Origin of the sequence: Curtobacterium sp. NPDC086286 (genome assembly GCF_044746255.1) — a bacterium.
In the GTDB taxonomy this organism is placed as follows: domain Bacteria; phylum Actinomycetota; class Actinomycetes; order Actinomycetales; family Microbacteriaceae; genus Curtobacterium.
Genome location: NZ_JBIVBW010000001.1, coordinates 147,786 through 202,230, shown reverse-complemented (window position 1 = coordinate 202,230; position 54,445 = coordinate 147,786). Strand labels below are relative to the sequence as shown.

The 54,445-nt window shown below is 70.1% G+C and carries 57 protein-coding genes and 1 tRNA gene (2 of these 58 only partly in view); 19 read left to right on the top strand and 39 right to left on the bottom strand.

Annotated features, from left to right (window positions below; genetic code table 11):
• On the top strand, nucleotides 1-255 hold the 3' portion of the coding sequence (locus ACIPKM_RS01005; protein ID WP_402735955.1) for a hypothetical protein. The gene continues 138 nt to the left of window position 1, outside the view; only the last 255 of its 393 coding nucleotides appear in the window; the start codon falls outside the window, past its left edge; the stop codon is at nucleotides 253-255.
• A 178-nt stretch (nucleotides 256-433) separates the two neighbouring features.
• Here the strand turns inward: ACIPKM_RS01005 and ACIPKM_RS01000 are convergent, their stop codons facing one another.
• The 12 genes from ACIPKM_RS01000 to ACIPKM_RS00945 all read right to left on the bottom strand — a co-directional run bounded on the left by ACIPKM_RS01000 (nucleotide 434) and on the right by ACIPKM_RS00945 (nucleotide 10,944).
• The gene (locus tag ACIPKM_RS01000; RefSeq protein ID WP_402735954.1) at nucleotides 434-4,195 is read right to left on the bottom strand and encodes a phage tail tape measure protein; all 3,762 of its coding nucleotides are present in this window, start codon (nucleotides 4,193-4,195) and stop codon (nucleotides 434-436) included.
• Between the two features lie 448 nt (nucleotides 4,196-4,643).
• Nucleotides 4,644-5,744 carry a PIN-like domain-containing protein gene (locus ACIPKM_RS00995; protein ID WP_402735953.1) on the bottom strand — a complete coding sequence of 367 codons (1,101 nt, stop codon included), beginning with the start codon at nucleotides 5,742-5,744 and terminating at the stop codon, nucleotides 4,644-4,646.
• A 158-nt stretch (nucleotides 5,745-5,902) separates the two neighbouring features.
• Nucleotides 5,903-6,727 carry a hypothetical protein gene (locus ACIPKM_RS00990; RefSeq protein ID WP_402735952.1) on the bottom strand — a complete coding sequence of 275 codons (825 nt, stop codon included), beginning with the start codon at nucleotides 6,725-6,727 and terminating at the stop codon, nucleotides 5,903-5,905.
• Between the two features lie 16 nt (nucleotides 6,728-6,743).
• A complete protein-coding gene (locus tag ACIPKM_RS00985; RefSeq protein WP_402735951.1) occupies nucleotides 6,744-6,881 on the bottom strand; it encodes a hypothetical protein in 138 nt (45 codons plus the stop codon).
• 194 nt (nucleotides 6,882-7,075) lie between these two features.
• A complete protein-coding gene (locus ACIPKM_RS00980) occupies nucleotides 7,076-7,696 on the bottom strand; it encodes a hypothetical protein (RefSeq protein ID WP_402735950.1) in 621 nt (206 codons plus the stop codon).
• A gap of 30 nt (nucleotides 7,697-7,726) precedes the next feature.
• The gene (locus tag ACIPKM_RS00975; protein WP_402735949.1) at nucleotides 7,727-8,131 is read right to left on the bottom strand and encodes a hypothetical protein; all 405 of its coding nucleotides are present in this window, start codon (nucleotides 8,129-8,131) and stop codon (nucleotides 7,727-7,729) included.
• A gap of 154 nt (nucleotides 8,132-8,285) precedes the next feature.
• A complete protein-coding gene (locus ACIPKM_RS00970; protein ID WP_402735948.1) occupies nucleotides 8,286-9,326 on the bottom strand; it encodes an AAA family ATPase in 1,041 nt (346 codons plus the stop codon).
• Nucleotides 9,323-9,721, bottom strand: a complete 399-nt coding sequence (locus tag ACIPKM_RS00965; protein ID WP_402735947.1) for a hypothetical protein — start codon at nucleotides 9,719-9,721, stop codon at nucleotides 9,323-9,325. Before ACIPKM_RS00965 ends, ACIPKM_RS00970 begins: the two co-directional genes overlap by 4 nt.
• A gap of 32 nt (nucleotides 9,722-9,753) precedes the next feature.
• On the bottom strand, nucleotides 9,754-9,909 hold the full coding sequence (locus ACIPKM_RS00960; RefSeq protein ID WP_402735946.1) for a hypothetical protein: 156 nt from the start codon (nucleotides 9,907-9,909) through the stop codon (nucleotides 9,754-9,756).
• Nucleotides 9,909-10,133: a hypothetical protein gene (locus ACIPKM_RS00955; RefSeq protein ID WP_402735945.1), complete on the bottom strand. Its 225-nt coding sequence runs from the start codon at nucleotides 10,131-10,133 to the stop codon at nucleotides 9,909-9,911. The genes ACIPKM_RS00960 and ACIPKM_RS00955 overlap by 1 nt, the downstream gene beginning before the upstream one ends.
• Complete coding sequence (locus ACIPKM_RS00950) at nucleotides 10,133-10,537, bottom strand: hypothetical protein (RefSeq protein ID WP_402735944.1); 405 nt, start codon at nucleotides 10,535-10,537, stop codon at nucleotides 10,133-10,135. Before ACIPKM_RS00950 ends, ACIPKM_RS00955 begins: the two co-directional genes overlap by 1 nt.
• Nucleotides 10,538-10,563: 26 nt before the next feature.
• Complete coding sequence (locus ACIPKM_RS00945) at nucleotides 10,564-10,944, bottom strand: hypothetical protein (RefSeq protein WP_402735943.1); 381 nt, start codon at nucleotides 10,942-10,944, stop codon at nucleotides 10,564-10,566.
• A 332-nt stretch (nucleotides 10,945-11,276) separates the two neighbouring features.
• On the opposite strand from ACIPKM_RS00945, the gene ACIPKM_RS00940 reads away from it, so the two are divergent.
• Complete coding sequence (locus ACIPKM_RS00940; RefSeq protein ID WP_402735942.1) at nucleotides 11,277-11,831, top strand: helix-turn-helix domain-containing protein; 555 nt, start codon at nucleotides 11,277-11,279, stop codon at nucleotides 11,829-11,831.
• 4 nt (nucleotides 11,832-11,835) lie between these two features.
• Nucleotides 11,836-12,954 (top strand): tyrosine-type recombinase/integrase, encoded by a 1,119-nt coding sequence (locus tag ACIPKM_RS00935; protein ID WP_402735941.1) that lies wholly within the window; start codon nucleotides 11,836-11,838, stop codon nucleotides 12,952-12,954.
• Between the two features lie 36 nt (nucleotides 12,955-12,990).
• On the opposite strand, the gene ACIPKM_RS00930 is transcribed toward ACIPKM_RS00935, so the two are convergent.
• The 3 genes from ACIPKM_RS00930 to serS all read right to left on the bottom strand — a co-directional run bounded on the left by ACIPKM_RS00930 (nucleotide 12,991) and on the right by serS (nucleotide 15,247).
• Nucleotides 12,991-13,078 (bottom strand) — tRNA-Ser (locus ACIPKM_RS00930).
• Nucleotides 13,079-13,130: 52 nt separating this feature from the next.
• Nucleotides 13,131-13,985 carry an HAD family hydrolase gene (locus ACIPKM_RS00925; protein ID WP_175473690.1) on the bottom strand — a complete coding sequence of 285 codons (855 nt, stop codon included), beginning with the start codon at nucleotides 13,983-13,985 and terminating at the stop codon, nucleotides 13,131-13,133.
• Nucleotides 13,982-15,247: a serine--tRNA ligase gene (gene serS / locus ACIPKM_RS00920; protein WP_402735940.1), complete on the bottom strand. Its 1,266-nt coding sequence runs from the start codon at nucleotides 15,245-15,247 to the stop codon at nucleotides 13,982-13,984. The genes ACIPKM_RS00925 and serS overlap by 4 nt, the downstream gene beginning before the upstream one ends.
• Nucleotides 15,248-15,340: 93 nt before the next feature.
• Here serS and ACIPKM_RS00915 point away from each other — a divergent pair, with 93 nt between their 5' ends.
• Nucleotides 15,341-16,411, top strand: a complete 1,071-nt coding sequence (locus tag ACIPKM_RS00915; RefSeq protein ID WP_083403430.1) for a diacylglycerol kinase family protein — start codon at nucleotides 15,341-15,343, stop codon at nucleotides 16,409-16,411.
• Between the two features lie 65 nt (nucleotides 16,412-16,476).
• Here the strand turns inward: ACIPKM_RS00915 and pheA are convergent, their stop codons facing one another.
• Genes pheA through ACIPKM_RS00895 form a run of 4 tightly spaced genes read right to left on the bottom strand, consistent with a single transcriptional unit; the run spans nucleotide 16,477 to nucleotide 19,921 of the window.
• Nucleotides 16,477-17,433 (bottom strand): prephenate dehydratase, encoded by a 957-nt coding sequence (gene pheA / locus ACIPKM_RS00910; RefSeq protein WP_071296051.1) that lies wholly within the window; start codon nucleotides 17,431-17,433, stop codon nucleotides 16,477-16,479.
• A 52-nt stretch (nucleotides 17,434-17,485) separates the two neighbouring features.
• Nucleotides 17,486-18,031 carry a MarR family winged helix-turn-helix transcriptional regulator gene (locus ACIPKM_RS00905; RefSeq protein ID WP_070418120.1) on the bottom strand — a complete coding sequence of 182 codons (546 nt, stop codon included), beginning with the start codon at nucleotides 18,029-18,031 and terminating at the stop codon, nucleotides 17,486-17,488.
• 28 nt (nucleotides 18,032-18,059) lie between these two features.
• Nucleotides 18,060-18,497 carry a hypothetical protein gene (locus ACIPKM_RS00900; RefSeq protein ID WP_070418119.1) on the bottom strand — a complete coding sequence of 146 codons (438 nt, stop codon included), beginning with the start codon at nucleotides 18,495-18,497 and terminating at the stop codon, nucleotides 18,060-18,062.
• Nucleotides 18,494-19,921: a molybdopterin-dependent oxidoreductase gene (locus ACIPKM_RS00895; RefSeq protein ID WP_402735939.1), complete on the bottom strand. Its 1,428-nt coding sequence runs from the start codon at nucleotides 19,919-19,921 to the stop codon at nucleotides 18,494-18,496. Before ACIPKM_RS00895 ends, ACIPKM_RS00900 begins: the two co-directional genes overlap by 4 nt.
• A 54-nt stretch (nucleotides 19,922-19,975) precedes the next feature.
• Here ACIPKM_RS00895 and ACIPKM_RS00890 point away from each other — a divergent pair, with 54 nt between their 5' ends.
• Genes ACIPKM_RS00890 through ACIPKM_RS00880 form a run of 3 tightly spaced genes read left to right on the top strand, consistent with a single transcriptional unit; the run spans nucleotide 19,976 to nucleotide 22,712 of the window.
• Nucleotides 19,976-21,421 (top strand): glycosyltransferase 87 family protein, encoded by a 1,446-nt coding sequence (locus tag ACIPKM_RS00890; RefSeq protein WP_402735938.1) that lies wholly within the window; start codon nucleotides 19,976-19,978, stop codon nucleotides 21,419-21,421.
• A gap of 5 nt (nucleotides 21,422-21,426) precedes the next feature.
• Nucleotides 21,427-22,470: a GTP 3',8-cyclase MoaA gene (moaA, locus tag ACIPKM_RS00885; RefSeq protein ID WP_229087356.1), complete on the top strand. Its 1,044-nt coding sequence runs from the start codon at nucleotides 21,427-21,429 to the stop codon at nucleotides 22,468-22,470.
• A complete protein-coding gene (locus tag ACIPKM_RS00880) occupies nucleotides 22,467-22,712 on the top strand; it encodes a MoaD/ThiS family protein (RefSeq protein WP_229087358.1) in 246 nt (81 codons plus the stop codon). The genes moaA and ACIPKM_RS00880 overlap by 4 nt, the downstream gene beginning before the upstream one ends.
• A 46-nt stretch (nucleotides 22,713-22,758) precedes the next feature.
• Here ACIPKM_RS00880 and ACIPKM_RS00875 read toward each other — a convergent pair whose 3' ends face one another.
• Genes ACIPKM_RS00875 through ACIPKM_RS00855 form a run of 5 tightly spaced genes read right to left on the bottom strand, consistent with a single transcriptional unit; the run spans nucleotide 22,759 to nucleotide 26,982 of the window.
• A complete protein-coding gene (locus tag ACIPKM_RS00875) occupies nucleotides 22,759-23,805 on the bottom strand; it encodes an ABC transporter ATP-binding protein (protein ID WP_402735937.1) in 1,047 nt (348 codons plus the stop codon).
• Nucleotides 23,802-24,626, bottom strand: a complete 825-nt coding sequence (locus tag ACIPKM_RS00870; RefSeq protein WP_070418114.1) for an ABC transporter permease — start codon at nucleotides 24,624-24,626, stop codon at nucleotides 23,802-23,804. Before ACIPKM_RS00870 ends, ACIPKM_RS00875 begins: the two co-directional genes overlap by 4 nt.
• Before the next feature lie 3 nt (nucleotides 24,627-24,629).
• Complete coding sequence (gene modA / locus ACIPKM_RS00865; RefSeq protein ID WP_402735936.1) at nucleotides 24,630-25,481, bottom strand: molybdate ABC transporter substrate-binding protein; 852 nt, start codon at nucleotides 25,479-25,481, stop codon at nucleotides 24,630-24,632.
• Nucleotides 25,478-26,575, bottom strand: coding sequence for a ThiF family adenylyltransferase (locus ACIPKM_RS00860; RefSeq protein WP_402735935.1), 1,098 nt, complete (start codon nucleotides 26,573-26,575; stop codon nucleotides 25,478-25,480). Before ACIPKM_RS00860 ends, modA begins: the two co-directional genes overlap by 4 nt.
• Entirely contained in the window at nucleotides 26,572-26,982 is a 411-nt protein-coding gene (locus ACIPKM_RS00855) for a molybdopterin-binding protein (RefSeq protein WP_071296058.1), read from the bottom strand. Before ACIPKM_RS00855 ends, ACIPKM_RS00860 begins: the two co-directional genes overlap by 4 nt.
• Before the next feature lie 92 nt (nucleotides 26,983-27,074).
• Here ACIPKM_RS00855 and ACIPKM_RS00850 point away from each other — a divergent pair, with 92 nt between their 5' ends.
• Nucleotides 27,075-28,748, top strand: coding sequence for a hypothetical protein (locus ACIPKM_RS00850; protein ID WP_402735934.1), 1,674 nt, complete (start codon nucleotides 27,075-27,077; stop codon nucleotides 28,746-28,748).
• Between the two features lie 20 nt (nucleotides 28,749-28,768).
• On the opposite strand, the gene ACIPKM_RS00845 is transcribed toward ACIPKM_RS00850, so the two are convergent.
• The 5 genes from ACIPKM_RS00845 to ACIPKM_RS00825 all read right to left on the bottom strand — a co-directional run bounded on the left by ACIPKM_RS00845 (nucleotide 28,769) and on the right by ACIPKM_RS00825 (nucleotide 34,062).
• The gene (locus ACIPKM_RS00845; protein WP_309886123.1) at nucleotides 28,769-29,701 is read right to left on the bottom strand and encodes a 4-(cytidine 5'-diphospho)-2-C-methyl-D-erythritol kinase; all 933 of its coding nucleotides are present in this window, start codon (nucleotides 29,699-29,701) and stop codon (nucleotides 28,769-28,771) included.
• Nucleotides 29,702-29,710: 9 nt separating this feature from the next.
• Nucleotides 29,711-31,027 carry an O-acetylhomoserine aminocarboxypropyltransferase/cysteine synthase family protein gene (locus ACIPKM_RS00840; protein ID WP_402735933.1) on the bottom strand — a complete coding sequence of 439 codons (1,317 nt, stop codon included), beginning with the start codon at nucleotides 31,025-31,027 and terminating at the stop codon, nucleotides 29,711-29,713.
• Nucleotides 31,027-32,079, bottom strand: coding sequence for an LLM class flavin-dependent oxidoreductase (locus ACIPKM_RS00835; protein ID WP_092385971.1), 1,053 nt, complete (start codon nucleotides 32,077-32,079; stop codon nucleotides 31,027-31,029). The genes ACIPKM_RS00840 and ACIPKM_RS00835 overlap by 1 nt, the downstream gene beginning before the upstream one ends.
• A gap of 90 nt (nucleotides 32,080-32,169) precedes the next feature.
• The gene (locus ACIPKM_RS00830; protein WP_402735932.1) at nucleotides 32,170-33,159 is read right to left on the bottom strand and encodes a RimK family alpha-L-glutamate ligase; all 990 of its coding nucleotides are present in this window, start codon (nucleotides 33,157-33,159) and stop codon (nucleotides 32,170-32,172) included.
• A gap of 60 nt (nucleotides 33,160-33,219) precedes the next feature.
• Entirely contained in the window at nucleotides 33,220-34,062 is an 843-nt protein-coding gene (locus tag ACIPKM_RS00825; RefSeq protein ID WP_071296062.1) for a helix-turn-helix transcriptional regulator, read from the bottom strand.
• 53 nt (nucleotides 34,063-34,115) lie between these two features.
• Here ACIPKM_RS00825 and ACIPKM_RS00820 point away from each other — a divergent pair, with 53 nt between their 5' ends.
• Complete coding sequence (locus ACIPKM_RS00820) at nucleotides 34,116-34,907, top strand: SDR family oxidoreductase (RefSeq protein WP_402735931.1); 792 nt, start codon at nucleotides 34,116-34,118, stop codon at nucleotides 34,905-34,907.
• A gap of 24 nt (nucleotides 34,908-34,931) precedes the next feature.
• Here the strand turns inward: ACIPKM_RS00820 and ACIPKM_RS00815 are convergent, their stop codons facing one another.
• From ACIPKM_RS00815 to ACIPKM_RS00800, 4 genes are read right to left on the bottom strand one after another with little or no spacing between them, the layout of a single operon-like run.
• Nucleotides 34,932-35,396, bottom strand: a complete 465-nt coding sequence (locus ACIPKM_RS00815) for a hypothetical protein (RefSeq protein ID WP_402735930.1) — start codon at nucleotides 35,394-35,396, stop codon at nucleotides 34,932-34,934.
• Nucleotides 35,397-35,453: 57 nt separating this feature from the next.
• Entirely contained in the window at nucleotides 35,454-35,993 is a 540-nt protein-coding gene (locus ACIPKM_RS00810; RefSeq protein ID WP_402735929.1) for a hypothetical protein, read from the bottom strand.
• 46 nt (nucleotides 35,994-36,039) lie between these two features.
• On the bottom strand, nucleotides 36,040-36,636 hold the full coding sequence (locus ACIPKM_RS00805; RefSeq protein WP_402735928.1) for a hypothetical protein: 597 nt from the start codon (nucleotides 36,634-36,636) through the stop codon (nucleotides 36,040-36,042).
• Nucleotides 36,629-36,811, bottom strand: a complete 183-nt coding sequence (locus ACIPKM_RS00800; RefSeq protein ID WP_402735927.1) for a hypothetical protein — start codon at nucleotides 36,809-36,811, stop codon at nucleotides 36,629-36,631. Before ACIPKM_RS00800 ends, ACIPKM_RS00805 begins: the two co-directional genes overlap by 8 nt.
• Before the next feature lie 127 nt (nucleotides 36,812-36,938).
• On the opposite strand from ACIPKM_RS00800, the gene ACIPKM_RS00795 reads away from it, so the two are divergent.
• Nucleotides 36,939-37,409: a YbaK/EbsC family protein gene (locus ACIPKM_RS00795; RefSeq protein WP_402735926.1), complete on the top strand. Its 471-nt coding sequence runs from the start codon at nucleotides 36,939-36,941 to the stop codon at nucleotides 37,407-37,409.
• Entirely contained in the window at nucleotides 37,409-38,326 is a 918-nt protein-coding gene (locus ACIPKM_RS00790) for a pentapeptide repeat-containing protein (protein ID WP_402735925.1), read from the top strand. The genes ACIPKM_RS00795 and ACIPKM_RS00790 overlap by 1 nt, the downstream gene beginning before the upstream one ends.
• Here the strand turns inward: ACIPKM_RS00790 and rsmA are convergent.
• The 4 genes from rsmA to rsmI form a co-directional block, all read right to left on the bottom strand.
• Nucleotides 38,271-39,122, bottom strand: a complete 852-nt coding sequence (rsmA, locus tag ACIPKM_RS00785; protein WP_402735924.1) for a 16S rRNA (adenine(1518)-N(6)/adenine(1519)-N(6))-dimethyltransferase RsmA — start codon at nucleotides 39,120-39,122, stop codon at nucleotides 38,271-38,273. The genes ACIPKM_RS00790 and rsmA overlap by 56 nt on opposite strands.
• Nucleotides 39,122-40,030, bottom strand: a complete 909-nt coding sequence (locus ACIPKM_RS00780) for a TatD family hydrolase (RefSeq protein WP_402735923.1) — start codon at nucleotides 40,028-40,030, stop codon at nucleotides 39,122-39,124. Before ACIPKM_RS00780 ends, rsmA begins: the two co-directional genes overlap by 1 nt.
• Nucleotides 40,027-41,604, bottom strand: a complete 1,578-nt coding sequence (metG, locus tag ACIPKM_RS00775; protein ID WP_092385954.1) for a methionine--tRNA ligase — start codon at nucleotides 41,602-41,604, stop codon at nucleotides 40,027-40,029. Before metG ends, ACIPKM_RS00780 begins: the two co-directional genes overlap by 4 nt.
• A 121-nt stretch (nucleotides 41,605-41,725) precedes the next feature.
• Nucleotides 41,726-42,547, bottom strand: coding sequence for a 16S rRNA (cytidine(1402)-2'-O)-methyltransferase (gene rsmI / locus ACIPKM_RS00770; protein WP_070418096.1), 822 nt, complete (start codon nucleotides 42,545-42,547; stop codon nucleotides 41,726-41,728).
• 66 nt (nucleotides 42,548-42,613) lie between these two features.
• On the opposite strand from rsmI, the gene ACIPKM_RS00765 reads away from it, so the two are divergent.
• On the top strand, nucleotides 42,614-44,245 hold the full coding sequence (locus tag ACIPKM_RS00765) for a dolichyl-phosphate-mannose--protein mannosyltransferase (RefSeq protein WP_402735922.1): 1,632 nt from the start codon (nucleotides 42,614-42,616) through the stop codon (nucleotides 44,243-44,245).
• A 41-nt stretch (nucleotides 44,246-44,286) separates the two neighbouring features.
• Here the strand turns inward: ACIPKM_RS00765 and ACIPKM_RS00760 are convergent, their stop codons facing one another.
• Nucleotides 44,287-44,934: a TetR/AcrR family transcriptional regulator gene (locus tag ACIPKM_RS00760; RefSeq protein ID WP_071296070.1), complete on the bottom strand. Its 648-nt coding sequence runs from the start codon at nucleotides 44,932-44,934 to the stop codon at nucleotides 44,287-44,289.
• 166 nt (nucleotides 44,935-45,100) lie between these two features.
• On the opposite strand from ACIPKM_RS00760, the gene ACIPKM_RS00755 reads away from it, so the two are divergent.
• The 6 genes from ACIPKM_RS00755 to ACIPKM_RS00730 all read left to right on the top strand — a co-directional run bounded on the left by ACIPKM_RS00755 (nucleotide 45,101) and on the right by ACIPKM_RS00730 (nucleotide 52,018).
• Complete coding sequence (locus tag ACIPKM_RS00755; protein WP_071302831.1) at nucleotides 45,101-46,642, top strand: MFS transporter; 1,542 nt, start codon at nucleotides 45,101-45,103, stop codon at nucleotides 46,640-46,642.
• Nucleotides 46,643-46,822: 180 nt separating this feature from the next.
• Nucleotides 46,823-47,383 (top strand): MOSC domain-containing protein, encoded by a 561-nt coding sequence (locus tag ACIPKM_RS00750; RefSeq protein WP_402735921.1) that lies wholly within the window; start codon nucleotides 46,823-46,825, stop codon nucleotides 47,381-47,383.
• An 83-nt stretch (nucleotides 47,384-47,466) separates the two neighbouring features.
• Nucleotides 47,467-48,360, top strand: a complete 894-nt coding sequence (locus ACIPKM_RS00745; protein WP_402735920.1) for a sulfurtransferase — start codon at nucleotides 47,467-47,469, stop codon at nucleotides 48,358-48,360.
• A 139-nt stretch (nucleotides 48,361-48,499) separates the two neighbouring features.
• The gene (locus tag ACIPKM_RS00740; protein WP_402735919.1) at nucleotides 48,500-49,567 is read left to right on the top strand and encodes an NAD-dependent epimerase/dehydratase family protein; all 1,068 of its coding nucleotides are present in this window, start codon (nucleotides 48,500-48,502) and stop codon (nucleotides 49,565-49,567) included.
• A 4-nt stretch (nucleotides 49,568-49,571) separates the two neighbouring features.
• On the top strand, nucleotides 49,572-50,144 hold the full coding sequence (locus tag ACIPKM_RS00735) for an ATPase (RefSeq protein ID WP_402735918.1): 573 nt from the start codon (nucleotides 49,572-49,574) through the stop codon (nucleotides 50,142-50,144).
• Nucleotides 50,145-50,182: 38 nt separating this feature from the next.
• Nucleotides 50,183-52,018, top strand: coding sequence for a thioredoxin domain-containing protein (locus tag ACIPKM_RS00730; protein WP_402735917.1), 1,836 nt, complete (start codon nucleotides 50,183-50,185; stop codon nucleotides 52,016-52,018).
• Between the two features lie 54 nt (nucleotides 52,019-52,072).
• Here ACIPKM_RS00730 and ACIPKM_RS00725 read toward each other — a convergent pair whose 3' ends face one another.
• Nucleotides 52,073-52,450, bottom strand: coding sequence for a hypothetical protein (locus ACIPKM_RS00725; protein ID WP_402735916.1), 378 nt, complete (start codon nucleotides 52,448-52,450; stop codon nucleotides 52,073-52,075).
• A 305-nt stretch (nucleotides 52,451-52,755) separates the two neighbouring features.
• Here ACIPKM_RS00725 and hrpA point away from each other — a divergent pair, with 305 nt between their 5' ends.
• Nucleotides 52,756-54,445, top strand: partial view of an ATP-dependent RNA helicase HrpA gene (gene hrpA / locus ACIPKM_RS00720; protein ID WP_402735915.1) — the beginning only. Its footprint extends 2,171 nt past the window's final position; the window shows 1,690 of its 3,861 coding nt (coding positions 1-1,690); the start codon lies at nucleotides 52,756-52,758; the stop codon falls past the right edge of the window.

The window sequence follows — 54,445 nt, the reverse complement described above, 5'->3', positions numbered from 1 at the left end:
AGCAACGACACCAACATTCCAGCAAAGGACGTAAGTGTAGCAATTGTCATAACGGTGCCCGAGACAGCTCAGGCACATCTTGATCAGGCTCGCGAACTTCGTGAGGCTGCTGCCGATGCGCAGGCTAAGGCGCAACGAGAGTCGGCGGCTGCTGCTGCTGTGCTCCGCGCCGAGAATATGACCATTCGAGAGATTGGATCTGTTCTAGGTGTTTCCCATCAGCGTGCTCAGCAGTTGGTTGAGTCGTCGCGCTGACTAGTATTTTGCGAAATGAAACGAACCGCCCGCTCACCTACACGGTGGGCGGGCGGTTCGTTTTTGGGCAGGCACGCAACCTGACTGGACGCGGCGAATCTCAGTACACGCCTGGTCGCAGAATACCGTGTACGACCGCAGACCATCGATGACGCACCGTACCCAGGAACACGCACGTTTAGGCGTACTCCGATCGTTCACGACGTTCAACTGCCTGCACAAACGGTTCAGGATCGAGCGTGGTCAGGTGGTAATGGCGATCCCCAGTGCGAACCGGGGATGCCGGGGCAGCGGTCTGCGCTCTCATCGGAGTGGCGTCCATGTATCGGACCGAACCGCCCGAGTTGATCGCCTCGAGCCAGCCACGGTTCTGAGCAGTCGCAGCAGCGTTCACCACGAACTCACGCCCATGAACAAGGCCGGCAACCTGCCCAGTGCCGTAATCGCCCGTGTACCCACCAACCGAGTACCCAGGCACACCCAGCGCCTTACCGATCAGCCGCTGCAACTTCCGCGACTCCGTAGTGATCGCCTTCGAGATCCCAGCCGCGTTTGCCTTCGCATCCCTCAACTGACGTTCCGCCGTGTCAATCAGCTTCCCAAAGTTCGCATCCGCCACCTGCGACCCAATCGCCGCAGACGTCGACTGAACAGCCCCATACTGCGTGTTGATAGCAGACAGCTGCCCCTTCGACATCGCCGCCAACGACTTCGCCAACGGCATGCCCTCATCGACACCCAACGATGCGATCTCGTTCAACAGTGCCGGCGCGAGCCCGTTCTTCTGCAACGTCACCAGCAACGCCTGGAACTGCTTCAACTTCCCAGCCCGCGACGTCAACCCACTCAGCAGCGACGCACCAGACCGGTAGTTGCCGTACGACACATCCGAAAGCTTCGACTGCACAGCCGACGCCATTGACGTAGCCGACGACTTCAAATCACCGAGCTTCGACGACGCCTTCTCCACAGCAGCCGCAGCAGACGTCGCCTGCTTCTCAAGACCGAGCATCTTCTTCTCGGACTGATCCGCAACACGACCAACCGCGTTCCGGAACTGCTCCGGGAAACGCGTATCCGTCGCCAACGAAAACGCCCGCTGCACCGCGTTGGAACCAGTCAGCTGACCGGTACGCATCGCCGTGTTGAAGTCATACACGTCAGACCAGCTCTTCCGACGAGCAGCCGCCGCACGATACTGAGCAGCACGAGCAGCCTTAAGGCGCTTCTGACGCTCCTTCTCCGCGGCAGCAGCAGCCTTCTGCGCCTTCGACACCGCGCCTCCTGCCGCGTACCGCTGCACCAGGCCCCCGGAGGCGTAGTGGCCGCGGTTCACCCGGTCGAGGAAGCCGGTGCCGTACTTCTTCACCGACCGTTCCCGGATGACGTATTCACCGTTGGAGAGCATCGCCGGGATCGAGTCGGACGTCCCGGTCCCGGGGCCTGTGATGTACCCGCCAGCGGCCTTGAAGATCCCAACCGTGTTGTCCGGTGTGCCGGTCGTGACTCGGTTCGTGGTGACGGTGATCGTCTTCTGCGTCGGGATCGCATTGAGGGTGTCGAGAACGCTCTGAATGGCCACCTGGGCGGCAGTGGTTGCCGCGTTGACGTTCGTTCGCTTCTCGGCGGGCAGGGCGTTGAGCTTCCGCTGGTACTCGGACACGAGAGCGCCGGCAGCGTCTGCGGAGTTCGTGAACAGGGTCGACCACTGCGTCGGCGTCCCGAGGATCCTGTCCGCGTAGTCCTCCGCAGCCTGCCCGGTGATGTTGTACTGGCCAAGCGCCGCGATCAGCGATTTGCGGCCAGACTCCAACGCACCCGTCGCCTTGTCCTGGTCGCCGGTCTGCTGGTACAGAGCGCCCGCGTAGTTCAGCGTGGACTGCGCGATCGAATCAAGAGCAGCGGAGTTCGCCCGCCCCTTCTCCGTCGTCACATCGAGCGACTGGCCGTTCTGCTCGATCGAGTCGGTCACGCCATCGATCGCAGCCTCGAGGTCACGCTGCGTCGAGTTCACGTCGAGCTGCGCGGAGTTGAACCCCTTGATGGCGTTCGCGACGTCTGCGATTGCCTGGGTGGCGTCCTCAGCCGAGTCCGTCACTCCGTCGAGGCCAGCAGCAGCCTCATCGGAGCTGTCCGCACTACCCGCCTGCGCTTCCGCGAGCTGCCCAAACTGCTCCTTGGAGTTCTTGACTGCTGCGCGCTGCTTCTCGACCGCCTGCACCAGCTCGGTGATGTCGCCGGACGCGTCAGACAGGCCCTCACCGTACTTCTTGGTGATGAAGTCGTTGTCGTCAGTGCCGCGAATCTCCTTGCGAACCGCCAGCAGCTCCTTGTAGGCCTTCGTGTTGCCCTGTGCCGCCTTCGTCACGGTGTCGAGTCCGATGCCGAGACGCTTCGCCTTGTCGAACGCCGACGACCCTTCGATCTCCTGCCCGAAGATCGTGCTGCGAGCCGCGAGAGCGTTCGAGACGAGCTCGGACGTGTTCTTGGTCAGCGCTCCCGTCGTCTGGTTCAGCGAGTCGCGGAGCGTCTGCGTGTACTGAGCCGACTGCAGCTGCTGTGCGGCAAACACAGCAGCAACCGCAGCCGCCGTCCCGAGAGCAACGCCCCACGGACCCGTCGCGAACTTGGCGAAACTGGCCAGCGAGGAACGCGCCGTGATGCCGCCATCGCGGAGCGTCGCAAGCGCACTCCGGAACTCGACGATCTTTGGAATGGCGAAGAGCATCCCGCCGCCAAGTAGGGACGTAGCCCCAACTACGCCCGTGATGCCCAGACCCGTCGCCTTCAGCGGGTCCGGCAGGAGATTCACCGCCTGGATGACGTTCGTCATGGTCTGCACGAAAGGCCGCAGCGCATTGCTCGCGGACGTCCCCGTGTCGATCAGCCCCGACTGGAAGGCCGACTGCAGCTTCTTCAGATCGCCGTTGAGGTTGTCGGACTTCAGCCGCGCCTGCTCCATCGCGTAGCCGGCGTCGTTGTTCTGGTCGATATACCCCTGGATGCCGTCCGCGCCCTCCTTGTAGAGGACGGTGGCGGCACGAACCGCGTCGGAGCCGAAGATCTGCGCGAGAGCCTGCTGACGTTGAGCATCACTGAGGGTCGAGAGCTTGTCGTGCAGCACCTGAGCGATGTCCGCAGCGCCGAGGAACTTGCCGTTGGCGTCCTCGACGTTGATGCCGAGGGACTTCATCAGCTGCGCCGATTCCTTCGACGGGTTCGCGAGCTGCTGCAGCATCGTCTTCAGCGAGGTACCGGAGTCGGAGCCGAGCAGACCGGCATCCGCGAACGCCGACAGCACGCCCGTCGTTTCCTCGAGCGAGAAGCCGAAGTTGGACGCAACCAGACCTGACTGGTTGAGGGCGTCACCGAGCTGCTCGACACCACCGAGCGCCTTACCAGCGCCGGCGGCGAGCTCGTCCGCAATGTGCGGGACGTCCTTGCCCTCGAGGTTGAACTGCTTCATCGCCACGGCGGCGATCTGCGTCGCCTTGCCGAGATCAACGTTGTCCGACGCCGCGAGAGCGAGAACGCCGTTCAGTCCGCCGTTGAGGATGTCCGCGGTGGCCAGACCAGCCTTACCGAGCTCCACCTGAGCCTCAGTGACCTGGGTTGCGGTGTACCCGAAGGCAGCACCCGCCGTAAGTGCCTGGTTCCGGAACTTGTCCATCTCCGACGCGGTGGCGTTCGTCGCCGCCTGCACCTTCGACAGCTGAGCTTCGAAATCCGCCGCCATCTTCGTGACGACGAGGACCGCGCCTGTAGCAGCCGCACCGACCGTCAGAAGCCCGCCACCCACGCGCTCAGCGGCCTGCCCGACCTTCTCGAGCTTGTCGGACTCCTTAGCCGTGTCCGCAGTCGCCTTGCGGACCTTCTCCATGCCCTTGACGTAATTGTCAATCGCCGCACGTACGGTGACCTGCACCACTCTGTCTGCCATGCCGTTCTCCCTCGGCTCGGGAGAAATCGGCACGCAAAAAGCCCGCCGGAACTGGCATGCCGAGATCTCATGTCTCGTTCATGCCCGGGGGTTCCGGCGGGCGTATTTCTAGGTCAATTCTACCGCGAATGGGTGCAATAGAAGGTGGTTTGGGCACGAAAAAGCCCCGCCATATCTCGGGATGATATGGCGGGGCCTAGACGGGCGGTCAATGGGGCGGAACGGCCGTCTGTTACGGATAACCCGCGCACTCATGCGGATCTTCGGGCCTGATCGCGGGAGAAGCCGCCAAGCCGCAAGGGCCGAGAATCGAGGAGAACACCCTCTCATCGGGGGTTTCCCCGCCGAAAAAACAGAGCAAGGGCGCACGCAGAACGGGAGTTGCTATCCGGCGGTGGGGGTTGTACTGACACAAGGAGGCCCCCGCACCTCCCCTGAGGGTGGCTACCTACTCGTCCGATTCGCCTGGCGAATCCTCACTGTCGTCGCCACCTTCCACCTCGCGCTCAGCATCCCGCTCCTGGGCAGCAATCGCATCGCGCGCGATTTGAAGAGAGGCGGTGGATGCAGCCAGCTTATTCCAGTTGATGCCGGACGTAGATGCCGAAACCTGTCGCAGGAAGTCTTCCGGCAGCGTGAGGCGATTGACGTCGAGGACAGGACGAGGTGCTACGTCATAGTAGTTCGAGACGGCAGTTCGCAAAGCGTCAAGGAAACGAACGCCATTGACCGTGGAATGGCGAGCGTCCTCAGCTTCCGCTCGCTCCACCCTCTTGTATTCTTCAGCGACCTCTTGCACATCGTTGTCTCTCTCGGCCTGCCAAAGATTTCGGGCAAGTGATTCCCTAACGAACGTGTCCGGATGAAGCACCACAATGTTTGATCCGGTTACCTGAGCGAATTCGTACGCGAGCTCTGGTAGCACCTGACCCGCTTTGCGCCAATCCTCTTTCTCATCGCGGGTGATGAGAATGACGCCCGTCTGCATAACCTGAGCGCGTTCCATGAGCTGCTTCCAGAGAAAAAAGTCTCCATAGCGGAGGTCCCCGGTCTTACCATCATCTGCGAAACCGGGCGGAATCTTGTTCTCGAAACGAACGGCGGCTTCAGCGCGGATAGCTGCGAGATCGACCGCATCAAATGGCTTGCCAATGCGTTGTTCCGGAAATAGTATATCGAGCTGCTCGAGCACGACTTCTTCCGCTTCATCGTACACGTCCGATCGATCCCGCAATTCCGTTGCAATACGTTCCGCGGCACTGATCAGCCCGGACCGGAGGGCATCATCACTGTCGATAGTGGGGTTGAACTTCCGAAGCTCGCCAACCTGATTCATGAGCTTGCGCGCGTCGGCGGTGATTCTTCCCGCCAGATCGGTTTGCTTTCTCCGCGCGTCGGACCGGACGACGTCCCGCATCTTGTGAAACTCAAGCCCAACCTGGTGTGGGATCCAAAGACGATCGGCAACGCTACCCAACGCTTTGAGTAGCGATGTTCGGGGAGCTGGGGTCAAGCGATATAGATCGAGCAAGACGTTGGTGTCGGTCACGATCATGGCCTTCGCCCACAGCGCCTCTAGCTCATCTGCCGACGGCTCGTACCAACCAGTGAATGTCTCTCGCATGACGCCTCCGCTCGGAGGCTAGCAGCCAGCCTGACTCCTACGGGCTGCACACCTGTCCTGTGTGGATGACTGCTGCCTGGGGTCTACGGCATGCGGGTTGCTGCGACCGCGGCGCGGCGTTCGTGCTCGGCGTTGCGGCTGGCGATGAAATGCCGTTCGGTCAAGTCAGGCTCTGGCACATCGCCGGCAGTGACCTCGGCTAGCCCGCTGTGCACCATCCGGGCGAGCTGCCTCGTGGACATCCCCTTGCGTGTGCTGAGCACATCACCAATGCGCTTCCCGCCTACTTCCTTGATGACGCGAACCTCGAGGTGGTCGACTCTCTGACGTCGATCGTGGAGGTTCAGGGAGTCGGCGTTGGCTCGGTTCGTGCCGATCGCTGGGGGCAGTGCGCCGAGGATGTAGGCGTTGACCCCGCTCACCGGGCTGACCGTGCGGCCGTCGATGGTGATCTGCCCGTTGCTGGTGATGGTGGCTTCGAGGTTGTCGACGGTGAGTCCTTCGGTAGGAACGCCGAGCGCCCGCAGCTTTCGACTCCACGCCTTGACCGCTTCGTCACGGGTGCGGGCCTGCTCCTTGAAGGCTGCTACCGCATCGCTGATGGCCGTGAGGGCGTCACGCATGGCGGCGACTGAGATTGTGTCGTCGGACAGGAAGTCGTTGAAGGCCTTCGTCAGCCGCTCGTTGCTGGCTAGGGCTTCGCGTTCCTGCTCCGCTGCCCGAGCGGCTGCTTCGGCACGCATCTCCGCAAAGCGTCTCTCCCCTTCAAGCTGAGTCACTGCTTCTGGGCTGAGATGCCCTTCCAGGGCGAGCAATTCGTACTCTTCCTTGCGGTCGGTGAGTTCCCGAAGTCGTGCCTGGAGCTCGGTAGCTCGCTGCGACGCCTCGGTGTTCAATTCGATGCTCATAGTGTCTCCTTGCTGATCAGTGGTTGCCAAAGGCGCGACGTGCGAAGTCGTCGAGGTCTGCGGTGGGGTCGGGCTTGTCGCCGTCTTGGCGTTGCTCGTCATCGCGCTTGATGTCGTCGAGGACGCGTCGAGCGAGGTCGATGTGGTCGGTCATGCTGGGCCTTCCTGAGAGTCGGTTTTGGCATGGGGAGAGAAGCGTGCCCGCCCCGGAGGTACTGGTCACGGGCAGGGGGAAGGGGCGGCCCCAGGTGACGTCGGGGCTGAAAATCTTGTCGCGAATATGCGTGGCCCCGCCCCGGTGGTCCGGGTGGAGGCAGGCTGAGGCCCAGCTACCACCCGGACCGGTAGTCACTCAGCGGTGGCGGCCATCTGCTGGATGATGCTTTCGGAGTAGGCGCGGATCTCGGCCGGCTTGTCAGCTTCGAACACCCAGTCGTTGGTGGCGTTCGTCATCTGGTCGCCAGCGCCGTCGTCACCTCGCATGAGCTGCCAGAGCTCGACGCCCTTCTGGTCGAGCGCTTCGTTGCCGGGTTCGTTGAGGTACCGGTTCACGAGGTCCGCGCTGCCCGATCGGTATGCGTGTCCGAGGATGGCCTTGGTGAGGATGCTGTCGCCGGTGAGCTTGGCGTTGTCGTACAGCTGGTGCATCGCCTTGTCATCCTTCGCTTCGGCTGCACGGGTTACGCGGTCGAGAGCGTCGCGGTAGGACACGGTGTCGCTGGTGGGCGCAGTGGCGGGCAGCCCGAACAGCTGGCGCTCGAGGTCTGCTCGACGTGTGGTGAGTGCGGCGTCTCGTTCACGCTTGAGCTTCGACAGCTGCTGCACCGTGTTGGCGTGCAGCTTGGCCAGCTTGCTGCGCTTGCCTTCTGGGGTGAGGCGGTTGTCGTTCTGCACGGCCGCGACTTGGGAGAGATAGCGGGTCTTGAGCTCGTGCGCCTGTTCGTGCTGCTTCGTCTTGGGCAGGGTCATGATCAGTTCCTGTTCTGTTGGTTGGGTGGTTCAGCAGGTAGGTTCGGTGTGGGTGGAGAGCGTCTGCCACCACTGCCGTGCAGCGCCGCGGACGTCGTACTGGCTGGTGTCGGTGACCTTGTAGGCGGGTTCGAGGTAGAGCATCGCGAGGTGCAGGAGCGCGCCGTAGAGGACGTCGGGCCACGCTTCCGGCCCGAGCGTTTCTGCCGCGAGCGTGTGATGTCGGACGACGGTTTTCACCATCAGGTCGGGGCTGGCGGTGAGTGTGGCGAGCTCACTGGCAAGCGAGTAGCTAGCGATGCTGATCGATCCGGCTCCGACGACGCTGCTTGGAACGCCGTCCTTGTCCTCGTATAGCTGCGTGAGCATCTTGTTGCCGGCTGTCTCGAGCTGGTCGAGGTACGCCTTGAGCCAGTTGCTGCTTGTGTCTGTCATGGGTGCTCCTGACGGTCGTGGTGCAGCCCGAAGGCTGGGTGGTTGAGGCGCGGGCAAGTGGCGTCGTGTTCGAGAACGGCGTGCGCGATGCCAGGGCCTGATATGTCGATGACGGCGGCTGCCGAGCAGTCGGGGCAAGCAACGGTGATCGGGCTCATGCCGCGCCCGCTTCGAACGCCTCTGAGGGCGTGTGGAAAGTGTTGAGAGTGTTGGAATCAGAGTCCGTTCCAACACTTTCCACACTTCCAACAGGGGTGTAGAGCCCACGCGCTGGCTTGTTCAGGCGACCCTGATCAAACGCCCGACCGAGGTACGTGCCGGCCATCTTTTCGTCGATGGACAGCTCGGCGGCGACGTCGGCAGCACGGATGCCGCCAGGTCGCGCGTAGGCGAGCTCGATCACCTCTGCCATGCGGTCACTCAGCCCGCCCGTGGTGCGCGACAGCTGCGCTGAAGCGGCGGCGTCCTTCAGCGAGCGGCCGATGATCGACCAGGCTCCGTTGCTGGCAAGCGTCATGCCGTACTCACCCTCGCGCGCATCACGAGAGGTGACTTGCAGCGTTGCGCCTTGATCCTTCCGGTCGCGGCGCAGCACGCAGATGGTGTCAGCGGCTCCTGCGATTCCCTGCGTGCCGCTTACGGCGTCGAGGAAGTCTTCTCCCCCAGCCTTCCTTGTGTGGTGCACGACGATGAGGCTCGACCCCGGAACCGCGTCACATGCCTTCTTTAGTGACCCCATGAACTGGTAGTCGGCGGCGTACTGCGTCTGCGTGCTGCCGGTGCTTGGCAGCACCTTCCCAAGTGTGTCGAGCACCACCACGGCGTCCTGATGCTCACGGAAGTAGTTGGCGATAGTTGCCACGACGTCCTGCTCGAGGTCGACCTGGAACTGGAGCAGTGGTGACCACAGATCGGGTGCGAGCGACCGCATCCGCTGCTGGAGGCGGCGTTGACCGTCCTCGAGAGCGAGGTACAGCACGGGTCGGGGTGAGCCAGTCGGGATCGAGCCGAACGCATCTTGCCCAAGGCTGACTGCGATGCTGAGGCCAAGCACCATCCACGACTTGCCGATCTTGGGAGCGGCGACGAGCAGTGTCAGACCTTCAGGGATCAGCTCGGGGACCACGTACTGCACGGGCGGAAACTTCTGGTGTTCGAGCCAGCGTGCGTCGAATCTGCTGGTGGGTACGGTCATGGGTTCTCCGTCTCGGAGTCGGGTTCTGTGTAGCGGTTGCTGGAGTCGCCGCCGAGGTAGGCGCGCAGCTCTGCCGCTCGTTTGGCTGCGGCTTCAGCGCCGCGATGTTTCTGGGCCTGCAGGAAGGCCTCGGTCGTCTCGTGATCGCGCGATGGTGGTCGCCGGCACACCTCGGCGTAGAGCCGATCGGCGTCGTCATTCGCTCGGTCGACTTCGGCCTGCCGCGAGGTGCTGCCTTGCTCGAACGCGAACACGTAGAACTGCGTCAGCGACGGCGGAAGCTGCCGGAGCTCGACCGCGCCTGCCGCGAGATCAATCGCGAGTTGGTGCATGTACCGCTCGGCGTGCGGGCTGAGGGTGATGTGGTCCGGGTACGAGAACGCCCCGGCCTCCACAGGGGAAGTCGGGGCGGCTCGGTCGGACTGGCCTACGGCCACTCAGTCGGCTCCGGCCGTTCGGCGTCCTGCGCTGCTTCGAGCAGGCTGATCGCCAGTTCCGTGAGCGGACGGTCCGCCCGGATGCCGACGATGCCGTTGACCGCGAGCACGGAGAACCCGTCTGTCGTCGTCTTACCCGCGGCCATCAGGCAGCCACCTGCAGCGTCGGAGCAAGCAGCGGTACCGCGAGGGTTGGCGTCCTCAGGTCGCTGACACGCGAAATGAGAGCGTGCGCGAGTCGAAGCGCTTCAGAAGCCGTCAGAATGATCGAGTACCCATCGCTGAACTGGCTGGGCTGCGCGTCGATGATCACCTCGGCGCGGCCGGCAGGCATCATGTCGACATCGACGAGCTTGGTCACGTCGACCATCAGGCCACCTCACCGTTGAGCTCAGCGACGAGGGAAGCGGCACTGTTGTAGTGCGCCATGAACGCTGAAATCCGCTCGGGGCCGAGGCGCACGTAGTCGTCGAGGATGAATCCAGTGACGAACCACTTCCGGTCACGCTCGTCGTGGCTACCTGGGTACTTCATCACCTCGACGAGGCATTCCTTGTCCCGGGACCACTCGAAGGCCGTGTGGCTGGGCGTCTCGCCCCACTCAATGACGTGAACCGTCCCGTGCTTCAGGCACGCCGGCTCGTCGCACACCTGCGTGTAGGAGACGTCTGGGGACGACGGGAGCGTCTTCCAGTCCTGATCGGAGCGGAGGATGACCCTCGAACTGGCGATCCCGCTGTTGTCAGTGCGGTGCATTACGATGGTGGTAGACATTACGAGTCTCCTGGTTTCTTGAACGGTTACTGGTGGGACTGAGCCCCGGTTGCCGCCGGGGCTTTCTTCATGCCGTAGGTCGAGGTCTTGCCGGACCTGGACGGACGGCGTTCGGCGATGGTGTTGAGGTAGCGGAGGATCTCCGCAGCTACCTCAGGTTCCAGATTCAGCTGCAGCGGGCGGTCAGAGACGGCCGGTGTGCGCAGCCATTGATGGTCGCGATCGAGGCCGCCGCGTGATCGGGGGTCGGGGTCCTGCTGCCGGATCATGAGCGGACCGGTCAACTTCCAATCGACCGGCTGTCCGCCGTCGTGGATGACGCGCACCACAGCGTCGAACGTCGGATCCCGATGTGGGAGAACCCCGCGACCTTGGTCCGGCAGAGCTTCTTCGCGCATTCGGGTCATCCGGCCTCCCGAGTGCTCATCCGCGCTGATGCTTCGATCCACTCTCGAACTCGGCGCTCGGAGTAGACGATCGTTCGCGGGGTGGGTGCAAGGTATTCCGGCCCCGTACCCATGTACCTCATCTGCTTCAGCCGGCCGGGCGTCATCCCGGGGATCAGTCCGCAGACTTCCGCTGCGGTCATGTAACGGTCGGGCACTTGCGTCGTCGCTCCCATGCGACACCTCCTGCTCCTGAGGGACACAACTTGCGTCTAGAAAAACACTAGCACGGGAGAACCCAACCTGTGCACCACAGACACACCGCGTGTCCCAGAGACGCTAGAGTTGCCGTTATGACCCAACGCCCCTCGCACGACATCGGTGCTCGAGTTGCCCGCTACCGGAAGATGGCCGGCCTCAGTGCACGCGAGCTAAGCGACAAAGTTGGTGGCGAGATGTCCCGCGGGGTGATCGCGAACATCGAGAGCGGACGCAAAACGGACGTGACGGTCGATCAGCTGATGGCCCTTGCCTGGGCCTTGGATGTGCCTCCAGTCGCTCTCGCATTGCCTGTCGAACAGCCCAATCGGATGGTCGCAGTGGTCAAGAGCGAGAGCACGACCGAGGCCCTTCGCTCCAGCTCACTCGTCAACTGGTTCCTCGCCAAGCCGAACTCGTCGCCTCTCGGCGATGCAGCTGGCCCGGGCCGGGGATATGCGCAGGCGCTGTTGCGCACTGTTGAGGAGTACCGGATCGTCGAGAACCTCGTGCGACGACGCCAGGCACAGTTTGAGCAGGGTGACGCAAGTCAGGCTGCCGTCGAGGATGCCCGCGCTGATCGCGATCGTGTGTATCGCGAGTTGCGGGATCTCGGGGTCGACCTCACCGAGTACAGCATCGACGAGTGACCTGATGGGGAGTATCGCGCCGTATGAGACGGCGAAGGGCAAGCGCTACCGGGTTCGCTACCGCACGCCGGAGCGCAAGCAGACCGACAAGCGAGGCTTTCGGACAAAGCGCGACGCTGAGCTGTTCCTGGCGTCAGTCGAGGTGTCGAAGGCTCGGGGCGAGTTCGTACGCCCGGAGGACGCACGCGAGACGATCGGCGTGCTCGGCCCCGTCTGGCTCGCCAACCAGACGCACCTCAAGCCGTCGTCCTTCCGTCCGCTCGAGATCGCATGGCGTCTGCACGTCGAGCCGGTATGGGGCAAGGCGAGAGTGTCCGACGTGAAGCACAGCGCCGTGCAGACTTGGGTGACGTCGATGAACACGGCGAGCGCGACGACCGTGATCCGCAACTACGGGGTGCTCGCCAGCATCCTCGACACCGCAGTGAAGGACCGCCGCATCCTGAGCAACCCGGCGCGTGACGTGAACCTCCCGCGCAAGAAGCGGAAGGAGCACGTCTACCTCACGCACGAGCAGGTGTCTGACCTCGCGCTCGCGGCCGGCGAACGGTCGACGCTTGTCCTCGTGCTCGCCTACACCGGGCTGCGCTGGGGTGAAGCGGTCGGCCTCCGAGTCAAGGACGTCGACTTCACCCGACGACGGCTCAACGTAACGGTGAACGCGGTGGAGGTGGCGAACGTCATCACGGTCGGGACGCCTAAGACGCACAAGCGGCGCTCCGTGCCGTTCCCCGCACTGTTGGCACCAGCCCTACGCGAGCGCTGCGAGGGGAAAGACGGCGACGCACTCGTGTTCGCGACGAAGCACGGCACTCACGAGCGGCGCTGGCACAACGACCACGGCTGGTTCCCCGCGGCCGTGAAAAAGGCCGGGATCCCGTCGACGACCCCGCATGGACTCCGGCATACCGCTGCGAGCCTGGCGGTGAGCGCCGGCGCGAACGTGAAGGCCGTGCAGCGGATGCTCGGTCACGCCTCTGCGGCGATGACTCTCGACGTGTACGCCGACCTGTTCGAAGACGACCTGGACATCGTTGCGGGCCGCCTCGATGACGGGCTCGCGCAGACAGTTGTGGGCAAGATGTGGGCAGACGCCTCCCGGGACGAAGACGAGGCCCGCTAGATCCGCCTGCTGCTGCGGATCAACGGACCTCGGTTGTGGCGGAGGGTGTGGGATTCGAACCCACGAGACATCTCTGCCCACCTGTTTTCAAGACAGGCTCCATCGGCCGCTCGGACAACCCTCCAGCGACGCGACCACGTGGCGAGACGTGATCGCGTCCCGGGAAGTCTACCGGGCTAGCGCGGCAGGGAGTCGAGTGCAGCCGCCAGACCGTCGTCGGTGACGCCGCCCGTGAGCTCGTTGCCCGCGTCCACGACGTCCTCGGGTGCCTGCCCCATGACGACGCCGCGCCCCGAGGTCGAGGCCCACCGGAGCATGTCGATGTCGTTCCGACCGTCCCCCGCCGCGAACACGCGGGACCGCGGGATGTCGAGCCACTCACGGACCCGTTCCATCGCGGTCGCTTTCGTCACGCCCTCGGGTGCGATGTCGAGCCACGACGTCCAGCCCACCGAGTACGAGACCTTGTGCAGCCCCATCCGCTCGACGATCTGCAGGAAGTCCTCGGTGTCGTGGCCGGGCGAGATGACGACGACACGGGTCGCCTCGACGCCGAGCAGCCGTTCGAACGGGACGTGCTCGCCGGCGACGGTCATCGTGTCGTCGGGGAAGTTGCCGGAGAGCAGGAAGTGGCCGGTCTGGTCCTCGACGCCGAACGCGGCGTTCTCGAGGGCGCCGTGGATCGTCCGGAGGACCTCGCTCGGGTCGAACTGCTCGACGTGCACCCGCTCGTAGGAACCGTCCGACCGGCGTCCCAGGGTCAGCGCGCCGTTCGCGCAGACGAGGTACTTCGGCTGGATGCCGAGCGTGTCGAGCAGCGGGACGGTCATGCCCTCGCTGCGACCGGTGCTGAGCATGACCTCGTGCCCGGCTGCCTCGGCATCGCGGAGCGCGGCGATCACGGTGTCGGTGACGACACCGTCCTCGCGCATGGTGGTGCCGTCGATGTCGAGCGCCACCAACCAGCGCTTCGTCCGGGCCGGCGCACCCGCACCGGCCGAACCGTCGACGAACCGACCCTGCGTGCTCATCGGGGTTCGATCACCTCGATGCCGCCCAGGTAGGGACGGAGGACCTCGGGCACGACGACCGAGCCGTCGGCCTGCTGGTGCGTCTCGAGGATCGCGACGATCCACCGGGTGGTCGCGAGGGTGCCGTTCAGGGTCGCGACCGGCGCGGTCTTCCCGCTCTCGGTGCGGTACCGGATGTCGAGGCGCCGAGCCTGGAACGTCGTGCAGTTCGACGTCGACGTGAGCTCGCGGAAGGTGCCCTGCGTCGGGACCCACGCCTCGATGTCGTACTTGCGCGCCGCACTCGTGCCGAGGTCGCCACCGGCCACGTCGATCACGCGGTAGTGCAGCCCGAGGTCCTGCAGCATCTGCTCCTGGTACCCGACGAGCTTGGCGTGCTCGGCCTCGGCCTGGTCCGGGTGGACGTAGGCGAACATCTCGAGCTTGTTGAACTGGTGCACGCGCAGGATGCCGCGGTTGTCCTTGCCCGCCGACCCCGCCTCGCGCCGGTAGCAGGTCGACCAGCCGGCGTACCGCAGGCCGTCGCCACCGTTGAAGGAGAGGATCTCGTCGGCGTGGAACCCGGCGAGGGCGACCTCGCTCGTGCCGGTCAGGTAGAGGTCGTCCGCCTCGAGCCGGTAGACCTCGGCCGCGTGCTCGCCGAGGAAGCCCGTGCCGGCCATGGTCTCGGGGCGCACGAGCGTCGGGGTGATGAGCGGCTCGAAGCCGGCGGCGATCGCACGGTCGAGGCCGAGCGACATCAGGGCGATCTCGAGCCGTGCACCGAGGCCGCGCAGGAAGTAGAACCGCGAGCCGGAGACCTTCACGCCGCGCGGGATGTCGATGATGCCGAGGTGCTCGCCGAGGTCGGCGTGGTCCTTCGGCTCGAAGTCGAACTCCGGCTTCGTGCCGACGGTGCGGAGCGTGACGAAGTCGTCCTCGCCGCCCTTCGGCACGTCGGGCAGGACGACGTTCGGGATGCTCCGGACCACCGCGTTGAAGGACTCCTCGGCCGCGGTGACGGTCGCCTGCGCTTCCTTCACCTTCGCGGCGAGCGCCTGGGCCTGCTGCACGAGCGCGGCCTTCTCGTCCTTCGGGGCCTTCGCGACGGTCTTGCCGAAGGCGTTCTGCTCGGCCCGGAGGGACTCGAACGAGGTGATCGCGCTCCGCCGTGCCGCGTCCGCGGCGACGGCCTCGTCGACGACGGCGACGGAGGCGCCGCGCGCCTCCTGCGAGGCCTTGATGACGTCCGGGTTGTCACGCAGCAGCTGGGGATCGATCACCGCACCATCCTAAAGGGGCGCAGTTGCGGACGGACTGGAGGCGCGGTGCGGGCCCGACCCGCGCCTCCAGGCTTCGATCGGTACCGTTGGTGCATGTCGACCCCTTCGGAGACCGCGCCCGCGGACCAGGACGCCCTCCAGACCGAGCAGCGGACGGCCGCGGTGGTCTACAACCCGGTCAAGGTCCACCTGCCGACCCTCAAGCGCACCGTCGAGAAGCACCAGCAGGAGGCCGGCTGGGCCGAGACCCTCTGGTTCGAGACGACGGAGGAGGACCCGGGCGGCGGCATGGCCCGCGCCGCACTCGAAGCCGGCGCCGACGTCGTCGCCGCCGCGGGTGGGGACGGCACCGTCCGCGCCGTGGCCGAGGTGGTGCACGGGTCCGACGCCTCGCTGGCGCTGCTGCCGAGCGGCACGGGAAACCTGCTCGCGCGGAACATGAAGTTGCCGCTGGACGACCTCGGCGGGATGGCCAAGGCGATCTTCACCGGGCACGACCGTTCGATCGACTTCGGACTGCTCGGTGTCGAGCGCCCCGACGGCTCCCGCGACCGGTTCGGCTTCGTCGTGATGGCCGGCCTCGGGCTCGACGCCCGCATGCTCGCGAACACGCGCCCCGAGCTGAAGAAGCGCGTCGGGTGGCTCGCCTACCTCGACTCGCTGTTCCGCTCCGTCCGTGACACCGACGGCTTCGAGTTCAAGTACCGGCTCGACGAGTCGGCGCGCAACGGCTCGGTCCGGGCGCACTCGGTCATCGTCGGCAACTGCGGCATGCTCCAGGCCAACGCCATGCTCCTGCCCGATGCCGAGATCGACGACGGGGTGTTCGACATCGTCGTGATGCGGCCTCGCGGGTTCTTCGGCTGGGTGCGCATCGCGGCCCGGGTGTTCTGGGAGAACGGGATCCTGCGGTGGTTCCGCCGGTCGGCCCTGTCCGACACCGTGATCGGCCGCCGGATCACCACGGCCGCGAAGCAGGAGCGCCCGCTGCGGTACCTGCGCGGCGAGGAGTTCACGCTACGCCTGGCGAAGCCGGACGAGTTCGAGATCGACGGCGACCCGGTGGGCGAGATCGTGGCGTTCCGCGCGAAGATCGACCCGGGCTCGCTGGACGTGCGGATCCCCGCGGTCGAGCCGGCGACGGGCCGCGGCCGCCGGCGGTAGCCGCGGGCGCGCGCGGGCGCGCCGCGCGCGCAGCGCAGCGCGCAGCGCAGCGCAGCGCGCAGCGCTCAGCGCGCCTCGGGCTCGCCCGACACGATCGCGCGCAGCCAGTCGCGCGCCTCGACGAACGCGACGTCCGAGTAGCGCGCGGGCACCTCGGGCCGGACCCCGTCGGCCCGCGGGTACGACCCGAGGAACGTCACGCGCGGGCTGAACCGCCGCAGGCCGAGCAGTGCGTCCGCCACGCGCTCGTCCCGCACGTGCCCGTCGAGGTCGATGACGAACCGGTAGCGCCCGAGCTCGTCGCCGATCGGCCGCGAGGACAGCAACCCCATGTTGATGCCCCGCGTCGCGAACTGCTCGAGCATGTCGACCAGGGCGCCGGGGTGGTCGGCGGGCAGTTCGACGATGACGCTGGTCTTGTCGGCCCCGGTCGGCTCGGGCAGCGCCAGGGTCTTCGACACGAGCACGAACCGGGTGACCGCCGAGGCGTTGTCCCCGATGGACGAGGCCAGGACCTCGAGCGCGTAGTGGTCGGTGATCCCCGGGGGTGCGACCGCGGCGTCGGCGGTGGGGTGCTCGTCGAGCAGGGCTGCTGCGGCCGCCACGTTCGAGGACGCCGGGATGTGCCCGTGGCCGCGGACGTTCGCCTCGAGCCAGTTGTGGGTCTGGGCGTAGGCCACGGGGTGCGCGTTCACGGTGCGGACGTCGGCGAGCGCGGTGCCGGGGCGGGCGACGAGCACGAAGTCGACGGGGACGAGGTACTCCCCCACGATGCGCACGCCGGGGATCCGGGCGAGGGCGTCCTGCGTCGCACTGACCCCGCCGTCGACGCTGTTCTCGATCGCGATGACGGCACCGATGGACCGGCCGCTGACGACGTCGTCGAGGGCCTCGCCGACGTTGTTCACGCTCCGCCAGGGCTTGCCGGCCGCCGCGTCCACGAGCTTGAGCGCGGCCTCGGTGAAGGTCCCTGCGGGTCCGAGGTAGGAGTACGTGTCGGACGGCGCGGCGGACTCGGTCATGCGGCGAGCCTATTGCAACGCCCACGGCCCACAGGCGTGCGTGACGGTGGCGTCAGTCGGTCGCCGTGCCGGTCAGCCGGGCCTCGCAGATGGCGGGCTCGTCGTCGTCGCGCGGGTAGGTCAGGGCGGCGAACCGCCCCTCGGGGTCGAGCCGGCTGAGGAGCGCCGCGGCGATGCCGTCGAGCTGCCCGACCTGCTCGTCGCTCAGCGCGTCGATCACCACGCGACGGGCGGTCCGGACGTGGTCGGGCGCCGCGTCGACGATGGTCGCGTAGCCGGCGTCGGTCAGCCGGACGTCGGTCGCGCGCCGGTCGTCGGTCGAGGGACAGCGCGCCACGAGGCCGCGCTTCTCGAGCCGGGACACCACGTGGGACAGCCGCGGCAGCGAGGCGTTCGTCGCCGAGGCGAGCGCCGACATCCGGAGCGTCCGGGAGTCGGTCTCGGAGAGCATCGCGATGACCATGTAGTCGAAGTGCGTCAGGTCGGCGTCGCGCTGGAGCTGCTGGTCGAGCGCGGCCGGCAGGAGCTCCATGACCGCGACGAGCTTCATCCACGCGCGCAGCTGGTCGCGGGTGAGCCACGGGGTGTCGTCGGTCATGCGTCGAGTCTACCGAAAGGTTGTCGGTTCAACCAGTACTCGCGCGAACGCGTGCCGGACGACGTGCGGCGACCACGAGCACCGCCACGACGACGAGCAGCAGGACCCCCTCGACGAGGAGCAGCCGCGCGCCGTAGTCGAACGGCAGCACCGTCGGGTTCTTCTGCCCGTGCGCCTTCGCCGCGATCTCCGGCAGGACCACGAGCGCGAGGACGCTCCCGAGCACGACGACCGCCTGCACGACGACGAGCGCCCAGGCCCGCAGCGTCCGCCCGGTCCGGCGGAGCAGGAGCCCCACTCCGACGACGAACGGCGACAGGATCGCGTCGTGCAGGATCACGGCCCCGAGGAGCCAGGTCGCCAGCCCCCAGATCCGGTTCGGTCGGACCGTCGTCACGAGGACGTACGCCCCGAACGCGATGACGAGCACCCCGACCACGACGAGCACGATGCGTGCGGCCCTCATGCGATCACCTCGATCTTCTCGATCCACTTGGTCTGCAGCACACCGGGTCGTCCGGGAGCGATGATCCGCGCCGGGAACCCGTGGTCGAGGTCGAGTGTCGCGCCGTTCAGCTCGAGCGCGACGAGCGTCGTCGGGTCCTCGGCGTACTCGGGGCCCATGTCCATGATGCGGTAGCCGCCGTGCCGCTCGAGGCTCGTCACCCGCACGTGCGACCCCGGCGCCGCCTGCACGGCGCCGAGCAGGTCGCGCATCCGCACGCCCTTCCAGGTCGCCATCTGGCTCCAGCCCTCGACGCAGGAGATCGGGAGCTCGGCCTCGGCGGTGCCGAGCGCCACGAGCTCGGCACGCGAGAAGGTGCGGACCACGTCGTGCCCGACGACGGTCAGGGACCAGTCGGCGGCGGTGGCGGTGGCGAGCACACCGGCGGCACGAGCCGTGCGGTTTACCGGCAGGTCGTTCGGCCCGCGGTGCCGCTGTCGGGCGCCGAACACGTTGAACGGCTCGGCGAGCGTGCTCGACTGTCCGGCGGTCAACGCCACGACACCGACCGTCGCGGCGGTCACACCGGCGAAGAACCCGCGTCGGGCGATCCGCTCACGTCGGCCGTCGGTCGCCTCCGGCGTGGCCCTGGAGGCGCGGCTCGCCTCCGCCGCACCGTCCTGCGGCACGCCGAGACTCGGCTCTGCGGACGCCGCTCGGGTCGTGGACGCCGAGTCCGGTCCGCCGGGACGAGTCTCGGCAGCGTCCGCCGGGACGGCCGGGACGGCCGGGACGCCATCGACCCAGCGGAGCACGCGGCCGGTGATGCCGCGGGGGTAGGACGCGACCGCCTGCGGTGCCGGAGCCGACGTGGCGGGGTCGACCCGTGCCTCCTGGGACGGCGAGAGCAACTCGCTCCCCGCGGCCGGGTCGACCACGAACCGGCCGTGCTCGTCGTACGAGTCCCGCTTCCGCCAGTACCGGCTGATCAGCCGGAGCTTCACGCCGATGTGCAGCACGAGCGACCCGATGAGCACGTACGCGAGCGCGTTGTGGACCTGCTTGAACGGGAACGGCCACGGGTACCACTGGTACGTGTTGAGCAGGCCCGTCGTCACCTGCACGATCGCCGACGCCACGAACACCGCGATGGACAGCCGCTCGAGCAGGTGCAGCGGCCCACGCACCGGCGGGGTCTGCACGAGTGCCGGCATGACCGTGTTGAGCTTCGCGAGCAGCAGCGGGATGATCGCGATCCCCGCGGTGATGTGCACGCCCTGCGTGAACTGGTAGAGCTGCGCGGGACGGGTCGGGAACCGCATCCACGGCAGCGGCTGCTGCAGGAAGTAGCTGTAGACGCCGGTCGCGAAGCAGACCAGGAACGCCACCCCGAGCAACCGCCCCAGGACGACCGCCGTCCGCGCGTTCCGGTTCGGCGACGCCATCGCGGATCGTGCATCCAGGAGCAGCCCGCGGACCATGGATAGCCTCGTCGCACCATGAGTGAACGACTTCGCCCCGGCCGACTCCTGCCGACCGTGCTGGCCGTGGTCGGCGTGCTCGCTCTGTCGGGCGTCATCGCCTTCGGCGTCACGCATCTGGGGTTCCTCCGGTCCGGTCATCGTTCCCCATTCGTTGCGTGGACCCTGATCGCTTGGACGGTGTTCGCGCTCGCGGTGCTCGCGCTGCGGTTCGTCCCGGCGAAGTGGATGACGTGGCTCGTGGTCGGCGGTGGCCTGGTGGTCGGGCTCGCCGCCATCGCCGGGCCGCCGAACACCAGTACCGACTCTGCTCGCTACGCCTGGGACGGCATCGTGCAGCACGCCGGGATCTCGCCGTACGCGCACACGCCGCAGTCGACCGCGTTGTCCGGTCTGCGCCCCGACTGGCTCTTCCCCGACAAGGTCGACGGCACGTGCAAGCCGCTCGAACCCCGGTTCCGCGGGCTCGGCGACGGCGCGGACGGGCACTGCGTCGCGATCAACCGCCCGGACGTCGTGACGATCTACCCGCCGATGGCCCAGCTCTGGTTCGCGGCGGTGCGGGCGTTCGTGCCGGCCACCGCGCAGTACATGCCGTTCCAGGTCGCGGGGCTGCTCCTGTCACTCGGCGTCACCGTGGGCCTGGTCGTCGTGCTCCGCAAGCTCGGACGACCGACGTGGTGGGCCGCACTGTGGGCCTGGTCCCCACTCGTCGCGTCCGAGGCCGTCACCAACTCGCACGTCGACGCCCTCGGCGCGGCCCTGGCCACCGCCGGCGCCGTGCTCGTCGCCTTCGGCCGCCCGATCTGGGGCGGGATCGCCCTCGGCGCCGCGACCGCGACGAAGCTCATCCCCGCGCTCGTGTACCCGCCACTGCTCGGTCGGTGGCGGAACTGGTGGGCGATCCCGGTCGGCATCGCGGTGTTCGGGCTGCTCTACGTGCCGTACGTGCTGACGACGGGCCTCGACGTCCTCGGGTACCTGCCCGGGTACCTGTCGGAAGAGGGCTACGAGGACGGCTCCCGGTTCGCCCTGGTCTCGCTCGCCTTCCACGGCGACGCGGCGACGCTCGTGGTCGGGCTGCTCGTCCTGCTGGCGGCGTTCGTGGCGTGGCGGCTGTCCGACCCCGCGCGGCCGTGGTCCGGCGAGGTCCTCCTCATCGGCGTGACGTTCCTCGCGGTGAGCCCGCGCTACCCCTGGTACGCGCTGCTCCTCATCCCCTTCGTGGTGCTCTCCGGGCGCTGGGAGTGGCTGTCGATCGGGCTCGCCATCGCCCTGCGCGGCGTCTGGCCGTCGGCGGACGCGTACCGCTGGTGGCTCGCCGCCGCGGTCGTCGTCGTCATCGTGGTCACGCTGGTGCGCACCCGGCGGTCCGACTGGGAGCGCTGGGGGCGCCGGCTCGCCTTCCGGGAACGAGCGCTCGCGATGTCATCAGGTGGAGGACCCGCCGACCCCGTACGCTGACGCACATGGCACCCGCGACCATGCTCGGCTCGACCGGCGGCCTGCTCGACCGGTTCGGGCGGCGCGCGGTCGACCTGCGCGTGTCGCTCACCGAGCGCTGCAACCTCCGCTGCACCTACTGCATGCCGGCGGCCGGGCTGCCGTTCGCCCCCGACGACGCACTCATGACCGCGGCCGAGATCGAGCGGCTCGTCCGGCTCGCGACCGACCGCTTCGGCGTGCGCAAGGTCCGCTTCACCGGCGGTGAGCCGATGCTCCGCCACGACCTCGTCGACGTGATCGCCCGGTGCGCCGCGCTCCCCGACGCCCCGGAGCTGTCGCTCACCACGAACGCGATCGGGCTCGCCCACCGCGCAGCCGCCCTGTACGACGCCGGCCTCCGACGCGTGAACGTGTCGCTCGACACCGTCGACCCGGACGTCTTCACCACCGTCACCCGGCGCCCGTTCCTCGACAAGGTCATCGCCGGGCTCGAGGCCGCACGGGCAGCGGGGCTCGCGATCAAGGTCAACGCGGTGCTGCTGCGCGGCGTGAACGACCACCTGGCGCCGGACCTCATGCGGTGGTGCCTCGACCGCGGCTACGAGCTCCGGTTCATCGAGCAGATGCCGCTCGACCCCGACCACGCCTGGGACCGCACGTCGATGGTGACCGCGGCCGAGACCCGGGCGATGCTGTCCGAGTCGTTCGCCCTGGTGCCGGACGAGGCGCCCCGCGACGGCGCCCCGGCGGAGCGTTTCCGGGTGCTCGCACGGACGGCCGACGGCGGCGTCGGTGCGGAGCTCGGCACGATCGGCATCATCGCGAGCATCACCGAGTCGTTCTGCGCCGACTGCACCCGCACCCGTCTGACGGCCGACGGCAACGTCCGCAGCTGCCTCTTCTCGGACGACGAGACCGACGTGCTCGGCCCGATGCGCAAGGGCGCCTCCGACGACGAGGTCGCCGAGCTCTGGCGCCTGGCGATGTGGGCGAAGCCCCGCGACCACGGCGACGACAGCGACGACCTGGTGCACCCCACGCGGGGCATGAGCGCGATCGGCGGATGACGGTGACGACGATCCGGTTCTTCGCCGCGGCACGGGCAGCGGTGGGCGTGGACGACGTCGCCGTGCGGGCAGCGACGCTCGACGAGGCCCTGCGGTCGGTGACCGCGGACGACCCCGATCGGTGGCGGGCACTGCAGGAGCGCTGCTCGTACCTCGTCGACGGGGTGACCACGCGCGATCGAGCGACCGGGCTCGACGGCGTGGCGGTCGTCGACGTCATGCCGCCCTTCGCCGGCGGCTGAGCCCGGCAGCCGAGTCCGGCAGCTGAGCACCGCGACCGTGTCCGGCTCAGTCCGGCGTGGGTCCGCCCGGCCGGTAGACCGCCAGTTCGTCCGCCGGGACCGCGATCCGTACGGCGTCCCCCGGCGCGAGCCCCAGCGCCGCAGCCACCGCGACCGTGACGTCCGCCACGAGGTCGCCGGCCCGCACCCGGACGAGCCCGTCCCGCGGTTCGAGTCCGGTCACCCGGCGCTCCGGCCCGGCACCGTCGCGCGTCACGACCGCGGCCGTCGGGTGGTAGACGGCGAGGGCGGACGAGCCAGGAGGCGCGGTGCCGGTCGACGACGCGAGCGCACCCCCGCCATCGAGGGCGATCCCACCCCGGGTGGCGGAGCCGCGCAGGAGCGTCAGGCCCGAGAAGGACGCCGCGAACGCGCTGGTCGGACGCCCGAGGACGACGGCGGTCGGCCCCTGCTCGGCGACCCGGCCGCTCTCGAGCACGACGATGCGGTCCGCGAGGGTGACGGCCTCGAGCGGGTCGTGCGTGACGAGGACCGTCGGTCGACCGGTCCGGGCGGTCCCGAGTGCGGAGCGGACCTCGGCCCGGGCGTCGACGTCGAGCGCCGAGGTGGGCTCGTCGAGCAGCAGGAGCGCCGGCTCGGTGGCGAGGGCCCGGGCGATCGCCACGCGCTGGGCCTGCCCTCCCGAGAGCGTCCCCGGTGCGCGGTCCGCCAGACCGGCCACGCCGACGGCGGCGAGGGCCGCGTCGGAGCGGAGCCGCGCCTCCTGGCCCCCGGAACCGGCCGCGCGCGGTCCGTAGCCGACGTTGCGAGCGACCGACAGGTGGGGGAAGAGGTTCGCGCGCTGGGCGACGAGCCCGACCCCGCGGCGGTGCGCTCGGACGCCCGTGAGGTCGCGGTCGCCGAGCAGGACCGATCCGGACCGGATGCGCAGCAGTCCGGCGAGGGCCTCGACGACCGTGGACTTGCCCGCGCCGTTCGGCCCGACCAGCGCGACGCACTCGTCCGGTGCGACGTCGAGGTGGACGTCGACGCCGCGGTCGGGGACGACGACGTGGGCGCGGAGGCCGCTGAGCGCCGGACGCTCGCGGCTCATGCGAGTGCCGTCCGGGTGCGGAGCGCGGAGGCACCGATGACCACCAGCGCGACGACGACCAGCACGAGCGCCAGCGCGACCGCGGTGTCCGGGTCGATCTCGCGCTGCAGGTAGATCTCGAGGGGCAGCGTCCGGGTGACGCCCTGCAGGCTGCCGGCGAACGTGAGGGTCGCGCCGAACTCCCCGAGGGCACGGGCGAAGCAGAGGACGAGGCCGGCCAGGATGCCCGGGAGCACCCGCGGTGTCGTCACGGTCAGGAACGTCCGGGTCGGGGACGCGCCGAGCGTCGCGGCGACCCGTTCGAACCGGTCGCCGCCGACGCGCAGCGCACCCTCGATCGAGGACACCAGGAACGGCATCGCGACGAAGGTCTGCGCGATCACGACCGCGGCCGTGGTGAAGGCGATCCGGAGACCGTGGTCGTCGAGCCACGCCCCGACGACGCCGAGTCGACCGAACGCCGCGAGGAGGGCCAGTCCCCCGACGACCGGCGGCAGCACGAGCGGCAGCAGGACCAGGGCGCGTGCGGCCCCGATCCACCGCGACGTGGACCGGGCGAACAGGACGGCGAGCGGGTAGCCGAGCACGAAGGCGATGCCCGTCGCGGCGGCAGCGGTCCCGAGGCTCAGTCCGAGGGCGGTGAGCGACGCGGGCGACGTGACGAGTGCGCCGAACGACCCCCAGTCGACGCGGCCGACCATCGCCAGGACCGGGACCACCACGAACAGGCCGCCGAGGACCGCCGGGACCGGCAGCCACCACGGCACCGGGGTGCGGACGGACGGGCTCGCCCGGGGTGTTCGGTCAGTGTGGTCGGGCACGGCTCAGGGGGCTCCGAAGCCGGCGTCGGCGAGCACCTTCTGGCCGGCGTCGGAACGCACGTACGCCGTGAACGCCGCCGCGAGGTCGGGGTTCGACGCGTCCTTCAGGACACCGATCGGGTAGGTGTTGACGGCCTTCGACGCCGCGTCGAACCGGACGCCGTCGACCTTGCCGCCGGCACCCTCGACGTCGGTCACGTAGACGAGTCCCGCGTCCGCCTGGCCGGACTCGACCTTGCCGAGGACGTCGGTCACCGACTGCTCCTCGCTGACCGGCTGCAGGTCGACACCGGTGGCCTGCTCGACCTTCGCGGTCGCGGCACCGCACGGCACCGGGGTGGCGCAGGTGACGAGCTGCACGTCCGAGGCGGTCAGGTCGTCGAGGTCCTTGATTCCCTTCGGGTTGCCGGGAGCCACGGCGATCTCGAGGACGTTCGTGGCGAAGTCCCGCGGCGAACCGGCGGCGATGTCGGTCTTCACGAGCTTGTCCATGTTCGCCTCGTCGGCGGACGCGAACACGTCGGCGGGGGCGCCGTTCTGGATCTGGGTGACGAGGTCGCTCGACCCGGCGAACGAGAAGGTGATCGTGGTCCCCGGGTGGGCGGCCTCGTACTGCTCGCCGAGGGTCGTGAACGTCTTCTGGAGCGACGCCGCAGCGAAGACGGTGATCTTCCCGGTCGGGGCCGCGGCCGTGCTGCTCGCGCTGGTGCTCGGGGCGGTGGCGTCCGTCGTGCCGGCCGTGCCAGCCGTGCCGGCCGTGCCAGCCGTGTCGGCCGTGCTGCAGCCGGCGAGGCCGACGGCGACGAGGGCGGTCGCGGCGATCAAGAAGGCGGCGTTCCGCACGTGCGTCGTCATTGCTCGATCGTATCCGCATCTGCGGTCAGCGTGGGCCGGATCGTCGGCAGGCCCTCTCGGTCCCAGGCCTGGATGCCCCCGTCGAGGACCGTCGCGTCACGGCCTGCGGCACGCGCTGCGCGTGCCCAGGCGGTCGCGCGGACGCCGCTGGCGCACACCACGACGACGGGTCGGTCGTCGTCTGCGGCGAGGTCGTCCGGCGGGAGGCTGCCGGCGACGATCCCGGTGGCGCGTTCCGCCGGGGTGCGGACGTCGACGAGGACGGGTCCGCCGCTGCCGCCGGCGGTCCGGTCGAGTCGGGCGGCGAGTGCCGCCGGGGCGATCCGGGGCGGGGCCTCGTCCACCGAGGGGGCCGGACGCCGGGAGCCCGGGCCGCGTCGCAGCGTGCTCTCGGTCCAGCGCCACCGTCGCGCGTCGACCGTGAGCACCCGGCCGGTCAACGGCTCCCCGATGCCGGCGACGAGCGCGGTCACCTGGGCCGCCATCACCGAGCCGACGGCGCCGCACAGCGCGGGCAGCACGCCGTCGAGCGCGCAGGACCCCTCGTCCGGCAGGGCGTCCGGGTGCAGGTCGTGGAAGTCGATCGGCTCCGGCCCGGCGTCGTGGAACACGGACACCTGCCCGTCGGTGCCGAGGACCGTGCCCCACACGAACGGCACCCCGGCCGTGGAGCAGGCGTCCGAGATCGCCCGGGTGACCTCGACGCTGTCCGCGGCGTCGACGACCACGTCGTGGCCCGCGACGTGGTCGGCGTGGAACGGCTCGGCGAGTGCGACGACCTCGAGCTCCGGGTCGACACCACGCACCCGCTCGGCCGCGCACTCGGCCTTGGGTCGCCCGACGTCCGCCGCGGCGAAGAGCGTCTGCCGTGCCAGGTTGGACGTGTCGACGACGTCGTGGTCGACGATGGTGACGCGGCGGAGCCCCGACCCGGCCAGGTACGTGAGCACGGGCGCGCCGAGGCCACCGGCACCGATGACGAGGACACTCGCCTCGGACAGCGCCCGGACGGCCCGGTCCCCCGCGCCCTGGAGCGCCGCGGTCCGGGACAGCAACCGACGGCGGTCGTCGCTCGTGTGCCGGTCGTCGGTCATGCGTCGGTCGGTTCCGCCGGCACCTCGACCGACACCATCGTCGCCTTGACCGATGCGACGGCGACCGTCCCGACCTCGAGCCCGAGGTCGCGGACGGCCTCGGCGCTCATGAGCGACACGACCCGGTGCGGGCCGCTCTGCAGCTCCACCTGCGCCATCACGCCGTCGACCACGAGGTCGGTGACGATCCCGACGAACCGGTTGCGCGCCGAGCTCTTCGTCCCCGACGGGTCGTCGAGCTGCCCGCCGGTGCCGCGGATGTGCGCCGCGAGTTCCCGCCCGTCCACGACGGTCCGTCCGGAGGGGTCCGTCCCCCGCGTGAAGGTCCCGGCGTCGACCATCCGCCGGACGGTGTCGTCGCTGACGCCGAGGTACCGCGCGGCGTCGCGGATGCGGAGCTTCGTCATGGTCCTCCGCACGATACCGGTATGTGGAACTCTCAGTCTGGGCTGCGGGGACGCCGGGCACCTGCCCAGCCGCCGCGGATACCGTCCTCACCGTGACTGCACCACGGACCGGCACCATCAGCATCCCCCGAACGTCGGGGATCGCGCCGGTTCGTGCCCGCTCCCGCTCCTGGTTCCGCGGCCTCGTGTCGAGCATCGGCACCGCCGTCGTCCGTACGCCCGAGTTGACGGTCGGCGCGTTCGGCGTGATCGTCTGCGCCGCCTTCGCCTGGGTCCCGTCGCTCTGGTACGACGAGGCCGCGACGGTCACGAGCGCCCAGCGGACCTGGCCGCAGCTCTGGGCCGAGCTGCACAGCGTCGACGCCGTGCACGGGCTCTACTACTCGCTGATGCACGTCTGGTTCTGGCTCGTCGGGTACACACCGTTCACGCTGCGGTTCCCGAGCGCCCTGGCCATCGGCGTGGCGGCGGGGCTCCTCGTCGCGCTCGGGCGCCGGCTCGGCGGACTCCGCCTCGGCATCACCGCCGGGCTCGTGTTCCTCGCGCTGCCCCGCGTGCAGTGGGCCGGGTCCGAAGGTCGGCCGTATGCCACGATCACGACCCTGGCCGTCTGCCTCACCCTCGTCGGCCTGACCGCGGTCCGCCGCACCCGAACAGGTCGCAGCCTGCACTGGTGGGCGGCCTACGGAGCACTCGCACTCGTCTCGGTGACCTTCAACGTCTACCTCTCGCTCGCAGTCGTCGCGCACGCCGTGACCCTGCTGTGGACGCTGGTCGCCCGCCGCGCTGCCGTCCGTCGCGCCACGGTGTCCCGCCGCGGCCACGACCTGGGTCCGGCGCTCGTGACGCGCGGGGTCCTGGTCCGCTGGGCCGTCGCAGCCGCCTTCGCCGCCGTGGCCGTCTCGCCGCTCGTCGTCGAGGTCGCCTCGCAGTCGAAGCAGGTCGCGTGGATCGCCGGCATCGGCGAACGCACGGGCGTGCAGGTGTTCGCCACGGCCTGGTTCGGCGGCGTCGACGTGTACGCGGCGGGCGCGTGGGCGCTCATGCTCGTCGGCACGGTGTTCGCCCTCGTCGAGGCGCACCGGCGCTCCGCCACGGTCCGGTCGCTCGTCCGGGCGCAGGCGGTCCGCGTCGCCGTGCCCCTCGTCGTCATCCCGACGGCCGCGCTCGTGCTCGCCACGGCGATGGGGAAGCACCTGTACTCCCCGAAGTACGCCACCCTCAGCCTGCCGTTCGTCGCGCTGCTCATCGCCCTCGCCCTGACGCTGGTCCGGCCGAAGGCACTGCTCGCCGCAGTCGTGGCCGCCGTCCTCGTGCTGTCGGTGCCGACGGCCGTGGCCGTGAAGGAGCCGCTCGCGAAGCAGGACTCGACCTGGGCCCGTGCCGCCTCGATCATCGCCGCCGAGCGGAGCACGAACCGCGCCGACGCCGACGAGGGTGTCGTGTTCGGCAGCGTCTACGGGCACCCCGGCACCACCGCCGACGTCATCCGCGTCTCCTACCCGTCGGCGTTCGCGGGCATGACGGACCTCGGCGTGCGCAAGGTCGGAGCCGAGTCCGGCGTCCTGTGGAACCAGACCGGTGACCTCGAGACGACGATCCCGAGCCGCCTGGGCGACATCGACACGGTCTGGTTCGTCGGCGGGACGGTGAAGGCGCGCAACATCGAGCCCGAGACGGCCGCGGTGCTCGCGGAGCACGGGTTCACGGCGAAGGAGCACTGGAAGACCGGCACGGTCGTCATCACGGAGTACGTCCGGAACTGACCGGCCGACGGGGCTCGCTGTCAGTGCAGGACGCGGGCGCCGTGCACCGGTCCGGCGGCACGCACCGCGACCATGCCGGCGGCGCTGAGCTCGACCTGCACCTCGAGCGCGGCATCGCGGTCGGCGACGAGGAACGCCACCGTCGGCCCACTGCCCGACACCAGTCCGGCGAGGGCACCGGCCTTCTCACCGATCTCGAGCGTCGTCGCGAGCGCGGGCTGGAGGCGCATCGCCGGGGCCTGCAGGTCGTTGTGCAGGCAGTCCGCGAGCAGGTCGGGATCGCCGGCGCGGAGGGCCTGCAGCACGTTCGCCTCGACCACGGGCGTGGTGGGTGCCGGCGCGATGTCCGCACGGTACCGCTCCCGGTGTTCGTCGAGCGCCCGGTACACGGCGGGCGTCGAGAGGCCGGCGTCGCTCAGGGCGAGCACCCAGTGGAACTCGCCCTTGGCCAGCGCCGGGCTCAGCTCGTCGCCGCGCCCGGTCCCGACGGCGGTCCCGCCGGCGAAGGCGAAGGGCACGTCGGCGCCGAGCTGCGCGGCGAGACGCAGCAGTTCCTCACGCCCGAGCGCGGTCCCCCACAGCGTGTCGACGGCGAGCAGGGTCGCTGCGGCGTCGGCCGATCCACCGCCCATCCCACCGGCGACCGGGACCTGCTTGTCGATGGTGAGCCGGACGCCCCCGCGGTACCCGGCGGCGTCGGCCACGAGGCGCGCGGCCCGGATCGCGAGGTTCGACTCGTCGACCGGGACAGACCGGCTGTCGATCGGCCCGGTGAAGGTGACCGAGAAGTCGTCCGCCGGCTCGGCCGAGACGTCCTCGTACAACGAGACCGCCTGGTACGCCGTCGCCACGTCGTGGTAGCCGTCGTCCTGCAGGGCCCCCACCGACAGGTAGACGTTGATCTTCCCGGGGGCGCGCGTCCGCACACGGGTCGGTGCGGCCAGCGTGGTCATGCCCCCAACCTATCCCGACGCAGCCGCGAAGCCGCGCGCGAGGTCCGCGAGGATGTCGTCCACGTGCTCGAGTCCGATGGACAGCCGGATCAGCCCGTCCCCGACCCCCGCGGCCGCCCGCTCCGCCGAGGTCATCTGCACGTGGGTCGTCGACGCCGGGTGCACGACGAGCGAGCGCACGTCACCGATGTTCGACACGTGGTCGAACAGCTCGAGCGCCGCGACGAACCGCCGCCCGGCGTCGACCTCGCCGTCGAGGTCGAACGCGAGCACCGCCGACGGACCCGCCGGCACGTACCGCTGGGCGAGTTCGTGCCACGGCGACGACGGCAGCCCGGCGTAGTGCACGCCGAGCACCTGGTCGTGCGCGTCGAGCCACGTCGCCACCGCGGCCGCGTTCGACACGTGCCGGTCCATCCGGAGCGACAGGGTCTGGATGCCCTGCAGCACGAGGAAGGCGTTGAAGGGTGCGATCGCCGGCCCGAGGTCCGCGGAGAGCTTCGAGCGGGTGCGCTGGATGAAGGCGCGCCGCCCGAACTTCGCCGCGAAGTTCGTGTTCGCGAACCCGGACTGCTCGGTCGTGGCGAGCTGCGGGTACCGCTCGGCGTGCGCCGCCCAGTCGAAGTTCCCGCTGTCGACGATGAGCCCGGCGATGGCGCTGCCGTGGCCGGCCAGGTACTTCGTCGCCGAGTGCACGACGATGTCCGCACCGTGCTCGATCGGCCGGACGAGGTACGGCGTGGCGATGGTGTTGTCGACGATGAGCGGCACGCCGTGCTCGTGCGCGACACCGGCCACCCCCGCGAAGTCGAGGACGTCGCCGCGCGGGTTCGGGATCGACTCGCCGAAGAACGCCTTCGTCTCCGGACGGACCGCCGCCGCCCACTCGTCGAGGTCGGTCGGGTCCTGCACGAACGTGAACGCGATGCCGAGGTCGCCCAGGGTGGAGGCGAAGAGCGTGTAGGTCGCGCCGTAGAGCGACGCACTCGACACGATGTGGTCTCCGGCGCGGGCCAGGCCGAGGACGGCGAGCGAGGTCGCAGCCTGCCCGGACGCGAGCGCGAGGGCGCCGACACCACCCTCGAGGTCGGCGATGCGACGCTCGAGCGCGGCAGCCGACGGGTTGTTCACCCGCGAGTACGTGTGACCGGGCGCGTTGAGCATGAAACGGTCGGCCGCGTCCTCGCCCGACGGGTACACGAACGCGGCGCTCTGCGCGATCGGCGGCACGTTGGCACCGAACCCGGGGTCCGCCCGGAAGCCGGCACGGATCTGCCGGGTCTCGAAGGCCCAGCCGGCCTCGGTGCCGTCGGAGGCGTCGCCCATCAGACGACCGCCCCGGACGGCGCGGCCACGGACGGCCGGACGAGCGGGATGACCTGCTCGCCGAACCGGTCCATCTCCTCGAGCTGCGGCGAGAACTGCAGCAGCAGCGTGTCCACCCCGGCGTCCTCGAACTCGCGGATCCGCGCGGCCACCTGCTCCGGCGTCCCGACGAACCCGGGGCGGAGCCCACGGTTCGACACCGAGTAGTCCTCGAGCGACGGCACGTGCTCGAGCTGCGACTTCGAGATGAAGTCCTGGTACGACTCGTACGCGTGCCCGTGCTGCACGTCGGTGATCCGGGCGAGCTCGGCCTGCGCCTCCTCCTCCGTCTCGCGGACGATGACGTAGGCGGCCATGCCGAACGCCTCGAACGGCGGCAGCCCGGCGTCGACACGGCGTTCCTTCATCTCGGCGATCTTCGTCCGGAGCTCCTCGACGGTGCCGCCGTGGGTCACGTAGGCGTCGGCGTACCCGGTGATCGCCGCCTTGCCGGCCTCGCTCTCGCCGCCGGCGTAGATGCGCGGGGTGACCCGGGGCTTCGGCTCGAGGTGGCTGTTCTCGATGTCGTAGTACTCGCCGTGGAAGGAGTACGGCGTCTCCCGCCAGAGCCCCTTCATGATCTCGACGAACTCCGCCGTGCGCTTGTACCGGTCGTCGTGCTCCGAGAAGATGCCGCCGTACTGCTTGGCCTCTTCCGCCCACCACGCGCTCACCACGTTGAACGTGAACCGGCCGCACGAGATGTCGTCGATCGTCGCCGCCTGCTTCGCCGTCACCGCGGGCAGGTGGTACCCGGGACGCATCGCCGCCATGATCTCGAGGCGCTCGGTCGTCGCCGCGATGGCCGCGGCGAGCGACCAGGCCTCCAGCGAGGGCGCGGCCGTGCCCTTGATGTCGTTGAGGTTGAGCTCCGGCACGAGCGTCAGGTCGAAGCCGATCCGCTCGGCGCGCTGCGCCAGCCGCTTCACGTAGTCGAAGGTGACCGGCATGTTCTCGTTGTCGACGTTGCGCAGCCAGCCGCCGAAGAGCGGGGTCCAGTATCCGAATCGCACGGGGTGAGTTCCTTGGGGAGGTGGGGAGGGACGGACTGGAGGCGCGGGGCGGGCCCGCACCGCGCCTCCAGTCCGGTGGATCTTGCGTTCTCAGGCCGTGAGCTGCGCCGCGTACTGCGTCTCCAGCAGGCCACCGAGGTACCGCGCGATGGAGCGCGGGCCGGAGGCCGGCGCGGTCTCCTCGACGGCGGGGTTGTAGTTCGTGTTCGTGTTGATGTCGTAGACGACCGTGCGACCGTCCGTCGTCTCCATGAACTCGACGCCCGCGATCTGGATCCGCTGCTCCGCGAGGAACCCGCGGAGCTGCTGGACGAGCGGGTGCTCGGCGGTGACCTCCGTCCGGACGCTGAACGCGCTCGGCTGATCGGCTCCCGGCACGTCGCAGACTGCTCCCGCGATGACCTGGGGGACCTCGCACGCGTCGGCCGGGCACAGCTCGAAGCTGCCGGCGCTCGTGTCGACGCGGACGGCGTAGACGAACTCGCCGCCGACGAACTCGACGCGCGTGATGAACGGCTCGCGGGCCGTGAGGTACTCCTGCAGCAGGGTGATGCCGTCGACGGGCTCCTCGAACTCCGGACTGTCGACGTAGGCGTCGAACTCGGCGAGCGAGTCGAACCGGCGGACGCCGAGGCCCTTGCCGCCCTGGTTGTGCTTCGTGATGAACGGCACGTCCTGGCCGCCGGTGAAGTCGTGGGCCGCCTGCTTGAGCGTCGTGCGCCCGAAGACGGCCGTGGTGCGGGGCACGTCGAACCCGGCGTTCCGGAGCAGTCCGTGCTGGGCCACCTTCGAGACCTCGAGCTCGAGGACGTGGCTGCCGCCGACGACCGGTCGACCGGCACGCTCGAGCCAGCCGAGGACCGCGCGGGTGTACTCCTTCGAGTGCTCGTGCCCGCGCGTGTGGGAGCTCGCCGACATCCGCGACCAGTACACGCCCGGTTCGGGGTCGGCTGCGAGGTCGATCTGTCCCTCGGTGAGGAGGATCTCCTCGACGGGGACCCCCTCGGCCTCGAAGGCAGCGGCGAGCGGCGGGAACCACTCGGGGTTCTCGTGGATGACGTACACGCGGGGAGTGCTCACCTCGCCACCCTAGGCACGGCCTGCCGGGAGTCGCCAGGTGTGTGACGCGGGTTTACTCCGTCAGCGGGCGAAGGTCTGCTGGCCGACGACGCCGAGGAGCTCGAGCTTCTGCGCGTCCTCGCTGCCCGTCGGTGCCGTGAAGAGCAGCAGCGCCTGCGTCTGGCTCGTCGTGTGGAGCACCTGGCAGTCCACGGTGATGCGACCGAGCTCGGGGTGGACGAACGTCTTGTGGTCCTCCCACCGGCTCGCCACCTCGTGCAGGGACCACAGCGCTCGGAAGTCCGCGCTGTTCGCCTCGAGGTCGGCGATGAGCTCCGCCGCCCGGGTGTCCGTCGGTCCCGCGGCGCCGACCGCTGCACGGAGCGCGGCGACCTGTGCCCGGGCGAGCCGCTCGTGCTCCTCCGGCGCGTACTTCGCCCGTTCGTAGCCCGTCATGAACCAGCGCCACGGCTGGTACCGCTCGTTGCCCGGCAACCCCGTGGTCGTGCCGAGGAGCGCCGCCCCGAGCCGGTTCTCGACGAGGGTCTCCCCCAGGTCGTTCACCACGATCGCCGGGGTGTCCTCGAGGCGGTCGAGCACCCGGAGGATCGCGGGGTCGACGTGGTCGGAACGGTGGACGCGAGCGGGCGCGTTGTGCCCGGCGAGGCGGAACAAGTGGTCGCGCTCGTCGAGGCTGCAGCGGAGCGCCCGGGCGATCGCCGCCACCATCTGCTCGGACGGCTGCGGTCCGCGCTGCTGCTCGAGGCGCGTGTAGTAGTCGGCGGACATCCCCGCCAGCGCGGCGACCTCCTCGCGCCGGAGGCCCGGCGTGCGGCGGCGCTGCCCGGAACCGAGTCCGACGTCCTCGGGGCGCAGCAGTTCGCGGCGGCGGCGGAGGAAGTCGGCGAGCCCGGGGCGGTCCATGCCTTCATCGTGCACCGGGCCCGGCGACCGTGCCAGGGATCGGCGGTCCCCCGATGACGGCGCTCTGGTTCGGGCGGTCGGGCGGGTGGATCGTGGTCGTCATGGACATCACGAACTCCACCGTCTTCATCCCCGGCGCGACCTCGGGCATCGGCCTCGGGCTGGCCCAGCGCCTGCAGGCAGCGGGCAGCACCGTCGTCATCGGCGGCCGACGTCGCGCCCTGCTCGACTCGCTGCACGACGAGTACGGCTTCGGCACCGTCGAGCTCGACGTCACCGACCCGGCGTCGATCACCGCCGCGGCCGCCTCCGTCATCGACGCCTACCCGTCGCTCGACGCCCTCGTCACGATGTCGGGCATCATGCGCGCCGAGGACCTGCGATCGTCGGAGCACCTGGCCGACGCCGTCGCCACCGTCGAGACGAACCTGCTCGGCACCATCCGCCTCATCGACGCGTTCCTGCCGCACCTGCTCGGTCGTCCGGCGTCGACGATCGTCACCGTGTCGTCAGGGCTGGCGTACACACCGCTCGCCGCGACCCCGACCTACAGCGCCACGAAGGCCGCGGTGCACTCGTACACGCAGTCGCTCCGCCAGCAGCTGACCGGGTCACCCGTCTCGGTGCTCGAGCTCGTGCCGCCGGCGGTCGCCACGGACCTGATGGGCGAAGGCGTCGACTTCGGCGGGATGCCGCTGTCCTCGTTCCTCGACGAGGTGGTGTCGCTGCTGCAGGCCGGCGCCGCGCCGGAGATCCTGGTGCAGAACGTGCTGCCGCTGCGGTGGTCGGAGCGGGACGGGACGCAGCAGCAGCTCATCGAGGCGCTGGCGTCGCGTCGGCACTGACGACCGGCTCGCCGTCCGTCTCGCTCAGTCGGTGGCGCCGTCCGCCTCGCCGCGGGCTCCGCGCCGTCGGACCACGCCGTCGAGGAAGCGGTTGACGAGTCGCCAGGCGGGCCACGCGAGGGCCCCGACCAGCGCCGTGTCGACCGGGCGGCCGAGCGCGCGGATCACGACGTACGCGCCCGTCATCGCCAGGCCGGTCGACAGGGTGGTGTTGAGGCGGCGGGGCGTCCAGCCCTGGCCGTGGCTGTGGTCGTGGTCGTGGTCGTGTTCGTGGTGGTCACCGTCGCCGTCCCCGTCGTCATCGTCGGGGAGGCGGTCGAACGTGATCCCCCACGCGATGAACAGCCCGCCCAGCACGACGGCCACCCACGCGGCGTCGTCGGACGGATCCCGGAGCAGCGCGAGCACGGCGAAGACCACGATGGCGCACCCCGCGACCACTGCCGTGAGCAGGAGGACGAGTGCGGAACGGGAACGCGGTGCAGACACCCGTCGAAGCCTAGGGCCATCCGGTCGATCCGCGCGTGCCCCGTTCGGGACCCCGGTTCAGAGTGCCGCGAGCAGGTCCTGGAGCTCCGCCTTGGCGTCGGGCATGCGTTCCGGTCCGGTGAGCCGTTCCCGCTGCACGGCGATCCGGACCGTGCCCGCCCGGGAGCCGTCCTCGGTGGTGAGCAGCACCGACTCGCGATCGGGGAACGTCCACCGCGCCGACGGCCGCTTCCCGCCCCGGCGTTCCGAGGTCGGGGCGAACCCGAACGCCGTCGTGCAGACCGGCACGACCCCGTCGAGCACCGTCTCGCGCTCCCCGGGCACCTGGCGCGACGCCGACACCGCGAACGAGCCGTCCGATCGTTGCCCGGGGATCCGGAGGCCCCGCGCCTGCTCGTACCCGATCGTGACGCCCTGCGCCCACCACGGCTCGACGCCCTGTTCGACGATCCAGGCGGCGATGGCGGCGTGCCCGATCGTCCGTCCGTCGATCTCGTCGATGCGGGCGTACCAGTCGTCCGGGGTGCGACCGGTCGCCGCGAGCACGTTGTCGGCGGCCATCCCCTGCGCGTGCGATCGCACCGTCCCGTCGGTCATGCCGCCATCGTAGGGGCGGTGCGATCGCATCACGCTCGTGATCTCGTCAGGGACTCGTCCAGCCGCTCGAGCGTCGACGCGCTCGGGTGCCACGGACGAACTGCTGGGGTGTGAAGATCGGGAGCAGCGAGGGATCGACCTCTCCGAAGGACTGGTCGACGGTCACGATGCCGTCCGCACCGGAGGCCATCACCATCGCCGCCTGGACCGAGTCGAGGGCGGGGAGACCGAAGCGCTCGCGGTAGTACATGACGTCCTCGAGCAGCGGTGTGAGCTCCACGTACACGGCGTCGGTCAGTGCGATCAGCGCCTGCCACCGGGCGAGCATCGCGCGCGCCAGCTCCGAGACGGATGCCTCCGAGCGTGTCCCCGTGAGACGGACTTCTCGGAGGGCGAGGTCGAAGGCAGCGTCCTGGAGCTGGAGCTCGAGGACGTCGTTGAAGAACAGCGTCGTGCCCGCCAGCACCATCCGTTCGAGGAAGCCGGCGGCCGAGTCGTGCCCAGGAGCGCTGCGCTCGAGTGCGGCGACGACGAAGCTCCGCTCGAGCACCACCGCAGCGGGCATCCGTGCCACGTCCTCCATCGGGAAGACACGGTACGGCTCGTCGATCGGAGCGAACTCCAGCGGCATGTCCTCAGACACCCCGCCAGGTGTGACGAGTGGGACGGGGAGCGATCGTGAAGGTCGACGTGCTGAGGATCTCGCGGACCCGTTGTGCGCGTTCCGCCGGGGTGCCGGTCGGTCGGGTACGACGTGCTTCGATCTCAGCAGGAGTGAGCGTGCGATGCGCGAAATGCGGACGACGGGTGCTGGTCATGGTGTCTCCTTCGGTTCTTGGGGACGACCGTAGGCGGCCACGGAACCGGTCAGCAAACATGTTGGATTTCCATGACTTCGGGGCAGGTGCTCGCGCTCGACACCGCTTCCCACGAGGATGGACCGTGATGAACGACCTCCTCGCCACCGTCCAGCGCATCGTCGCCGAAGCCGGCATCGACGCGACCGCCCGGGAACTCCCCGACTCGACCCACAGCGCCGCGCAGGCCGCCGCCGCGCTCGGCACCGAACCGGGAGCGATCGCGAGCAGCCTGCTGTTCCTGGCCGACGGGGAACCCCTGCTCGCGATGACGTCCGGCCGGCACCGGGTCGACACCGACCTGCTCGCCGCCCAGATCGACGCGACCGAGCTCACCATGGCCACCGCGAAGCAGGTCCGCGAGATCACCGGGCAGCCGATCGGCGGCGTCTCCCCCGTCGGGCACCCGGCCCCGATCCGCACGGTGGTCGACGAGGCGCTCCGCGAGCACGACACGGTCTGGTCGGCGGCGGGGACCGCGAACAGCGTGCTCCCCCTGACCTTCGAGCAGGTGCTGTCGCTGACCGGTGGGACGGTCGTCCGGGTCAACGACCACTGATGGCGACGCGGACGCGCGTCGAGCTGGGGCGACGAGAGGACCTCGGCGCCGACTGCGCGAACTGCTTCGGCCTGTGCTGCGTCGCCCTGGCGTTCGCGAAGTCCGCGGACTTCCCGTTCGACAAGGACGCCGGCGACCCGTGCACGAACCTCGACGACGCGGACGGCTGCCGGATCCACCCGCACCTGCGTGAGCGGGGCTTCTCCGGCTGCACGGTGTTCGACTGCTCGGGGGCCGGGCAGAAGGTCTCCCGACACACCTTCGCGGGCCGCTCGTGGCGCGAGGACCCCGAGACGCAGCGGTCCATGTTCGCCACGTTCCCGATCGTCCGACGACTCCACGACCTCCTGCGGTACCTCGACGAGGCGATCACCCTCGTGCGAGCGACACACGACGAGACCCCCTGGGTCGCGGGCTTCGAGCGCGTCCGCCTGCTGAGCGACGGGACGCCGGAGGACCTCGCCACCCTCGACGTCGACGCGGAGTACGACCGTGCGCGTCCGCTCCTGCTCGAGGCGAGCGCGATCGCACGTCGGCAGGGTCCGGTCGGTGCCCACGGCCAGCGGGTCGGTCCGGGGACGGACCTCGTCGGCGCGGACCTGCGCGGGGCCGACCTGCGTGGGGCGACGCTGCGCGGGTCGCTCGCCATCGCAGCAGACCTCCGGGGCGCCCGGTTGGACCGCTGCGACCTGCTCGGCGTGGACCTCCGCGACGCGGACCTGCGCGGCACCGATCTCCGTGGCGCGGTGTTCCTCACCCAGATGCAGGTCAACGCGGCACGGGGCGACGCGGCCACGGTCCTGCCGGAGGGGTTCCAGCGCCCCGGGCACTGGAGCACGACGGCGGACGCGGCCGCCGGGGTCACTCCGCCGCGGCGAGGACCGTCCGGCCGAGGCGCACGAAGTCGTCGGCGCTGAGCATCTCGCCCCGAGCCGTCGGGTCGACCCCACCGGCGGTGAGGAGTTCCGACGCCCGGGCACTGCTGCCGAGGACACCGGAGAGGCTCTGGCGGAGCATCTTCCGCCGCTGCTGGAACGCCCCGTCGACGAGCGCGAAGACCTGCGCCCGCAGTGCTTCGTCCCCGGGCGGGTCGTGCCGGTCGAACCCGACGAGCACGCTGTCGACGTTCGGCACCGGCCAGAACACCTGCCGGCTGACCTGTCCGGCGATCGACCACGACCCGTACCAGGCGGCCTTCACGCTCGGCGCCCCGTAGACCTTGCTGCCGGGGCCCGCGGCGATGCGGTAGCCGACCTCGGCCTGCACCATGACGAGCGCCCGCTCGATCGACGGGAAGGTCGCCAGCAGGTGGAGCAGCACCGGGACGGAGACGTTGTAGGGCAGGTTCGCGACGACGTGCGTGGGCGCCTCGGGCAGGTCCGTCGCGGCGACGGTGAGGGCGTCCTGGTGGATGACCTCGAGCCGAGCCGCCGGTTGCATCGTGGCGACCGTGGTCGGCAGCCGGGCGGCGAGCCGGCCGTCGATCTCCACCGCGGTGACGGAGGCGCCCGTCTCGGTCAACCCGAGCGTCAGCGAGCCGAGACCGGGACCGATCTCGAGCACCTTCGAGTCGGCGGTGACCCGACCGGACGCCACGATGCGACGGACCGTGTTCGCGTCGTGCACGAAGTTCTGGCCGAGCTTCTTCGTCGGCGTGACGTCGAGCTGGGCCGCGAGGTCCCGGATCTCCGCCGGGCCGAGGAGCGACGCCACTACTGCTCCACCGTCACGGGCTCGGCGTCCCACGCGCCGTAGACGAGCTCGGTGGTCGAGGCGATCTGTGCCGCGAGCATCGAGGCGTCGGTCCCGAGGGTCTCGGCCATCGACCGGAGGGTGAGCGGGATGAGGTACGGCGCGTTCGGGCGACCGCGGAACGGCGTCGGCGTGAGGTACGGGGCGTCGGTCTCGACCATGACCAGGTGACGGGGTGCGACCTCGAGCGCGGCACGCAGGGGAGCGGCGTTCTTGAACGTCACGGTGCCGGCGAACGACATGTACCAGCCGCGCTCCGCGCAGAGCCGGGCGAGGTCGGGACCGCCGGAGAAGCAGTGGAACACGGTCTTCTCGGGAGCGCCGACACGGTCGAGGACCTCGACCACGGCGTCGTGCGCGTCGCGGTCGTGGATCGTCAGCGCGAGGTCGTGCGCCTTCGCGATGCGGATGTGCTCCTCGAACGAGCGGACCTGGGCGTCGCGGCCGTCCTCGCCGGTGCGGAAGAAGTCGAGACCGGTCTCACCGATCGCCCGGACCCGGGGCAGTGCCGCGAGCCGTTCGATGCCGGCGAGGTGCTCGTCGAGGAGACCCTGTTCCTGCAGCGACGGCGCCTCGTTCGGGTGCAGCGCCACCGCGGCGAGGACCCGGGGCTCACGAGCAGCGATCGCCGCCGACCACTCCGAGGTGGCCAGGTCGGTGCCGACCTGCACGACCCCGCGGACGCCGACGCTCGACGCGCGGTCGAGGTGTTCCCGGTAGTCCAGCGCGCCGTCGCCGCCGTCGGCGATCTCCATGTGGGTGTGGTTGTCGTAGACCGGGACGACGAGCGCCTCGGGCAGGGGCGGGTAGGTCAGGTCCCGCTTGGACCCATCGCCGTCACCACGGGCGCGGAGGTGGGCGTCGGTCACGCTGCGCCCTGCTCCGACTGCTCGATGCGCGGGAACAACCCGGACTCGAGCGGGACCACGGTCGAGGCACCCTGCCACTCCCAGGCACGGTCCACCCGCTGCTCGGCGATCGATCCGCCGGCACCGATCGAGGCCCAGAGCTTCTCGGTCGCCTTCGGCATGACCGGCGAGAGCAGGACGGCGACGGTGCCGAGCCCACGGAGCGCGGTGGCCAGGACGGTGCCGAGCCGCTCGCGCTGCGCGTCGTCCTTCGCCAGCGCCCACGGCTGCTGCTCGGTGATGTACCCGTTCAGCGCGTCGACGAGCTCCCACACCGCGGCGATGGCCTCGTGCGGAGCGAACGCGGCGATGGCGGCGTCGGCGCGCTCGGTGACGGAGACCGCGAGCGCGTCGATCGCTTCGTCGGACGAGGTCAGCGACCCACGCTCGGGCACCGCACCGTCGAAGTACTTCTGCAGCATCGCGACGAGTCGGGAGGCGAGGTTGCCGAAGCCGTTCGCGAGCTCGGCCTGGTAGCGGGCGGAGATGTCCTCCCAGCTGAAGTTGCCGTCCTGCCCGAAGGTGATGGCACGGAGGAAGTAGTAGCGGAAGGCGTCGGACCCGAACGTGTCGGTGATCTCCGACGGCGCGATCCCGGTCAGCTTCGACTTCGACATCTTCTCGCCGCCGACGAGCAGCCAGCCGTGGCCGAACACGCGCTCGGGGACGGGCAGCCCGGCGGCCATGAGCATCGCCGGCCAGATCACCGCGTGGAACCGGGCGATGTCCTTGCCGACGATGTGCACGCTCGGCCAGAGGCGCTGGAAGGCCTCGTCGTCGTCGGTGCCGTACCCGAGCGCCGTGACGTAGTTGAGCAGGGCGTCGAACCACACGTAGAGGACGTGGTCGTGGTCCCAGGGGATCTGGATGCCCCAGTCGAAGCTCGACCGCGAGATCGACAGGTCGCGCAGACCCTGCTTGACGAACGAGATGATCTCGTTGCGGACGCTCTCCGGCTGGATGAACAGCGGGTTCGACTCGTACAGGTCGAGCAGGCGCTGCTCGAAGTCGGACATCCGGAAGAAGTAGTTGCGCTCGGACAGCACCTCGACCGGGATCGAGTGGATCGCGCAGACCTGCTGCCCCTCGTACGCACCGGTGCCGGGGACGAGGTCGCTCGGCTGCTTGTACTCCTCGCAGCCCACGCAGTAGAAACCCTCGAACTCGCCCGCGTAGATGTAGCCGTCGTCGTACAGCTTCTGCAGGAACGCCGTCACACCGCGCTCGTGGCGCTCGTCCGTGGTGCGGATGAAGTCGTCGTTCGCCACGTCGACGGTGTCGAGGAGCGGCTTCCACGCCTCGGTCACGAGCCGGTCGGCCCATTCCTTGGGCGTGACGTCGTTGGCCGAGGCCGTCCGCAGGATCTTCTGCCCGTGCTCGTCGGTGCCGGTGAGCAGCCACGTGTCGTCGCCGCGCTGCCGGTGCCAGCGCGCGAGGACGTCCGCGGCCACCTCGGTGTAGGCGTGCCCGATGTGGGGCACGTCGTTCACGTAGAAGATCGGCGTGGTGATGCTGAACGAGGACCCGTCGGACATGCGGACCATCCTACGGGCGGGCGGGAGCCGCATGACGCGCCCCGCGCGCCACCTGTGGAGAACCGGACGGGAGGCGCGGTGCGCGTCCGGAGCCGCGCCTCCAGTCCGGTGACGCTCGCGTCTACCGCGCCGCCAGCGCGCCCTCGTAGAGGTCGCGCTTCGACAGCCCCGTCGCGTCGGCGACGGCCGCGGCCGCCTCCTTCATGCGCGACCCGGCGGCCACCCGCTCCAGCACGAGCCGGACCCCGTCCTCGATCGTCGTGTCGTCGAGCGCACCGGTCGACCCCTCGACGACCACGCAGATCTCGCCGCGTACCCCGTCGGCTGCCCACGCCGCGAGCTCCGCGAGGGACCCGCGCCGGACCTCCTCGTGCAGCTTCGTGAGCTCGCGGCATACGACCGCGCGCCGGTCGTCCCCGAAGCCCGCGGCCATGTCCGCGAGCGTGTCACCCAACCGGTGCGGCGACTCGAAGAACACCATCGTCCGCTGCTCCCCGGCGAGCGACGCGAAGAGCCGCCGACGTTCCCCGCCCTTCCGCGTGGGGAACCCCTCGAAGCTGAAGCGGTCGGTCGGCAGCCCCGACACGGCGAGCGCCATGAGCACCGCCGAGGGGCCCGGCAGCGCGGTGACCGTGACCCCGGCGGCCGCGGCGGCCTCGACGAGGGGGAAGCCCGGGTCGCTGATCGCGGGCATGCCGGCGTCGGTGAGGACGACGACGTCCTCGTCCCGCGCGAGCTCGACGACCTCGGCCGCCTTCGCCCGTTCGTTGTGCTCGTGCAGGGCGATGAGGCGCGGGCGGTTCTCGATGCCGAGCGCCCGCATGAGGTGGATCGCGGTGCGGGTGTCCTCGGCGGCGACCACACTCGCGTTCGAGAGGGTCTCGACCAACCTCCGGGAGGCGTCTCCGAGGTTGCCGATGGGCGTTGCTGCGAGCACGATCACGGGACCATTGTGGTCGCCTGAGCGCGACAGCGGAGACATGGCGTCGGTCCGTAGGATGCTCTCTCGATGACCAGCGAGCTGACCGACGACCGCACCGCCGTCCCCGACGGGCCGGTCGGCTCCCGTCTCGACGACTGGTGGGGGCGCACGCTCTCCACCGCCAGGCGCGTCGCCGTCTGGCGCTGGGCCGGGCCCCTGGCCGTCACGCTGCTGGCCGCGGTGCTGCGGCTCGTCGCCCTCGGACACCCGCACTCGCTCGTGTTCGACGAGACGTACTACGTCAAGGACGGCTGGTCGATCGTGCACCTCGGGTACGAGGGCACCTGGCCGGGCAACCCCGCCGACAGCTCCCAGCCGACGACGGACCAGCGGTTCACGTCCGGTGAGACCTCGCTGTTCACCAGCGCTGCAGAGTTCATCGCGCACCCGCCGCTCGGCAAGTACCTCATCGGCCTCGGGATGCTCCTGTTCGGCGCGGACAACTCGTTCGGCTGGCGGTTCGCCGTGGCGGTACTCGGCATCGCGACCGTGTTCCTCACGGCGGTCATCGCCCGGTCGCTCTTCCGCTCGACGCTGGTCGGCACCCTCGCCGGCTTCCTGCTCGCGATCGACGGGCAGGCGATCGTGCTGTCCCGTGTGAGCCTGCTCGACGGGATCCTGACGTTCTTCGTGGTGCTCGGCTTCGGCGCACTGCTGCTCGACCGTCGCTGGACGTCCAGGCGGCTCGACGCCTGGGTCGCCGGGCGCACGGCAGCCGGCCGCGACACGCTCTGGGGACCGGTGCTCTGGTGGCGTCCGTGGCTGATCGCGATGGGGGTGGCGCTCGGACTCGCGACCGCGACGAAGTGGTCCGGCATGTACTTCCTCGCGTTCTTCGCGGTGTACTCCGTACTGACCGACATGATGCTGCGGAAGCGGGCCGGCATCGAGTTCTGGTCCTCGAGCGCCTGGCTGCAGCAGGGACCGGCGTCGTTCCTGCTCACGGTGCCGATCGCGGCGGTCACCTACGTCGCGTCGTGGACCGGGTGGTTCGTGTCGAAGGACGGCTGGGACCGCGACTGGATCGCCACGGGCGGGCAGCGCTGGACCGGCGTGCTGTCGTGGGTACCGGACAGCCTGCAGAACTGGTGGCACTACCAGTCCGAGATCTACGGCTTCAACATCGGCCTGCACACCCCGCACTCGTACCAGGCGAACCCACTGCTCTGGCTGCTCATGCAGCGGCCCACGTCGATGTACTACGTCGGCACGAACGCCGGCCAGGACGGCTGCACGGCGACCCGCTGCGGGGAGGCCATCACCGGCATCGCGAACCCGTTCATCTGGTACGCGGCGGTCATCGCGACCGTGGCGCTGCTGGTGCTCTGGATCCTGCGCCGCCGATGGGAGTACGCCTTCGTCCTGATGGGCGTCGCGGCGGGGTACCTGCCGTGGCTCCTCTACGTGAACCGAACGGTGTTCCAGTTCTACACGGTCTCGTTCGAGCCCTTCATGGTGATGGCGCTCGCCGCGGCGATCGGGTTGGTGCTCGGGTCACGGGACGATCCCCGGCCACGCCGGACCCGAGCGGTCGTCTGGGTCGGCGTGTACCTCGGGGTCGTGGTGCTCGCGTCGGCGTACTGGTTCCCGATGTGGACCGGCATGCAGATGCCGTGGGACTTCGTCCGGTCCCACTACTGGGTGCCGAGCTGGTTGTAGCGCGCGGCCGCCGCGGTGCCGGGACTGCGGCGTGCGCGGCGTCAGGACTGCGCGTGCAGCGCTCGCTCGATCGATTCACGGTCGAGCGGGTCGCCGAGCATGGGCGCTTCCCGTTCGCCCGGGAGCACGCCCTCGATGAGGACCTCGGCGTAGCGGCGCCACGCGTTCGGGTCGTGCGCGCGGGTGGTGTCCGCGACGGCGCCGACCATCGAGGTGAGCATCGGCAGGTCGCGGTAGTCGAACCCGACCCGCACGACGCCGGCGTCCCGCGCACGGCGGATGATCTCGGAGACCTGGGTCTCGAGTCGATCGCGTTCCTGCACGATCGACGGACGCGACTTGCCGGCACGCACGATGGCGTCGGCGAGGGCCCGGTCGCGCGCACGGAACTCGAACACGCCCATCAGGTACACCCGCAGGGACTCGCGCGGATCGGACTCGTCCGCCGCACGTGCCGCGGCGTCGTTCATCGCCTCGAACTTGGTGGCGAGCAGCGCCTCGATCAGGGAGTCCTTGTCGGCGAAGCGGCGGTAGACCGTCCCGACGCCGACCCCGGCCTCGTGCGCGATGTCGTTCAGCGTGACCGACAACCCGCGTTCTGCGAAGCACTTGCGTGCCGTCTGCAGGATCAGCTCGCGGTTGCGTGCTGCGTCGGCGCGGAGGGGGCGCTCGAGGTCGGTGGTGCTCACGGCCTCGACGCTAGTTGAACTTTCTGGGAATAAGCGGATGCGGACCTTCCGTTTCGGTCTACACTGGTCACAAGCGGATGCATCGCATCCGCTTCACCCCTCCCTCTCCCGGAGCGCCCGACGGCGCGTGCTCCACCATCCCTCCACCTTCTCGAAGGAGGCTGCCGTGACGGCAGAACAGACCGTGCCGACCCCCACGGGGACCGCACCCACGACTTCCGGCTCCACGCCCGACAAGAGCAACCACCGTTGGATCGCCCTGGCGGTCATCGCCCTCGCGCAGCTGATGGTCGTGCTCGACGCGACGATCGTCAACATCGCACTGCCCTCGGCCCAGGCCGACCTCGACTTCGGCACCGACCAGCGCCAGTGGATCGTCACGGCGTACTCGCTCGCGTTCGGGTCGCTGCTGCTCCTCGGCGGGCGGCTCGGCGACCTCTTCGGCCGGAAGAACACCTTCATCATCGGACTCGTCGGCTTCGCCGTGGCGTCCGTGCTCGGCGGCCTGGCGGACTCGTTCGGCCTGCTCGTCGCCGCTCGTGCACTGCAGGGCGTGTTCGGCGCGCTCCTCGCCCCTTCCGCGCTGGGCATGCTGACGACCACCTTCCGCGACCCGAAGGAACGCGGCCGTGCGTTCGGCATCTTCGGGTCGATCGCCGGCTCGGGTGCCGCGATCGGCCTGCTCCTCGGCGGCGTGCTCACCGAGTACGCGTCGTGGCGCTGGTGCCTCTACGTGAACGTCGTCTTCGCCGTCCTCGGCGTGATCGGCGCCCTCGTGTTCATGGCGAAGCCGCCGAAGGTCGAGCGCCCGCGCATCGACGTCGCCGGCGTCCTCACGATCACGGCCGGCCTCGTCGGGGTCGTCTACGGCTTCTCCAACGCCGAGACCAACGGCTGGGACTCCCCGGTCACGATCGTCATGCTCGCCGCGGGCGTGGTGCTCATCGCGGCGTTCGTCTTCATCGAGACCCGCGTCGCGCACCCGCTGCTCCCGCTCCGGGTCGTGCTCGACCGTGACCGCGGTGGCTCGTTCATCGCGATCGGCCTGGTGGCGATCGGCATGTTCGGCATCTTCCTGTTCCTGACCTACTACCTCGAGCAGACCCTCGGGTTCAGCTCGCTGCAGACGGGTCTGGCGTTCCTGCCGATGCCCCTCTCGATCATGATCTCGGCGACGCAGATCGGCGGTCGCCTGCTCCCCCGCGTCGGGCCGAAGGTGCTCATCTTCGCCGGTGGTCTCGTCGCGTCGATCGGTCTGCTGCTGCTCCTCCGCACGGACCTCGACAGCTCCTACGCGGGCACCGTCCTGCCGGCGCTCATCGTGATCGGCCTCGGCATGGGCACGATCTTCTCGTCCGCGATGAACACCGCGACGACCGGGGTCGCCCGTGCCGACGCTGGCGTCGCCTCGGCGACGGTGAACACGATGCAGCAGATCGGCGGCTCGATCGGCACCGCGCTCCTGTCGACGATCTTCGCGGACGTCGTGGCGAACAGCCTCTCCGGGCTCTCCGCGGCGCCGACGAAACTCCAGCAGGCGCAGGCCGTGCTCGACGGGTACCACGTGGCGTTCGGCATCTCGGCGGGCGTGCTCGTCCTGGTCGCCCTGGCCGGTGGGCTCCTCATCAACCGCCAGTCGGTTCGGCTCGCGAAGCTCGAGCACGCCAGCGCGGCGACGACGGGCAGCATCCCGACCGCGGCGCACTGACCCGTCCCGCTCGACGCGAACGGCCCGTCCCGGTTCTCCGGGGCGGGCCGTTCGTCGCTCGCGGGCTCGCCCTGGGTTGCACGCGGTCTTCGACAACCCGCGGGTGGATCGACTCGCGGAACGTCGCACTCCGCGCGGGACCCCCTCGCGCCCCGACCCGATCCGCGCCAGGATCGAGGGGTGACCGAACACCAGGAAGACCACGCCGTCGTCGTCTCCGTCAGCCGCGACACCGACCACCGGTTCAGCAAGCCGGTCGTGGACGAAGTCGTGCTCGTCGCCGGCTGGGGCATCGAGGGCGACGCACACGCCGGCACCACGGTCCAGCACCGGTCCCGGGTCGCGCGGGACCCCTCGCAGCCGAACCTGCGGCAGGTCCACCTGCTGCACACCGAACTCTTCGACGAGGTCGCCGAGGCCGGGTACGAAGTCGCTCCGGGCCAGATGGGCGAGAACGTCACCACCCGCGGCGTCGACCTGCTCGGGTTGCCGACCGACACGCTCCTGCACCTCGGCGACGACGCCTGCGTCCGCGTGACCGGCCTGCGGAACCCGTGCCAGCAGATCAACGACTTCGAGCCCGGGCTCCTGCGCGCCGTGCTCGGTCGCGCCGAGGACGGCTCGGTCGAGCGCAAGGGCGGCGTGATGGCCGTCGTCGTCACCGGCGGGGTCGTCCGCCCCGGGGACCGTGTCCGCGTCGAGGTCCCCGCCGGCACGCCGGAACCGCTCCGTCCGGTCTGACGATCCGCCGCAGGACGCGGCCCGGTTGCGCCGTGTGTCGGTTTCCCTCGCACACGTCAGGGGTGCCGATTACCCTTTCCGGCATGGCCCCCGTCCTGACCTCGCCGCTCGTGTCGACGCAGTGGCTCGCAGACCACCTCGGTGCTGACGAGCTCGTCGTGCTCGACGCGTCCGTGCACACCGCGGGGACCGGTCTCGAGACGACGTGGCAGACGGCGCGGGACTCCTACGAGCAGCGCGGACACGTCCCGGGCGCCCGGTACGCCGACCTCGTCGAGGCGTTCTCGACGCCCGACGCCGAGGTCCCGTTCACCCGACCCGGTGCCGAGCGGTTCGAGTCCGCGGCCGGCGACCTCGGCGTGACGAACACCTCGACGGTCGTGGTCTACGACGACAGCGTCGGCGAGTGGTCGGCGCGGCTCTGGTGGATCTTCCGCTCGTTCGGCTTCGACTCCGTCGCTGTGCTCGACGGGGGCTTCACGAAGTGGCGGGACGAGGGTCGCCCGGTGCGCGTCGGTGCGCTCCGATCGGCGCCGAAGCCAGCGTCGACCCCGGCGTCGCACGTGGGCGACGCGACGGCGACCACGACCTTCCTCGCGGGCGAGGAGCGTCCGCTCTGGGCCGACCACGAACGAGTCCTCCGTGCCGTCTCGGGCGAGCAGCCCGCGTCGCTGGTGTTCGCCGCGCCCGAGTCCGCCCTCGGCGCCGAGCACCCGGCGATCGTCCCCGGCAGCACCCCGATCACCGTGGACACGCTCGTGGACCCCACGACGAACGCGTACCTGCGCCGTCCCGCCCTCGAGCAGGCCTTCGCGTCCGTGCTCGACGCCGACGAGATCGTCACGTACTGCGGTGTCGGCAGTGCCGCGTGCGTCGACGCCCTCGCGCTGACGGTGCTCGGCCACGAGAAGGTCCGGGTCTACGACGGGTCCCTGCTCGACTGGTGGCGGCGCGAGCCCGAGGCGCTGGCCTCCTAGCCCGACGACACCGGCCGCCGACGCCCGTCACACCGGCGGCCGACACCGGCGACACCGGCGGCCGACACCGGTCACACCGGCGGCCGACGCCGGCGGCCGTCTCGGGTGGCCCCACGCCCACGCCGACTACCGTTGACCCATGAGCACCAGACGCGCGGTCGTCCTCGGCGGTACCGGCGGGATCGGTTCAGCCGTCGCGCGTGCGCTCCTCGACGCCTCCGGACGCGGCGGCGACGACTGGCAGGTAGACGTGGTCGCCCGCCGCGGTGGCCCCGTCGCCGACGAACTCACCGCGGCAGGAGCGACATTCACCCCGGGCGACCGCCGCGACACCGCCGTCCTCCGCGACATCCTCCGCCCCGGCGCCGACCTGTTGGTGGACACGGTCGGCCTCACCCGCGACGACGCCCGGCAGCTCCTGCCCTTCCTCGACGACGTCGGCTCGACCGTGTTCGTGTCGTCGAAGGCCGTGTACGCCGACGAGCAGGGTCGGCACGCGAACTCGCTGGACAAGCCCGTGTTCGGCGGGGCGGTGACCGAGCTGCAGCCGACCGTCGCGGCGGGCGACGGCGACCCCACCGGTCGTGACGGCTACGGCTCCGCCAAGGTCGCCGCCGAACAGGTGCTGCTCGACCACGGCGCCCCGGTCACCGTGGTCCGGCCATCGAAGGTGTACGGCGTCGGCATCGGTCGGCCCCGCGAGTGGTTCGTCGTCCGGCGGGCGCTGGACGGTCGGGAGCGCATCCTCCTCGCCGACCGCGGCCGCAGCGTCGACCACACCACGGCTGCCAGCGGCATCGGTTCCCTCGTCCGTCTCGTCGCCGACGCGCCGGACCGCCGCATCCTCAACGTCGCCGACGACACCGCGCCGAGCGTGCTCGAGATCGTCCGGACCATCGCGGGCCACCTCGACCACCCGTTCGACGAGGTCCTGCTCGACGCCGACGCCCCCGCGTTCGTGGGCACCACCCCGTGGACCACGCCGACGCCGTTCGTCCTCGACACCACCGCTGCACGCTCCCTCGGGTGGGAGCCGCCCGTGTTCGCGACGGCGGTCCGGCCGGAACTCGACTGGCTCGTCGAGACGGCGCACGCGGTCCCGGTCGGCAGCGACGTGCCGTGGGCCGACGACCCGTTCTGGGACCGGCTGTTCGACTACGGCCCCGAGGACGCCGCCCTCGCCCTCCTGTCGCTCAGCGGGGACTGACGCCGTGCCCCGCTCCGAGGTCCTCTTCATCGGGGGCAGGTCCGGCGTGGGCAAGTCGAGCGCGGCAGAGGCACTGCACGACCTGCTCGTCGCCGCCGACGTCCGGCACGCCGTCATCGAGGGCGACTTCCTCGACCTCGCCCACCCCGCGCCGCACGTCGAGCACCCGGAGGCCCGCCTCGCCGAACGGAACCTCGCCGCGATGTGGGCCCGGTACCGCGAACTCGGCCACCACCGGCTCGTGTACACGAACACCGTGTCGGTGCTGGAGCGGGACGCGTTGGCCGAGGCGATGGGCGACGATCCCGTCGTGACCGCCGTGCTGCTCCGCGCCGGCGACACGACGACCGCCGACCGGCTGCGCCGTCGATCTGGTGGGCACCTCCCCGAGGCGCAGCTGGCGCACAGCACACGGACGGCCAGGAGGCTCGACTCGGCTGTCCGAGGCGACGTCACCCGGGTGGACACCGACTCCCGGTCGCCGGCCGACGTTGCCGCGCAGCTCGCGTCGCTCGTGGGCTGGGTCGGTCTGCGGCTGCCTGTGGACACCGCGGATCCGTCCACAGATCGCGACTGAGGGCAGCGCACCCAGGACGGTCGAGGCAGGCTGGACGCATGACCGACAACCGCCTCGGCTCCGCCGTCAGCCCGTACCTCCGCCAGCACGCCGACAACCCGGTGGACTGGCGTGAGTGGGGCCCGGAAGCCTTCGCCGAGGCCCGCGAACGCGATGTCCCCGTGCTCGTGTCGGTCGGCTACGCCACGTGCCACTGGTGCCACGTCATGGCACGCGAGAGCTTCTCCGACCCGGGCATCGGCGAGCTCCTCCGCCAGGACTTCGTCGCGGTGAAGGTCGACCGCGAAGAACGGCCGGACGTGGACGCCAGCCTGATGGCCTCGGCGAGTGCCTTCACGCAGCAGCTCGGCTGGCCCCTGACGACGTTCCTCACACCGGACGGGCACGTGTTCTTCGCGGGGACGTACTTCCCGCCGTCGCCCGTCGGGCAGGTGCCGGCGTTCCGGCAGATCCTGGCGGCGGTGCTCGACGCGTGGACCGAGCGCCGGCAGGAGGTGGACGCGAACGCGAGCGCGATCGCCGCGGCGATCCGGCAGGGGGCCGAGGCGGACCGGACCGCCCGCGGTGGCGCGGACGGTGGCGGGGACGAGCCGCGCCTCCCGAGCGTCGACGACGTCCGAGCCGTCGTCGACCAACTGGCACAGGCCGAGGACACCACATACGGCGGTTTCGGCGGTGCCCCTAAGTTCCCGAGCGCGCCGCTGCTCGAGTTCCTGTCGGACGTCGCCGCCGACGGCGACGCTCGGGCGTCCGCACTGCTCGAACGTTCCCTGCACGCGATCCGCGCGAGCGACCTGACCGACGCCGACGGCGGGGTCTTCCGGTACGCGACCAAGCGCGACTGGTCGGTGCCGCACTACGAGCGGATGCTCTACGACAACGCGGGAGTGCTCGCGGTGGCCGGGGCGGAGCAGGCCCGGGGCATCGCCGACTTCCTGCGGGACACGCTCCGGCGTGCGGACGGCGCGTTCGTCGCGGCGCAGGACAGCGAGTCCACCATCGACGGCCGGCGGGTCGAGGGCGAGTGGTACCGACTCCCGCTCGACGAGCGTGGGCGGCTCGATCCCCCGCCGCTCGACGACCAGGTACTCACCGGGTGGAACGGCCTGGCGATCCGGGGGCTCGCCATCGCCGGGGCCCGCCACGGGGATGCCGAGATGATCGCGCTGGCACGGGGTGCGACCGACGCGATCGTCGCCGGACACCTCACGGACGGACACGTGTCGGTGCGGTCGAGCACTCCGCGCGGCGCGTCGACGGCGGCGCCCACCATCGAGGACGTGGGACTCCTCGCCGAAGGACTCCTCGAACTCGCCCTCGTCACCGGGGAGCTCCCCTACGCCGACGTCGCGCGCACGCTGGTCGACGACGGCCTGGCCGGTCGGTTCGACGCCGATCCGGTGCTCGCGGCAGCCGGCACCGCCACGGGCGAGCAGCCGCAGACCGCCATGCGCTCCGGCACGGTCGCACTCGCCGCGGCCGCCGCGACGCTCGCCGCGCTGACCGGCGACGAGTCGTACCGGGCGGCGGCGGTGTCGCTCGTGGCCGACCGGGCCGTCACCGGGACGGAGCGGCCGCTCGGGCACGCCGATGCCCTCGGGGTCGCGCTCGCGCTGCAGCGTCCCTCGCGCGAGGTCGTCGTGGTCGCGTCGGACCCGGACGACCCGATCCGTGCGGCGGCCCGCGGCGCTCGGCGTCCGGGGACCGTCGTCGCCACGGTGACCCCGGCGCAGGCGGCCGACTGGTCGGCCGCGGGCTTCACGCTCTTCGAGTCCCGCGACGGACTCGACCCCGCCGGGTACGTCTGCCACGACCGCGTGTGCGCCCTGCCCGCGCGGTCGGCCGACGAGCTGACGGCACAGCTCAGCGCGTGACCCGCTCGCGGCCCGACCGATGGCGACACCCGGAAGCCGCGGAGTCAGGGGCGCTCAGAGCCGGCCACGGGCGATGCGCCCGGTCCGAGCGAGGTTCCCACGGACCTCGGTCGCGACGACAGCGAGCATCGCGACCGTGCTGGCGACACCCCACACAACGGCGGACAGGCGGAACGACCAGTCATCGGACGCCCACGGGTCGGCCGCGACCGACGACCAGCTGAACGCAGCGGCGATGAAGAGCACGGCGGCGAGCGCCGTACGAGCGATGCTCTTCCCGCTGAGCTGCCCGGTGAAGACCGACGAAGGGCCGAGCGGCGCCGACATCGACGACCACGTGACGAACGCCTCGACGATGGCGTGCCGTGCACGGAGGACTCCGATCCCCACCCAGATCGCCGCTCCCAGCAGCAGCGAGGCAGTGATCGCCACTACGACGACATCCGGACCGCTCCGAGCGCCGCCGACCCCGGACGGCACCGCGCCTCCGAGCACCGCGAGTGCGACCGAGACCGTCCCACCCCAGAACCGTCGGCCGGTGCTCAGTTCCGCGTCGAGCGTCCGGACCGCGGCCAGTGCATCCCAGGGCCGCTCCCGAGCGGTTGCCGCTCCTCGCACCGCACCACGCGCGCTCGGGCGGATCCACACGTGCACCGGCCGGTTCCTCTCCTCGGCGATCGAGTCCGCACGACAGGCTAGCGACCCACCGACCCCCGGCGCGGTATCCTGGAGGGCTCATGTCTGCCACCCCCGTCATCACGTACCCGCCCGAACTGCCGGTGTCGCAGCGGCGGGACGACATCGCTGCCGCCATCCGCGACAACCAGGTCGTGATCGTCGCCGGCGCCACGGGGTCGGGCAAGACCACCCAGCTGCCGAAGATCTGCCTCGAGCTCGGACGTGAGCACATCGGGCACACCCAGCCCCGGCGGATCGCTGCCCGGACCATCGCCGAGCGCGTCTCCGAAGAGCTCGGGGGCGAGCTCGGCGGCCTCGTCGGGTACCAGGTCCGCTTCACCGACAAGGTGTCCTCCGACACCCGGGTCAAGCTGATGACCGACGGCATCCTGCTGAACGAGATCCACTTCGACCGCGACCTCAAGCGGTACGACACGATCATCATCGACGAGGCGCACGAGCGGTCCCTCACCATCGACTTCCTGCTCGGCTACCTCAAGCGGCTGCTCCCCCGCCGGCCGGACCTCAAGCTCATCATCACGAGTGCGACGATCGACCCCGAGTCGTTCTCGCAGCACTTCGGCGGCGCACCGATCATCGAGGTCTCCGGCCGCACCTACCCGGTCGAGATCCGGTACCGCCCGCTCGTCGCGGAGGACGCCGACGACGCCGACCGCGACGACGAGGGCGACGAGAACGATCCGCGGACGGACGACCACGGCGGGCGCACGGCCGACGACCGCGACACGATGCAGGGAATCACCGACGCGCTCGACGAACTCGCGCAGGAGGACCCGGGCGACGTCCTCGTGTTCCTCTCCGGCGAGAACGAGATCCGCGACGCCCAGGACGCCATCGAGGGCAAGCGCTACCCCGGTACCGAGGTCCTCCCGCTCTACGGTCGCCTGTCCGCCGCCGACCAGCACCGGGTCTTCGAGCGGCGCACCACACCGGGCATCCGACGCCGAGTGGTCCTCGCGACCAACGTGGCGGAGACGAGTCTGACGGTCCCCGGCATCAAGTACGTGATCGACGTCGGCACCGCCCGCATCTCCCGGTACTCGCCGCGGGCCAAGGTGCAGCGGTTGCCGATCGAAGCGATCTCGCAGGCGAGCGCGAACCAGCGCTCCGGTCGCGCGGGCCGCACGAGCGCCGGCATCGCGATCCGGCTCTACTCCGAGGACGACTTCGAACGCCGTCCGGAGTTCACCGACCCCGAGATCCTGCGGACGAACCTCGCGGCGGTGATCCTGCAGATGATCTCGCTGGGGTTCGGTGACATCGAGGCGTTCCCGTTCCTGCAGCCGCCGGACTCCCGGGGTGTGAAGGACGGCCTCGACCTGCTCCGCGAGCTCCGAGCCGTCGACGCCGCGGGCACGATCACGAAGACCGGCAAGCAGCTGACCCGGTTGCCCATCGACCCCCGGCTCGGACGCATGGTGCTCGAGGCCGGTCGGCAGGGCGTCGGGCGCGAGGTCATCGCCGTCGTCAGCGCCCTGAGCATCCAGGACCCGCGCGAGCGCCCCCTCGAGAAGCGCGCGCACGCCGACCAGTTGCACGCCCGGTTCGCCGATCCGACGAGCGACTTCCTCACCCTGCTCAACCTCTGGAACCACATCGAGGACAAGCAGGACGAGCTCTCGTCCAGTGCGTTCCGCCGCCTGTGCAAGGCCGAGTTCCTGAACTACCTCCGCATCCGCGAGTGGCAGGACCTGTACCGGCAGCTCTCCCGCGCGGCGAAGCAGGTCG

Excerpts from the sequence above, each read along its gene's own strand:
- ACIPKM_RS00745 (WP_402735920.1), top strand. The coding sequence starts at position 47,467 with ATGGCCCCCGTCCTGACCTCGCCGCTCGTGTCGACGCAGTGGCTCGCA.
- ACIPKM_RS00980 (WP_402735950.1), bottom strand. The coding sequence starts at position 7,696 with ATGACCCTGCCCAAGACGAAGCAGCACGAACAGGCGCACGAGCTCAAG.
- ACIPKM_RS00915 (WP_083403430.1), top strand. The coding sequence starts at position 15,341 with ATGTCGACCCCTTCGGAGACCGCGCCCGCGGACCAGGACGCCCTCCAG.
- ACIPKM_RS00795 (WP_402735926.1), top strand. The coding sequence starts at position 36,939 with ATGAACGACCTCCTCGCCACCGTCCAGCGCATCGTCGCCGAAGCCGGC.
- ACIPKM_RS00730 (WP_402735917.1), top strand. The coding sequence starts at position 50,183 with ATGACCGACAACCGCCTCGGCTCCGCCGTCAGCCCGTACCTCCGCCAG.
- ACIPKM_RS00940 (WP_402735942.1), top strand. The coding sequence starts at position 11,277 with ATGACCCAACGCCCCTCGCACGACATCGGTGCTCGAGTTGCCCGCTAC.
- ACIPKM_RS00970 (WP_402735948.1), bottom strand. The coding sequence starts at position 9,326 with ATGACCGTACCCACCAGCAGATTCGACGCACGCTGGCTCGAACACCAG.
- ACIPKM_RS00905 (WP_070418120.1), bottom strand. The coding sequence starts at position 18,031 with ATGACCGACGACACCCCGTGGCTCACCCGCGACCAGCTGCGCGCGTGG.
- ACIPKM_RS00820 (WP_402735931.1), top strand. The coding sequence starts at position 34,116 with ATGACGGCGCTCTGGTTCGGGCGGTCGGGCGGGTGGATCGTGGTCGTC.
- ACIPKM_RS00880 (WP_229087358.1), top strand. The coding sequence starts at position 22,467 with ATGACGGTGACGACGATCCGGTTCTTCGCCGCGGCACGGGCAGCGGTG.
- pheA (WP_071296051.1), bottom strand. The coding sequence starts at position 17,433 with ATGACCGAGTCCGCCGCGCCGTCCGACACGTACTCCTACCTCGGACCC.
- ACIPKM_RS00860 (WP_402735935.1), bottom strand. The coding sequence starts at position 26,575 with ATGACCGACGACCGGCACACGAGCGACGACCGCCGTCGGTTGCTGTCC.
- moaA (WP_229087356.1), top strand. The coding sequence starts at position 21,427 with ATGGCACCCGCGACCATGCTCGGCTCGACCGGCGGCCTGCTCGACCGG.
- ACIPKM_RS00900 (WP_070418119.1), bottom strand. The coding sequence starts at position 18,497 with ATGAGGGCCGCACGCATCGTGCTCGTCGTGGTCGGGGTGCTCGTCATC.
- ACIPKM_RS00955 (WP_402735945.1), bottom strand. The coding sequence starts at position 10,133 with ATGGTCGACGTGACCAAGCTCGTCGATGTCGACATGATGCCTGCCGGC.
- ACIPKM_RS00975 (WP_402735949.1), bottom strand. The coding sequence starts at position 8,131 with ATGACAGACACAAGCAGCAACTGGCTCAAGGCGTACCTCGACCAGCTC.
- ACIPKM_RS00990 (WP_402735952.1), bottom strand. The coding sequence starts at position 6,727 with ATGAGCATCGAATTGAACACCGAGGCGTCGCAGCGAGCTACCGAGCTC.
- ACIPKM_RS00875 (WP_402735937.1), bottom strand. The coding sequence starts at position 23,805 with ATGAGCCGCGAGCGTCCGGCGCTCAGCGGCCTCCGCGCCCACGTCGTC.
- ACIPKM_RS00845 (WP_309886123.1), bottom strand. The coding sequence starts at position 29,701 with ATGACCACGCTGGCCGCACCGACCCGTGTGCGGACGCGCGCCCCCGGG.
- ACIPKM_RS00840 (WP_402735933.1), bottom strand. The coding sequence starts at position 31,027 with ATGGGCGACGCCTCCGACGGCACCGAGGCCGGCTGGGCCTTCGAGACC.
- ACIPKM_RS00950 (WP_402735944.1), bottom strand. The coding sequence starts at position 10,537 with ATGTCTACCACCATCGTAATGCACCGCACTGACAACAGCGGGATCGCC.
- ACIPKM_RS00765 (WP_402735922.1), top strand. The coding sequence starts at position 42,614 with ATGACCAGCGAGCTGACCGACGACCGCACCGCCGTCCCCGACGGGCCG.
- ACIPKM_RS00925 (WP_175473690.1), bottom strand. The coding sequence starts at position 13,985 with ATGAGCACGCAGGGTCGGTTCGTCGACGGTTCGGCCGGTGCGGGTGCG.
- ACIPKM_RS00740 (WP_402735919.1), top strand. The coding sequence starts at position 48,500 with ATGAGCACCAGACGCGCGGTCGTCCTCGGCGGTACCGGCGGGATCGGT.
- ACIPKM_RS00945 (WP_402735943.1), bottom strand. The coding sequence starts at position 10,944 with ATGACCCGAATGCGCGAAGAAGCTCTGCCGGACCAAGGTCGCGGGGTT.
- ACIPKM_RS00890 (WP_402735938.1), top strand. The coding sequence starts at position 19,976 with ATGAGTGAACGACTTCGCCCCGGCCGACTCCTGCCGACCGTGCTGGCC.
- ACIPKM_RS00790 (WP_402735925.1), top strand. The coding sequence starts at position 37,409 with ATGGCGACGCGGACGCGCGTCGAGCTGGGGCGACGAGAGGACCTCGGC.
- ACIPKM_RS00810 (WP_402735929.1), bottom strand. The coding sequence starts at position 35,993 with ATGACCGACGGGACGGTGCGATCGCACGCGCAGGGGATGGCCGCCGAC.
- ACIPKM_RS00825 (WP_071296062.1), bottom strand. The coding sequence starts at position 34,062 with ATGGACCGCCCCGGGCTCGCCGACTTCCTCCGCCGCCGCCGCGAACTG.
- ACIPKM_RS00985 (WP_402735951.1), bottom strand. The coding sequence starts at position 6,881 with ATGACCGACCACATCGACCTCGCTCGACGCGTCCTCGACGACATCAAG.
- ACIPKM_RS00960 (WP_402735946.1), bottom strand. The coding sequence starts at position 9,909 with ATGGCCGCGGGTAAGACGACGACAGACGGGTTCTCCGTGCTCGCGGTC.
- metG (WP_092385954.1), bottom strand. The coding sequence starts at position 41,604 with ATGTCCGACGGGTCCTCGTTCAGCATCACCACGCCGATCTTCTACGTG.
- ACIPKM_RS01000 (WP_402735954.1), bottom strand. The coding sequence starts at position 4,195 with ATGGCAGACAGAGTGGTGCAGGTCACCGTACGTGCGGCGATTGACAAT.
- modA (WP_402735936.1), bottom strand. The coding sequence starts at position 25,481 with ATGACGACGCACGTGCGGAACGCCGCCTTCTTGATCGCCGCGACCGCC.
- ACIPKM_RS00895 (WP_402735939.1), bottom strand. The coding sequence starts at position 19,921 with ATGGCGTCGCCGAACCGGAACGCGCGGACGGCGGTCGTCCTGGGGCGG.
- ACIPKM_RS00855 (WP_071296058.1), bottom strand. The coding sequence starts at position 26,982 with ATGACGAAGCTCCGCATCCGCGACGCCGCGCGGTACCTCGGCGTCAGC.
- ACIPKM_RS00935 (WP_402735941.1), top strand. The coding sequence starts at position 11,836 with ATGGGGAGTATCGCGCCGTATGAGACGGCGAAGGGCAAGCGCTACCGG.
- ACIPKM_RS00800 (WP_402735927.1), bottom strand. The coding sequence starts at position 36,811 with ATGACCAGCACCCGTCGTCCGCATTTCGCGCATCGCACGCTCACTCCT.